Genomic DNA, 57,671 nt, shown 5'->3' on the forward strand with positions numbered 1-57,671 from the left:
GTGTCCACGCCCGACCTGAGGCCCGGGCCCCCCCCACCCCGCGGGCGCCCGCCCCTCTCGTCCGTGCCGTCGGTGTCAGCCGCCGAACTCCTGCAGACCCTTCAGGGCCTGGTCCAGCAGGGCCTGACGGCCGTCGAGCTCCCGCTGGAGCTTGTCGGCCTTGGCGTTGTTGCCCTGGGCGCGGGCGGCCTCGATCTGGCTGCCCAGCTTGTCGACGGCGGCCTGGAGCTGCCCCGTGAGACCGGCGGCACGGGCGCGGGCCTCCGGGTTGGTCCGGCGCCACTCCGCTTCCTCGGCCTCCTGGATGGCCCGCTCGACGGCGTGCATCCGGGCCTCCACCTTCGGGCGGGCGTCGCGCGGGACGTGGCCGATGGCCTCCCAGCGCTCGTTGAGCGAGCGGAAGGCGGCACGCGCCGACTTCAGATCCGTCACCGGCAGGATCTTCTCCGCCTCCCCGGCCAGCTCCTCCTTGAGCTTGAGGTTCTCCGACTGCTCCGCGTCACGCTCGGCGAACACGGAGCTGCGGGCGGCGAAGAAGACGTCCTGGGCACCGCGGAAGCGGTTCCACAGGTCGTCCTCGTGCTCGCGCTGGGCGCGGCCCGCGGCCTTCCAGTCGGCCATCAGCTCGCGGTAGCGCGCGGCCGTGGGGCCCCAGTCGGTCGAGTCGGACAGACCCTCGGCCTCCGCGACCAGCTTCTCCTTGATCTTGCGGGCGTCCTCGCGCTGCGCGTCGAGCTGCGCGAAGTGGGCCTTGCGACGCTTGGAGAACGCCGAGCGGGCGTGCGAGAAGCGGTGCCAGAGCTCGTCGTCGGACTTGCGGTCCAGCCGGGGCAGACCCTTCCAGGTGTCCACCAGCGCCCGCAGCCGCTCACCGGCGGACCGCCACTGGTCGGACTGGGCCAGCTCCTCCGCCTCGGTGACCAGGGCCTCCTTGGCGTGCCGGGCCTCGTCGGACTGCTTGGCCCGCTGCTGCTTGCGCTCCTCGCGGCGCGCGTCGACCGTCTCGACGAGCTTGTCCAGCCGGACCTTCAGCGCGTCCAGGTCACCGACCGCGTGATGCGCGTCCACCTGCTCGCGAATGTGGTCGATCGCGACCGATGCGTCCTTCGCGGACAGATCAGTGGTCTTCACCCGCTTCTCGAGGAGGCCGATTTCGACGACCAAGCCCTCGTACTTGCGCTCGAAGTAGGCCAGCGCTTCCTCGGGGGAGCCGGCCTGCCAGGAACCGACGACCTGCTCGCCGTCGGCCGTACGCACGTACACGGTCCCCGTCTCGTCGACGCGGCCCCACGGGTCGCTGCTCACAGCGCCTCCTCCACATGATGCCTGCAAGGGGCCTCAGCGCCCCCGGGCATCGTCCACAGTTTCGTCACGGCCAACATAGGCGACCGGCGGGTTGCCTGTCCGCATCCCGCGCGACCGAAATTTCGCTGTTGGGGGTCAGGACTTCTTGACAGTCGCCTTGTTGATCACGACGGTCGCGTTGGGCGCTCCATCACCCATGCCGGTGTTCTCGCCGGCCTTGGCGATCTTCGTCAGGACCTTCATCCCCGCCTTGGTGATCGTGCCGAACGGTGTGTAGTTGGCCGGCAGCGGACTGTCCTGGAAGACGAGGAAGAACTGGCTGCCGCCGCTGTTCTTGCCCTCGCCCGTCTGCCCGTTGAACTGGTTCGCCATCGCGACCGTGCCCGCGGGGTACACATCGCCCTTCAGGCGCGGGTCCTTGAGGTTCTCGTCGGGGATCGTGTAGCCGGGACCGCCCATGCCGGTGCCCTGGGGGTCACCGCACTGCAGCACGTAGATACCCTGCGTGGTGAGACGGTGGCACTTGGTGTGGTCCAAGTAGCCCTTGTTCACCAGGAAGTCGAACGAGTTGACCGTGTGCGGGGCCTTCGCCGCGTCCATCGTTATGGGGATGGAGCCGCAGGTGGTCTGCAGATCCATCGTGTACTTCGCGCTCTTGTCGATGGTGAGCGCGGGCTCCTTCTTGTAGGTGAGCTTCTCCACCTTGCCCGCGGCCGGCTTCTCGCACGGATCCGGCGCCTTGCTGGCGCTGGGCGACGGGCTCGGCGACACCTCCGCGCCCGCGTTGTCCTTCTTGTCGTCACCCTTGAGCACGTCGGTCGTGTACAGCGCCACGCTGCCCACCAGGATCACACCGAGCACCGAGGCGATCACGGCGTTGCGGACATGGGCCTTGCGCCGCGCGGACGTACGCCGCTGCTGCTGCCGCAAGAACTTCTCCCGGGCGAGCTGACGCCGCCGCTGATCCTGGCTGACCACGGGGTTCTCTCCTCATGCGTCTCGTCCGCCGACAGGTGCGTCGCGCGTCCGTCGAGTCGACTGTTTACGTGTGACCCGTACCGTATATGGGTTCGCTGGGGAAACGGCAGCGCCGGTAGGCTCTGATCCACAGCAACCCACCATCCTCGTACGCCACAAGAAGGACGATCGTGCTCATTGCCGGGTTCCCCGCCGGGGCCTGGGGGACCAACTGTTATCTGGTCGCCCCCGCCGCCGGTGAGGAGTGCGTGATCATCGACCCGGGCCACCAGGCCACCCAGGGAGTCGAGGAGACGCTGAAGAAGCATCGGCTCAAGCCCGTCGCCGTCGTCCTCACCCACGGCCACCTCGACCATGTGGCCTCGGTCGTCCCCGTGTGCGGCGCGCACGACGTACCGGCGTGGATCCACCCCGAGGACCGGTACATGATGAGCGACCCCGAGAAGGCGCTCGGCCGTTCCATCGGCATGCCGCTCATGGGCGAACTGACCGTGGGGGAGCCGGGTGACGTCAGGGAGCTGACCGACGGCGCGAAGCTGGAGCTGGCCGGTCTGGAACTGGCCGTCTCGCACGCGCCCGGCCATACCAAGGGGTCGGTGACCTTCCGGATGCCCGAGAACACGGAGATCCCCTCCGTGTTCTTCTCCGGGGATCTGCTGTTCGCCGGCTCCATCGGACGCACCGACCTGCCCGGCGGCGACATGGCCGAGATGCTCGACTCGCTGGCCCGCGTGTGCCTGCCGCTCGACGACTCGACCGTGGTGCTGTCCGGCCACGGCCCCCAGACGACCATCGGCCAGGAGCGCGCCACCAACCCGTATCTGCGGCAGGTGGCCGCCGGCGGCCAGGGAGCCCCTTCGGCTCCCCGACGAGGAATGTGACGAGAGACCTTCCGTGAGCACCTTTCAGGCCCCCAAGGGCACGTACGACCTGCTGCCCCCGGACAGCGCCAAGTACCTGGCCGTCCGCGAGGCCATCGCCGCGCCGCTGCGCGACTCCGGCTACGGCTACATCGAGACGCCCGGCTTCGAGAGCGTCGAGCTGTTCGCACGCGGTGTGGGTGAGTCCACCGACATCGTGACCAAGGAGATGTACGCCTTCGAGACCAAGGGCGGCGACCGGCTCGCCCTGCGCCCCGAGGGCACCGCCTCCGTCCTGCGCGCCGCCCTGGAGGCCAACCTCCACAAGGTGGGCAACCTCCCGGTCAAGCTCTGGTACTCCGGCTCGTACTACCGCTACGAGCGCCCCCAGAAGGGCCGGTACCGCCACTTCTCCCAGGTCGGCGCCGAGGCGATCGGGGCCGAGGACCCGGCCTTGGACGCCGAGTTGATCATCCTGGCGGACCAGGCGTACCGCTCGCTGGGCCTCAGGAACTTCCGCATCCTCCTCAACAGCCTGGGCGACAAGGAGTGCCGTCCTGTCTACCGGGCGGCCCTGAAGGAGTTCCTGCGCGGCCTGGACCTGGACGAGGAGACCCTGCGCCGAGCGGAGATCAACCCGCTGCGCGTCCTCGACGACAAGCGCGGCGACGTCCAGAAGCAGCTCACCGACGCCCCGCTGCTGCGCGACTACCTCTGCGACGCCTGCAAGGCGTACCACGAGGAGGTCCGTGAGCTGATCACCGCGGCGGGCGTCGCCTTCGAGGACGACCTCAAGCTGGTCCGCGGCCTCGACTACTACACCCGTACGACCTTCGAGTTCGTCCACGACGGCCTCGGCTCCCAGTCCGCGGTGGGCGGCGGCGGCCGCTACGACGGCCTCTCCGAGATGATCGGCGGCCCCGCCCTGCCGTCGGTCGGCTGGGCCCTCGGCGTCGACCGCACCGTCCTGGCCCTGGAGGCGGAGGGCGTCGAGCTCGAACTCCCCGCCGCCACCAGCGTGTTCGCCGTCCCGCTCGGCGAGGAGGCCCGCCGCCTGCTGTTCGCCAAGGTCACCGAACTGCGCAAGGTGGGCATCGCGGCCGACTTCGCCTATGGGGGCAAGGGCCTCAAGGGCGCGATGAAGAACGCCAACCGCAGCGGCGCGCGCTACACGGTCGTCGCCGGGGAGCGCGACCTCGCCGAGGGCGTGGTCCAGCTCAAGGACATGGAGTCCGGTGAGCAGGTCGCCGTCGGCGTGAACGAGATCGTGGCCGAGCTGGAGGCCCGGCTCGGCTGAGTCGAACCCTTGTCGCCCCTGCCGCCCTGTACGGGTGGCAGGGGCGACATTTACGTCCGGCGAACGGCCCGGGCGCGAGGGTGTACGGCACAATGACCGTGCCCCAGTGGCCCCTTCGGCGCTACGGAATCGACGGAATCGACGTGATGAGCAAGACGACAGTCAGGGACGTCTCGACCACCGATCGCGAACACACCGAGGCCGCGCGCACGGTGGGCGGCAGTCGTGCCTTCGCGATCCTGCTGCTGATCACCGGCGCGGCCGGACTGCTCGCGTCCTGGGTCATCACGATCGACAAGTTCAAGCTGCTGGAGGACCCGAACTTCACCCCCGGGTGCAGCCTCAACCCGGTCGTCTCCTGCGGCAACATCATGAAGAGCGACCAGGCCTCCGTCTTCGGATTCCCCAACCCGATGCTCGGCCTCGTCGCGTACGGCATCGTCATCTGCGTCGGCGTGAGCCTGCTCGCCCGCGCGACCTACCCGCGCTGGTACTGGCTGACCTTCAACGCGGGCACCGCCTTCGGCGTCGGCTTCGTGACCTGGCTGCAGTACCAGTCGCTGTACAACATCAACTCGCTCTGCCTGTGGTGCTGCCTCGCCTGGGCCGCCACGATCCTGATGTTCTGGTACGTGACGTCCTCCAACATCCGCAGCGGATTCCTGCCCGCCCCCGGCTGGCTGAAAGGCTTCCTCGGCGAGTTCACCTGGGTCCTGCCCGTGATGCACATCGGCATCATCGGCATGCTGATCCTGACCCGCTGGTGGGACTTCTGGACCAGCTGACGGCGGCTCCTGCGGGGGCGGCCGCCGGGGCCGGTCTGTCAGTGGCGTGACATAGGGTTTTCCGTGTGGAGCCCGATCTGTTCACCGCCGCAGCCGAAGAACGCCAGGAGAAGGACCCGGCCGCCAGTCCCCTGGCCGTACGGATGCGTCCGCGCACCCTCGACGAGGTCGTCGGCCAGCAGCATCTGCTGAAGCCCGGCTCGCCCCTGCGCCGACTGGTCGGCGAGTCCGGCGGCGGACCGGCCGGCCCCTCCTCGGTGATCCTCTGGGGCCCGCCCGGCACCGGCAAGACCACCCTGGCGTACGTCGTCTCCAAGGCCACCAACAAGCGTTTCGTGGAGCTCTCCGCGATCACCGCCGGAGTCAAGGAGGTCCGCGCGGTCATCGAGGGCGCCCGCCGGGCCACCGGCGGCTACGGCAAGGAGACCGTCCTCTTCCTCGACGAGATCCACCGCTTCAGCAAGGCCCAGCAGGACTCCCTGCTCCCGGCCGTCGAGAACCGCTGGGTCACCCTGATCGCGGCGACCACGGAGAACCCGTACTTTTCGGTGATCTCCCCCCTGCTGTCCCGCTCCCTCCTCCTCACCCTCGAACCCCTCACCGACGACGACCTGCGCGGTCTCCTGCGGCGCGCCCTGACCGACGAGCGCGGCCTCAAGGGCGCCGTCACTCTCCCCGAGGACACCGAGGGCCACCTCCTGCGCATCGCCGGCGGTGACGCCCGCCGGGCGCTGACCGCCCTGGAGGCCGCCGCCGGCGCCGCCCTCGACAAGGGAGAGGAGGAGATCGGACTCCAGACGCTGGAGGAGACCGTCGACCGCGCCGCCGTGAAGTACGACCGCGACGGCGACCAGCACTACGACGTGGCCAGCGCCCTCATCAAGTCCATCCGCGGCTCCGACGTCGACGCCGCGCTGCACTACCTGGCCCGCATGATCGAGGCCGGGGAGGACCCCCGCTTCATCGCCCGCCGCCTGATGATCTCCGCCAGCGAGGACATCGGCCTCGCCGACCCGAACGCGCTGCCCACAGCCGTCGCCGCCGCCCAGGCCGTCGCCATGATCGGCTTCCCCGAGGCCGCGCTCACCCTCAGCCACGCAACGATCGCCCTCGCCCTGGCCCCGAAGTCGAACGCCGCGACGACCGCCATCGGCGCCGCCATGGAGGACGTACGCAAGGGCCTGGCCGGCCCCGTGCCTCCACACCTGCGGGACGGGCACTACAAGGGCGCGGCCAAGCTGGGGCACGCCCAGGGGTACGTCTACCCGCACGACCTTCCCGAGGGGATCGCCGCCCAGCAGTACGCGCCGGACGAGATCCAGGGGCGGGAGTACTACACCCCGACCAGACACGGTGCCGAGGCCCGGTACGCCGACGCGGTGGAGTGGACCAGGAAGAACCTCGGTCGGAAGCAGTCCTGAACCCCCTGTAGACTTCTCCCCAGTGCTGCGTCCCGTGTCCGGCTCCGGTCGGCGCCTCAGGCGGGACAACCAGCCGGATCTTCATGATCCAGGAGCGTCGCGCACCGTCGTAGGTGTCGCGGGCAGCCCACCACCACTCGGAATTCCGGGACCGGTCGGTGGGCCGTTCGTGTGCTGCACGTATGTGCCCAGACCAGGGGAGCGGCTACCCGACAGGTTCCCAGCGGACCCGACGGGATTCCCCGGCTGCGGATGCGACCTCCCGTAACCCTGAGGCAGCCGAAGAGGAAAAGGAAAAGAAGTGGCGAACCAGTCCCGCCCCAAGGTCAAGAAGTCGCGTGCCCTCGGCATCGCGCTGACCCCGAAGGCCGTCAAGTACTTCGAGGCCCGCCCCTACCCGCCGGGCGAGCACGGCCGCGGCCGCAAGCAGAACTCGGACTACAAGGTCCGTCTGCTCGAGAAGCAGCGTCTGCGCGCGCAGTACGACGTGTCCGAGCGCCAGCTCGTCCGCGCCTACGAGCGTGCCTCCAAGGTCCAGGGCAAGACCGGTGAGGCCCTGATCATCGAGCTCGAGCGCCGTCTCGACGCGCTGGTCCTGCGTTCGGGCATCGCCCGCACGATCTACCAGGCCCGCCAGATGGTCGTCCACGGCCACATCGAGGTCAACGGTGGCAAGGTCGACAAGCCGTCGTTCCGCGTCAAGCCGGACGACGTCGTCATGGTCCGTGAGCGCAGCCGCCAGAAGCCGCTGTTCGAGGTCGCCCGCGAGGGTGGCTTCGCCGCCGACGGTGAGACCCCCCGCTACCTGCAGGTGAACCTCAAGGCCCTGGCGTTCCGCCTGGACCGCGAGCCCAACCGCAAGGAAGTTCCGGTCATCTGCGACGAGCAGCTCGTCGTCGAGTACTACGCCCGCTGATCGTCTTTCGACGGACGTAGCACACACGCACCGAGCGTCAGCCCGTCGTCCCCCCGCCCTCGTGGCGGGCGGGGCGGCGGGCTCTCGCCTTCCCGCGACAGGCATCACCGCGGGCGGTGCGACAGGTGGCGGTCGATAGGCAGTAATGCGGTACTGGGCGATCGCTCGGGCGCGATAGGCTCGGGACACGACTTTTCGACGTTCAGGCATGTTCCAGGGAGCGGGTGCAGACAGTGTCCGGTGGAGAGGTGGCCGGGATCCTGGTGGCCGTCTTCTGGGCGATTCTGGTCTCCTTCCTCGCCGTCGCGCTGGCGAGGCTGGCCCAGACGCTCAGGGCGACCACCAAGCTCGTCGCGGACGTGACCGACCAGGCCGTCCCCCTCCTCGCCGACGCGTCCACCGCTGTCCGCTCCGCGCAGACCCAGATCGAGCGGGTCGACGCCATCGCGTCGGACGTCCAGGAGGTCACGTCGAACGCCTCGGCGCTCTCCACGACCGTCGCGTCCACCTTCGGCGGCCCCCTCGTCAAGGTCGCCGCCTTCGGCTACGGCGTACGCCGGGCCATGGGGGGCGGACGCCGGGAGGACGAGCCCGCCGAGCAGCGCGGCCGTACCGTGATCGTGGGACGCACGGTTCCCGGCACCCGCCGGAGCAGGCGTGACACCCGTGGAAAGAAGGACTGACCGAGCGATGTTCCGCCGTACGTTCTGGTTCACCACAGGGGTCGCCGCCGGCGTGTGGGCCACCACCAAGGTCAACCGCAAGCTGAAGCAGCTCACCCCGGAGCACCTCGCCGGCCAGGCCGCGCACAAGGCGGTCGAGGCGGGCCACAAGCTCAAGGACCGGGCGGTCGGCTTCGCGCTCGACGTCCGCGACCACATGGCCCAGCGGGAGGCCGAACTGGGCGAGGCACTCGGCATCGAGGCCAACCCCGACAGCTACCCGGAGCTGCCCGCCCCGAGGCATGTCGTCGCCATCGAGAACAGCAACACCCCGAAGTACAGCAGGAATCCGAGGTACGTCGACAGTTCGTCGTACCCGTACAACCGGAATGAGGACCACTGATGGAGTCGGCCGAGATTCGTCGCCGCTGGTTGAGCTTCTTCGAGGAGCGCGGTCACACCGTTGTCCCTTCGGCGTCGCTCATCGCGGACGACCCGACTCTGCTCCTGGTCAACGCCGGCATGGTTCCTTTCAAGCCGTACTTCCTCGGTGAGGTCAAGCCCTCCTTCGCCCGCGCCACCAGCGTGCAGAAGTGCGTGCGCACGCCGGACATCGAAGAGGTGGGCAAGACCACCCGCCACGGCACGTTCTTCCAGATGTGCGGCAACTTCTCCTTCGGCGACTACTTCAAGGAAGGCGCCATCAAGCACGCCTGGGAGCTGCTCACCAGCCCCCAGGACAAGGGTGGTTACGGCCTGGAGCCGGAGAAGCTCTGGATCACCGTCTACAAGGACGACGACGAGGCCGAGCGCATCTGGCACGAGCAGATCGGCGTGCCCAAGGAGCGCATCCAGCGCCTCGGCAAGAAGGACAACTACTGGTCCATGGGCGTCCCCGGCCCGTGCGGCCCCTGTTCCGAGATCAACTACGACCGTGGCCCGGAGTTCGGCGTCGAGGGCGGCCCGGCCGTCAACGACGAGCGGTACGTGGAGATCTGGAACCTGGTCTTCATGCAGTACGAGCGCGGCGAGGGCACCTCCAAGGAGGACTTCGAGATCCTCGGCGAGCTGCCCAGCAAGAACATCGACACGGGCCTCGGCATGGAGCGCCTCGCCATGATTCTGCAGGGCGTGCAGAACATGTACGAGATCGACACCTCCATGGCCGTCATCGACAAGGCCACCGAACTCACCGGCGTCCGCTACGGCGACGCCCACGAGTCCGACGTCTCCCTGCGCGTGGTCACCGACCACATCCGCACCGCCGTGATGCTCATCGGCGACGGCGTCACCCCCGGCAACGAGGGCCGTGGCTACGTCCTGCGCCGCATCATGCGCCGCGCCATCCGCAACATGCGCCTCCTCGGCGCCACCGGCCCGGTCGTCCAGGACCTCATCGACGTCGTCATCGCCATGATGGGGCAGCAGTACTCCGAGCTGATCACCGACCGCGAGCGCATCGAGAAGGTCGCCCTCGCCGAGGAGAACGCCTTCCTCAAGACGCTGAAGGCCGGCACCAACATCCTCGACACCGCCGTGACGGAGACCAAGGCCGGCGGTGGCCGGGTCCTCGCCGGTGACAAGGCGTTCCTGCTCCACGACACCTGGGGCTTCCCGATCGACCTCACCCTGGAGATGGCCGCCGAGCAGGGCCTGTCCGTGGACGAGGACGGCTTCCGCCGCCTGATGAAGGAGCAGCGGGACCGCGCCAAGGCCGACGCCCGCGCCAAGAAGACCGGCCACGCCGACCTCGGTGCCTACCGCGAGATCGCCGACGCCGCCGGGGAGACCGAGTTCATCGGCTACTCGGACACCGAGGGCGAGTCGACGGTCGTCGGCATCCTCGTCGACGGGCTCTCCTCGCCCGCCGCCACCGAGGGCGACGAGGTCGAGATCGTCCTCGACCGCACCCCGTTCTACGCCGAGGGCGGTGGCCAGATCGGTGACACCGGCAGGATCAGGATCGACTCCGGTGCCGTCATCGAGATCCGCGACTGCCAGAAGCCGGTGCCCGGCGTCTACGTCCACAAGGGCGTCGTCCAGGTCGGTGAGGTGACCGTCGGCGCCAAGGCCCAGGCCTCGATCGACGGACGCCGCCGCACGGCCATCGCCCGTGCCCACTCGGCCACCCACCTCACCCACCAGGCCCTGCGGGACGCCCTCGGTCCGACGGCCGCCCAGGCCGGTTCCGAGAACCAGCCCGGCCGCTTCCGTTTCGACTTCGGTTCCCCCTCCGCCGTTCCGACGGCCGTGATGACCGACGTCGAGCAGAAGATCAACGAGGTGCTCTCCCGTGACCTTGACGTCCACGCGGAGATCCTGAGCCTCGACGAGGCCAAGAAGCAGGGCGCCATCGCCGAGTTCGGCGAGAAGTACGGCGAGCGGGTCCGTGTCGTCACCATCGGCGACTTCTCCAAGGAGCTGTGCGGCGGCACGCACGTCCACAACACCTCGCAGCTCGGCCTGGTCAAGCTGCTCGGAGAGTCGTCCATCGGCTCCGGGGTGCGCCGTATCGAGGCCCTGGTCGGCGTCGACGCCTACAACTTCCTGGCCCGTGAGCACACGGTCGTCGCCCAGCTCCAGGAGCTGATCAAGGGCCGCCCGGAGGAGCTTCCGGAGAAGGTTTCGGCCATGCTCGGCAAGCTGAAGGACGCCGAGAAGGAGATCGAGAAGTTCCGCGCCGAGAAGGTGCTGCAGGCCGCCGCCGGTCTCGCCGAGTCCGCCAAGGACGTGTCCGGCGTTGCCGTGGTGACCGGTCAGGTCCCGGACGGAACCACCGCCGACGACCTCCGCAAGCTGGTGCTCGACGTGCGCGGACGCATCCAGGGCGGCCGGGCCGTGGTGGTTGCCCTCTTCACCGCCGTGAACGGCAAGCCGCTGACGGTCATCGCCACCAACGAGGCCGCCCGCGAGCGCGGACTGAAGGCCGGCGACCTGGTCCGCACGGCCGCCAAGACCCTCGGCGGCGGCGGTGGCGGCAAGCCGGACGTCGCCCAGGGCGGTGGCCAGAACCCGGCCGCCATCGGCGAGGCCGTGGACGCGGTCGAGCGCCTGGTCGCCGAGACGGCCAAGTGAGCACGACGGATCACACGAGCGAAGACGACGGCCCGGCCATGCGCCGCGGCCGTCGGCTCGCGCTCGACGTCGGGGACGCCCGCATCGGGGTAGCCTCCTGCGACCCCGACGGGATCCTCGCCACCCCGGTCGAGACCGTTCCCGGACGGGATGTCCCCGCAGCTCAGCGGCGATTGAGACAACTGGTCGACGAGTACGTACCCATAGAGGTAATCGTCGGACTTCCGCGCTCCCTCAAGGGGGGCGAGGGGCCGGCGGCAGTCAAGGTACGGGGATTCGCCCAGGAACTGGCCCGCATGATCGCGCCGGTCCCGGTCAGACTCCTCGACGAGAGGATGACCACGGTGACGGCCGGTCAAGGACTGCGTGCCTCGGGTGTGAAATCCAAAAAGGGCAGGTCGGTCATCGACCAGGCAGCAGCCGTGATCATCCTGCAACAAGCGTTGGAATCCGAACGGATGTCAGGTAAAGCTCCGGGCGAGGGCGTCGAAGTGGTCATCTGATCGCGATACGGTAACGTTCCGCGCGATGCGGTGGCCTTCGAACAGCCACCGCACAAAAAGAGGCGGGGACGAACGCCGAGCCACAGGCCCCGCGTGACCGCCGCCTCGCGGCTCTAGGGGATCGATGACTGAGTATGGCCGGGGCACGGGCTCCGAACCGTGGCATCCGGACGACCCGTTGTACGGGGACGCCGGATGGGACGGACAGCAGGCCCAGGGCCCGCAGTCCCCTTACGGCGGCCAGCCGCAGCAGCACCACCCGGAGCAGCAGTACCAGCATCAGTACGACAACGGCAACGGCGCCTGGAACAACGGCCATCAGGGTCACCAGGATGCCTACGCCCAGCAGCAGTACCAGCAGGAGTACGGCGACCCCGCGCAGCAGTACACCGGCCAGAACCAGCATCAGCAGCAGTACACCGGTCATGGTCAGCAGCAGTACGGCCACACCGACAACGGCTGGAACAACGGAACTCACCAGCACACGCAGGCCCCTTACGTCGCGGACCCGGCCGACCCCTACGGGGGACAGCAGCAGGCGATGGCCTACGGCGGCGGCCAACAGGACTTCTACGGCACGCCGGACGCGTATCCGCCGCCGGAGCCGCCCTCACGCCGGCGCGCGGAATCGGCACCCGCCCCCGCGCCCAGTCCGGAGCCCGAGCCCGAGGAGCAGCCGGCCGCCGAGCGGACCGACTGGGATCCCGGCCCGGACCAGGGTGAGCACGCGTTCTTCGCCGGTGGCGGTGACGACGACGATGAGGCCGAGGAGCGCTCGAGCCGGGCGGACCGGAAAGGCCGCGGCGGAAAAGGCGGCAAATCCGGTAAGTCAGGCAAAGGCGGTAAGAAGCGCCGCAGCGGCTGCGCCTGCCTGGTGGTCGTCATGGTGTTCGGTGGTGGCTTCGCGGGTGTCAGCTACTTCGGTTACCAGTTCTATCAGAGCCGTTTCGGCGATGTCCCCGACTATGAGGGGAACGGTACGAACGAGACCGTGACGATCACGGTCGACAAGGGTGAGTTCGGATCGGCTATCGGGCAGAAGCTGAAGACGGCCGGGGTCGTCAAGAGTGTCGACGCCTTCACGAACGCACTGGCACAGAATCCCGAGAAGAAGGACATCCAGGCGGGCGTTTATCTCCTCAAGAAGGAGATGTCCGCTAAAAGCGCTATCGCTCTGATGCTCGATCCGAAAAGTCAGAGCAACTTCACGGTCGCCGAGGGTATGCGTAACAACGACATCTACGTCAAGATCGACAAGGAGCTGGGTCTTGACAAGGGCACGACCAAGGATGTCGCCGAGAAGAAGTGGGAGGGCCTCGGGCTTCCCGACTGGGCGAACGACAACAAGGACATCAAGGATCCGCTGGAAGGATTCCTCTACCCGTCCACGTACCCGGTCGCCAAGGGCATGAAGCCCGAAGCCGTCCTGAAGGAAATGGTCGACCTCGCCAAGGCGAAGTACGAGGCATTCGATCTGGAGGGCAAGGCCAAGGGGCTGAAGCTCAAGAATCCGCTTCAGGTGCTCACAGTGGCGAGCCTCGTACAGGCTGAAGGAAACAACAAGAAAGATTACAAGAAGATCGCGAGGGTCGTCTACAACCGACTTGAGCCCAACAATGTGGAAACGGCCGGACTGCTCGACTTCGACTCGACTGTGAATTACCTGCGCGGTGAATCCAAGTTGGCGACTGGCTCAGTCGATTCGCTGCGCAGGATTGACGATCCGTACAACACCTACAAGGTGTACGGCTTGCCGCCCGGGCCGATCGGAAATCCTGGTGGCGAGGCGATCGAGGGCGCGCTCAAACCGGCCAAGGGCGACTGGTACTACTTCGTCTCGATCAGCAAGGACGAGACGCTGTTCGCCGTGACCAACGAAGAGCACAACAGGAACCGCGCCAAGTACGAGAAAGCCCAGAACGGACAATGAGCCGCACCGCCACCAAGCACCGGGCCGCCGTGCTCGGTTCGCCGATCGCCCACTCGCTCTCCCCGGTGCTTCACCGGGCCGCGTACGCCGAACTCGGCCTCAGCGACTGGACGTACGACCGTTTCGAGGTCGACGAGGAGGCGCTGCCCGGGTTCGTCGAGGGGCTCGGGCCGGAGTGGGCCGGGCTGTCGCTGACGATGCCGCTGAAGCGGGCGGTCATCCCGCTGCTGGACGAGATCAGCGAGACGGCGGCCTCGGTCGAGACCGTGAACACCCTGGTGTTCACGGAGGACGGGCGGCGGGTCGGCGACAACACCGACATCCCCGGGATCGTCGCCGCGCTGCGCGAGCGCGGCATCGAGCAGGTGGAGTCGGCGGCCGTCCTCGGCGCGGGAGCCACCGCTTCCTCCGCGCTGGCCGCGCTCGCCCGGATCTGCACCGGCGAGGTCGTGGCGTACGTCCGCAGTGCGGCCCGGGCCGCCGAGATGCGGCAGTGGGGCGAGCGGCTGGGCGTCGAGGTGCGTACGGCGGACTGGTCGCAGGCCGAGCGTGGGCTGAGCGCCCCTCTCGTCGTCGCCACGACACCGGCCGGGGCGACAGACGTACTGTCCGGTGCGGTGCCGGAGATGCCTGCGACGCTGTTCGACGTGCTGTACCACCCGTGGCCCACCGAGCTGGCCGCGCGATGGTCCGCGTACGGCGGTGCGGTGGTCAGCGGGCTCGATCTGCTGGTGCACCAGGCCGTGCTGCAGGTCGAGCAGATGACCGGGTGCAAGACGGCTCCCGTCGGCGCGATGAGGCAGGCGGGGGAACGGGCGCTGGCCGAACGCGGCTGAGCGTTCCGGTCGGGCCGGTCCGAGAGGGGCGGCCGGTGGCGAGGAACCGCCGTGCGGGCAGTCCGCCTGATGGACCTGCGACCAGGGCCCCGCCCCGGACGTGGGAGGATCGGAGACGGCGGGCCGGGGCCGCGCACCCGGTGTCCGTCGCCGTACGCGAGGACTCGCGTACACGCAGGCAGGATCCAGTACCGGACGCGAGCATAGGAGCACCGTTGAGCAGGTTGCGCTGGCTGACCGCGGGGGAGTCCCACGGTCCCGCACTCGTCGCGACGCTGGAGGGTCTTCCCGCCGGCGTGCCGATCACCACGGAGATGGTGGCGGACCACCTGGCCCGGCGGCGCCTCGGCTATGGACGTGGTGCGCGGATGAAGTTCGAGCGCGACGAGGTCACCTTCCTCGGTGGTGTCCGGCACGGTCTGTCCATGGGCTCGCCGGTGGCGATCATGGTGGGCAACACCGAGTGGCCGAAGTGGGAGCAGGTCATGTCGGCCGACCCGGTCGACCCGGAGATCCTCGCCGGTCTCGCCCGCAACGCCCCGCTGACCCGCCCCCGGCCCGGTCACGCGGACCTGGCGGGCATGCAGAAGTACGGCTTCGACGAGGCCCGGCCGATCCTGGAGCGGGCCTCCGCCCGGGAGACCGCCGCCAGGGTCGCCCTCGGCGCCGTCGCCCGGTCGTACCTGAAGGAGACGACCGGCATCGAGATCGTCAGCCACGTGGTGGAGCTGGCGGCCGCGAAGGCCCCGCAGGGCGTGTACCCGACGCCCGCCGACGTGGAGAAGCTGGACGCGGACCCCGTGCGCTGCCTCGACGCCGACGCGTCGAAGGCGATGGTCGCGGAGATCGACCAGGCCCACAAGGACGGCGACACCCTCGGCGGGGTCGTCGAGATCCTGGCGTACGGCGTGCCCGTCGGCCTCGGCTCGCACGTCCACTGGGACCGCAAGCTGGACGCCCGCCTCGCCGGCGCGCTGATGGGCATCCAGGCGATCAAGGGCGTCGAGATCGGCGACGGCTTCGAGCTGGCGCGGGTGCCGGGCTCCAAGGCGCACGACGAGATCGTGAACACTCCCGAGGGCATCCGGCGCGTGTCCGGCCGCTCCGGTGGCACCGAGGGTGGTCTCACCACCGGTGAGCTGCTGCGGGTCCGGGCGGCGATGAAGCCGATCGCGACCGTGCCGCGCGCCCTGCAGACCGTGGACGTGACCACCGGCGAGGCCACGCAGGCCCACCACCAGCGCTCCGACGTCTCCGCCGTGCCGGCCGCCGGCATCGTCGCCGAGGCGATGGTGGCCCTGGTGCTGGCGGACGCGGTGGCCGAGAAGTTCGGCGGCGACAGCGTCACCGAGACGGCCCGCAACGTCCGTTCCTACCTCGACCACCTCGCGATCCGGTGAGCCCGGTGCCTCTGGTCGTCCTCGTCGGCCCCATGGGTGTCGGCAAGTCCACCGTGGGACAGCTGCTCGCCGAGCGGCTCGGCGTCGGCTACCGCGACACCGACGACGACATCGTCGCCGAGCAGGGCCGCACCATCGCGGAGATCTTCGTCGACGAGGGCGAGGCCGCCTTCCGCGCGATCGAGAAGGAGGCCGTGCGCGCCGCGCTGGCCGGGCACGACGGCGTCCTCGCCCTCGGCGGTGGCGCGATCCTCGACCCCGACACGCGCGCGCTGCTGGCCGGACAGCGGGTCGTCTACCTCTCGATGGACGTCGAGGAGGCGGTCAAGCGCACCGGCCTCAACGCTGCCCGCCCCCTGCTGGCCGTCAACCCCCGCAAGCAGTGGCGGGAGTTGATGGACGCCCGGCGGTATCTGTACGAGGAGGTCGCCACGGCCGTCGTCGCCACCGACGGCCGGACGCCCGAGGAAGTCACCCGAGCGGCGCTGGACGCACTGGAGTTGAAGGAAGCATGAGCGAGACAGTGACCCGCATCCAGGTCGGCGGTACGGCGGGCACCGAGCCGTACGAAGTCCTGGTGGGGCGTCAACTCCTCGGTGAACTCGGCGGGTTGATCGGCAACCGGGCCAAGAGGGTGGCCGTGATCCACCCCGAGGCGCTGGAGGGCACCGGAGAGGCCCTGCGGGCCGATCTGGCAGAGCAGGGCTTCGAGGCCGTGGCCATCCAGGTGCCGAACGCGGAGGAGGCCAAGACCGCCGAGGTCGCCGCGTACTGCTGGAAGGCGCTGGGCCAGTCCGGGTTCACCCGCACCGACGTCATCGTCGGCGTCGGCGGCGGGGCCACCACGGACCTCGCCGGGTTCGTCGCGGCGACCTGGCTGCGCGGGGTCCGCTGGATCGCCATCCCCACCACCGTCCTGGCCATGGTCGACGCGGCGGTCGGCGGCAAGACCGGGATCAACACGGCCGAGGGCAAGAACCTCGTGGGTTCCTTCCACCCGCCGGCCGGAGTGCTGTGCGACCTGGCGGCGCTCGACTCGCTGCCGGTCAACGACTACGTCTCCGGGCTCGCCGAGATCATCAAGGCCGGGTTCATCGCGGACCCGGTGATCCTGGACCTGATCGAGTCCGACCCGCAGGCGGCCCGCACGCCGGCCGGGCCGCACACCTCGGAGCTGATCGAGCGGTCGATCCGGGTCAAGGCCGAGGTCGTCTCGGGCGACCTGAAGGAGTCCGGGCGCCGCGAGATCCTCAACTACGGGCACACGCTGGCCCATGCGATCGAGAAGAACGAGCGCTACCAGTGGCGGCACGGCGCGGCCGTGTCCGTGGGCATGCACTTCGCGGCCGAACTGGGCCGACTGGCGGGCCGGTTGGACGACGCGACCGCCGACCGCCACCGCACGGTCCTCGAAGCGGTCGGTCTGCCGCTGCACTACCGCTACGACCAGTGGCCGAGGCTCCTGGAGACGATGAAGGTCGACAAGAAGTCCCGGGGCGATCTGCTGCGCTTCATCGTCCTGGACGGCCTGGCCAAGCCCACCGTCCTGGAGGGTCCCGACCCGGCGATCCTCCTCGCCGCGTACGGCGAAGTGGGCCAGTAACGCCCGCTCGGGCAGCTCTTGTCCGATTCGCCTTGTGTCCCTGGCCACTTGGGCACTTCGGGCTGCCCCCGGCCGTTCACCAAACGGCGGCCGGGGACGGTACCGTTCGGTAAGGGCGGGGTCGGAAGGCCCTGCCCGCCAGTGTCGATGTGACTGTACGAGACGGAGTGGCACCGGATGCAGGACGCAGTGGGAGCTCCGCTGCCGCCGCCCCATCGGCCGGGGCAGGACCCGGCGGCCCCCTGGTCGCCGACCGCGAACCAGCAGGGACACCCGGCCCCCCATCACCCGGGAGCGCCCGGCACGCACCCGCCGGGACACCCGGTGCCCCCGGGCAGTCGCCCGGGCCCGGTGCCGCCGCCTCCGCCCGCGCCCATGGCCCCGCCCGCAACGCCCGCACCGGCCGTGCCGGGCTTCTCCGGCGCTCCCGTGCATCCGCACGCCTCGGCCCCGCCGCAGAGCGGGGTCTCGCGGGACACCACCGGACACGTGCAACTGCCGCCGGGCGGCCCCGTCACCATGCCGCCGCCCGCCACCGGTGCGCCCGATGTCACCAGCACCACGCTCGCGGTCCTGCTGATCGGGCCCGCCGGAGCCGGCAAGACCAGCGTCGCCAAGTACTGGGCGGACCACCGCCGGGTGCCCACCGCGCACATCAGCCTGGACGACGTACGCGAGTGGGTGCGCTCGGGCTTCGCGGACCCCCAGTCCGGCTGGAACGACAACTCCGAGGCGCAGTACCGCCTCGCCCGCCGCACCTGCGGCTTCTCCGCCCGGAACTTCCTGGCCAACGGCATCTCCTGCATCCTCGACGACGCCGTCTTCCCCGACCGCCCGGTCGTCGGCCTGGGCGGCTGGAAGCGGCACGTCGGCCCCGGCCTGCTGCCGGTCGTCCTCCTGCCGGGCCTGGAGATTGTCCTGGAGCGCAACGCCGAGCGCTCGGGCAACCGCCGGCTCACCGACGAGGAGGTCGCCCGCATCCACGGCCGAATGGCGGGCTGGTACGGCTCGGGCCTCCCGATCATCGACAACTCCCAGCTCGACGTCCCGGCCACGGCCCGCGTCCTGGACGAGGTCCTGGCCCGCTCGATCGCCAGCCCCCCGAAGTGGTAGCCGGGTAACAGAAGACGCCCGCCCCGGCAGCCCCCGCCGACCTGCCCGGGCCCCGCCAGGGGCCCGCACGCGGGACCGCGCCTGACGGCTCGCGTGCCCGGCCCCGGCCCTGTCAGGGGCGCGGGGAACTGCGCGCCAAGCCCTCACCGGCCCGCACCCGGCACACATGCGCCCCCGCCAGCCCCGTCTCCACTCCCACCGAACCGTTGCCGCCCTGGGGCCCCGCCCAGCCCCGGCCCCGTCAGGGGCGCGGGGAACTGCGCGCCAAGCCCCCACAGACCCGCACCCGGCACACATCCGCCCCCGGCAGCCCCGTCTCCACTCCCACCGAACCGTGCCGCACCCGGGACCCCGCCCAGCTCCGGGCCCCGTCAGGGGCGCGGGGAACTGCGCGCCAAGCCCCCACAGACCCGCACCCGGCACACATCCGCCCTCAGCACACACCCGCACCCGACACACACCCGCACCCGACACGCCCGCCCCCGACACACACCCGCCCCCGACACCCCCACCCCCACTCGGCCGCACTCGACCAGCGCCCGCCCTGCGAAGCTCATACGCTCGGCACATGTCTGAGGTCTACGCGGCCCGCAGAGCCCGGCTGAGAGAACGCTGCCAAGCCGGCGGCAGCCCCACCGCACTGGTGACCCGCCCGGCCAACGTCCGCTACCTCGCGGGAGCGGCACCGCGGGGCGCGGTGCTGCTGCTCGGCAGGAGCGAGGACGTCCTGCTGTGCGGCGCACCGCCGAGCGGCGAGATCGGCGAGGGCCGGCCCGACGACGCCGTACGCCTCCAGGTGCTGCCGCGGCCCGGCGGCGACCCGGCGGTCGCGGCCGCCGATCTGGTGACGGCGCTCGGCGCCGACTCCCTGGCCGTGGAGGAGCACCACCTCACCATGGCCCGCTGCAGAGCCATCCGCTCGGTCGCGCCCCGGCTGCGGCTCGCCGACCTCGGCGGGGCCGTGGAGCAGCTGAGGGTGATCAAGGACGAGGAGGAGATCTCCTGTCTGCGGATCGGCGCGGAGATCGCCGACCAGGCCCTGGGCGAGCTACTCGAATCGATCCTGGTCGGCCGTACCGAGCGCCACCTCGCCCTGGAGCTGGAGCGCCGCCTCGTCGACCACGGCGCCGACGGCCCGGCCTTCCCCACCTCCGTCGCCGCCGGCCCGAACTCCGGCCGCTCCGGCCACCGCCCGACCGATCGCCGGGTCGAGGAGGGCGACTTCCTCTCCGTATGTCTCGGCGCGACCTACCGCGGCTACCGGTGCGAGATCGGCCGTACGTTCGTGATCGGCACCTCGCCGGCCGACTGGCAGATCGAGCTGTACGACCTGGTCTTCGCAGCCCAGCGCGCCGGAAGGGAGGCCCTGGCACCCGGAGCGGCCTACCGTGCCGTGGACCGCGCGGCCCGCCAGGTCCTGGACTCCGCGGGGTACGGAGAGAGCCTGCCGGTGATGATGGGGCACGGGGTCGGACTCGAAATCGACGAGGACCCGCAGTTGGCCCCCGCGGCCATGGGTAAACTGGACGCTTGCGTGCCGGTCACCGTCGAACCGGGGGTCCACCTCCCGGGCCGGGGCGGCGTCCGGATCGATGACACGCTCGTCGTACGCCCCGAGGCGGACGGCGGACCCGAGCTACTCACCATCACGACCAAGGAGCTGCTCGCGCTCTAGCTCATGGCTGTGCGCGTGGCCCGGGGTCGTCCACGTCAGTCCAGGAGATTCCGCAACCGTGGCTTCCACGAACGACCTCAAGAACGGCCTGGTGCTCAAGCTCGACGGGGGCCAGCTCTGGTCCGTCGTCGAGTTCCAGCACGTCAAGCCCGGCAAGGGCCCGGCCTTCGTGCGCACCAAGCTCAAGAACGTGCTCTCCGGCAAGGTCGTCGACAAGACGTTCAACGCCGGCGTCAAGGTCGAGACGGCCACTGTCGACAAGCGCGACATGCAGTTCTCCTACATGGACGGCGAGTACTTCGTCTTCATGGACATGGAGACCTACGACCAGCTCATGGTCGACCGCAAGGCAGTCGGCGACGCCGCCAACTTCCTGATCGAGGGCTTCACCGCCACCGTCGCGCAGCACGAGGGCGAGGTGCTCTTCGTCGAGCTGCCGGCCGCCGTCGAGCTCGTGATCCAGGAGACCGAGCCGGGTGTCCAGGGCGACCGCTCCACCGGTGGCACCAAGCCCGCCACCCTGGAGACCGGTCACCAGATCCAGGTGCCCCTGTTCATCACCACGGGCGAGAAGATCAAGGTCGACACCCGCACGAGCGACTACCTCGGCCGGGTGAACAGCTAACCGTGGCTGCCCGTAACACGGCCCGCAAGCGTGCCTTCCAGATCCTCTTCGAGGGCGACCAGCGCGGGGCCGACGTCCTGACCGTCCTCGCGGACTGGATCCGGCACGCCCACAGCGACACCCGACAGCCTCCGGTCAGCGAGTACACCATGCAGCTGGTCGAGGGGTACTCGGAGCACGCCAGGCGGATCGACGAATTGATCGCGCAGTACTCGGTGGGGTGGACCCTCGACCGCATGCCGGTCGTGGACCGCAACATCCTGCGGCTCGGAGCGTACGAGCTGATCTGGGTCGACGCGACTCCGGACGCGGTGGTGCTGGACGAGATGGTGCAGCTGGCGAAGGAGTTCTCCACGGACGACTCGCCGTCCTTCGTGAACGGTCTGCTGGGCCGGCTGAAGGACCTCAAGCCCTCGCTCCGCCGGGAAGCCGAGTAACGGACGGCCGGGCGGGGAGCGCCTCAGGGGTGCTGTGCGAAGCCGGCCGCGGGTGGTCCGGTGGCTGGTCGCGCAGTTCCCCGCGCCCCTTTCGGGGCGCTGTCCCGCTCCCCTGTGACCACGCGCCGTACGACACGTGCACAAAACCGCCGGGGTGGCCCGAACCAACTGGTTCGGACCACCCCGGCGGCACGTTTCTGCTGAGCTCTGCCCGGAGTGTCAGGCGTCCTCGTGGGTGACCGCGCGGCGTGCGTCCGCGTCCAGGACGCCCCAGCTGATCAGCTGCTCGGTGAGGACCGAGGGGGACTGGTCGTAGATGACGGCGAGTGTGCGCAGGTCGTCCTGCCGGATCGAGAGCACCTTGCCGTTGTAGTCACCGCGCTGGGACTGGATCGTCGCCGCGTAACGCTGCAGCGGGCCCGCCTTCTCGGCCGGCACGTGGGCCAGGCGCTCCAGGTCCAGGACGAGCTTCGGCGGCGGCTCGGCGGCGCCGCCCGGGGTCGTACCGGGAAGCAGTTCCTGCACGGGGACCCCGTAGAAGTCCGCCAGCTCCGCGAGGCGCTGCACGGTGACGGCGCGGTCGCCGCGCTCGTACGAACCGACCACGACCGCCTTCCAGCGTCCCTGGGACTTCTCCTCGACACCGTGGAGGGAAAGGCCCTGCTGGGTGCGGATGGCCCGGAGCTTGGCCCCGAGCTGTTTGGCGTATTCGCTGGACATATAGCTCCCCGGACGAAGGCTGGTGACTCACTGTGAGGTTACGCAGCGTGACTCTGCTCCGTCAAGCCGAATGGTCCGGACCGACTCTTCCGTGGTAACCGAGATCCATTGGGCCAGGTGGGTGATCAGGGGCGTTGTCGGGCCTGCTAACGTGGACGGCGCAATTCCGACGTCCTTTAAGGTCCGTCCCGTGAGGCGGAGAAGGAGGTCCGTTTCATATGGACACGCAAGAAACTCCGCAAGGAGACCCGCACGGGGATGCACAGGCGTCCGATGCCAGGCCCGTTCTCGAAGCCCCCGACATCGCACGCGTACTGACCCGCATCGCCCACGAGATCGTCGAACGCGCCAAGGGCGCCGACGACGTGGTGCTCCTCGGCATTCCGACCCGGGGCGTCTTCCTCGCCCAGCGGCTGGCCGCCAAGCTCGCGGAGATCACCGACCGCAAGATCCCGGTCGGCTCGCTCGACATCACCATGTACCGCGACGACCTGCGCATGCACCCGCCGCGTGCGCTGGCCCGCACCGAGATCCCCGGTGACGGCATCGACGGCCGTCTGGTCGTCCTCGTCGACGACGTGCTCTTCTCCGGCCGGACGATCCGCGCGGCCCTCGACGCGCTGAACGACATCGGCCGCCCGCGCGCCGTCCAACTCGCGGTCCTCGTCGACCGGGGCCACCGCGAACTGCCCATCCGCGCCGACTACGTCGGCAAGAACCTCCCCACGTCGCTGCGGGAGACGGTCAAGGTCCAGCTCGCCGAGGAAGACGGTCGGGACACCGTCCTGCTCGGTGCGAAGCGGACCGCCCAGCAGTAGCACGCGCGCGTGCGGCCCCGTGCCGTACGTCCCTTCGCGATGCCCCTGACTGCCCGTAATCTCCCGAACTGCCTTACGGAGCCTGAAAGATGCAGCGTCATCTCATCTCGGCCGCCGACCTCACCCGCGACGACGCCGTCCTGATCCTCGACACCGCCGAGGAGATGGCCCGGGTCGCCGACCGGCCGATCAAGAAACTGCCGACCCTGCGCGGCCGGACCGTCGTCAACCTCTTCTTCGAGGACTCCACGCGGACCCGGATCTCCTTCGAGGCCGCCGAGAAGCGCCTCTCGGCGGACGTCATCAACTTCTCCGCCAAGGGGTCGAGCGTGTCGAAGGGCGAGTCCCTCAAGGACACCGCCCAGACCCTCGAAGCCATGGGCGTCGACGCCGTCGTCATCCGGCACGGCGCCTCGGGGGCCCCGTACCGCCTGGCGACCTCCGGCTGGATCGACGCCGCCGTGATCAACGCGGGCGACGGCACCCACCAGCACCCCACCCAGGCCCTGCTGGACGCCTTCACCATGCGCCGCCGCCTCGTCGGCCGGGACACCGGGCTCGGCCAGGACCTGTCCGGCAAGCGCATCACGATCGTCGGCGACGTCCTGCACAGCCGCGTCGCCCGCTCCAACGTCGACCTGCTGCACACCCTCGGCGCCCAGGTCACCCTCGTCGCCCCGCCCACCCTCGTGCCGGTCGGCGTCGAGACCTGGCCCTGCGAGATCTCGTACGACCTCGACAGCACGCTCGCCAAGTCCGACGCGGTGATGATGCTGCGTGTTCAGCGGGAGCGGATGAACGCGGCGTTCTTCCCGACCGAGCGCGAGTACTCGCGGCGCTACGGCCTCGACGGCGACCGCATGGCGCGGATGCCCGAGCACGCCATCGTGATGCACCCCGGCCCGATGGTCCGCGGCATGGAGATCACCGCCGAGGTCGCCGACTCCGACCGCTGCACCGTCGTCCAGCAGGTCGCCAACGGTGTCTCCATCCGGATGGCCGTGCTGTACCTGCTGCTGGGCGGAAACGAGCCCGCCGTCACCCACACCCGCACCACCGAGGAGAAGTAAGACGATGAGCAAGATCCTGATCCGCGGTGCGAAGGTGCTGGGCGGCGAGCCGCAGGACGTCCTGATCGACGGCGAGCTCATCGCCGAGGTCGGTAGCGGGCTCGCCGACGAGGACGCCCTGGTCGTCGAGGCCGGCGGCAAGGTGCTCCTGCCGGGCCTGGTCGACCTGCACACCCATCTGCGGGAGCCCGGCCGCGAGGACTCCGAGACCGTGCTGACCGGCACGCGCGCGGCGGCCTCCGGCGGCTACACGGCCGTCTTCGCCATGGCCAACACCTTCCCGGTCGCCGACACCGCCGGAGTGGTCGAGCAGGTCTACCGCCTCGGCCAGGAACACGGTTACTGCGACGTCCAGCCGATCGGGGCCGTCACCGTCGGCCTGGAGGGCAGGAAGCTCGCCGAGCTGGGCGCGATGCACGAGTCGGCCGCCGGGGTCACCGTCTTCTCGGACGACGGCAAGTGCGTCGACGACGCGGTGATGATGCGGCGCGCCCTGGAGTATGTGAAGGCCTTCGGCGGGGTCGTCGCCCAACACGCGCAGGAGCCCCGGCTGACCGAGGGCGCCCAGATGAACGAGGGTGTCGTCTCCGCCGAGCTGGGCCTCGGCGGCTGGCCGGCGGTGGCCGAAGAATCGATCATCGCCCGAGACGTCCTGCTCGCCGAGCACGTCGGCTCCCGCGTCCACATCTGCCACCTCTCGACCGCCGGGTCGGTGGAGATCGTCCGCTGGGCCAAGTCGCGGGGCATCGACGTCACCGCCGAGGTCACCCCGCACCACCTCCTCCTCACCGACGAGCTGGTGCGCTCCTACAACCCGGTCTACAAGGTCAACCCGCCGCTGCGCACCGAGCGCGACGTACTGGCCCTGCGCGAGGCGCTCGCCGACGGCACGATCGACATCGTCGCCACCGACCACGCCCCGCACCCGCACGAGGACAAGGACTGCGAGTGGGCCGCGGCCGCCATGGGCATGGTCGGTTTGGAGACCGCGCTGTCGGTCGTCCAGGAGACGATGGTCGCCACCGGTCTGCTCGACTGGGCGGGCGTCGCGGACCGTATGTCGGTCAAGCCCGCGAAGATCGGGCGGGCCGCCGGTCACGGACGTCCCGTCTCGGCAGGTGAGCCCGCCAACCTCACGCTCGTCGACACGGCATACCGTGGGTCGGTGGACCCCGCGGGCTTCGCCTCGCGCAGCCGCAACACCCCCTACGAGGGCCGCGAGCTGCCGGGCCGTGTCACGCACACGTGGCTGCGGGGCAAGGCCACGCTCGTCGACGGGAAGCTCACGTGACACCTGTAATTCTGCTGGCCGCGCAGAGGGAATCGGCCGAGGTCACCGACTGGGCCGCGCGCATCGGCTGGGTCGTCGGACTCGCCCTCTTCGTCGCGCTCGTCTACTGGCTGATGCGCGAGGGCTGGAAGTGGCGCGGCACGCTCCAGAGCGACCTCCCCGCCCTCCCCACCGCGCCGGACGAGCCGGGCGAGGCCAGACTGGGCATGAGCGGCCGCTACCACGGCTCCACCACCGCCGGGCAGTGGCTCGACCGCATCGTGGCGCACGGCCTGGGCGCCCGCAGCCGGGTCGAGCTGACCTTGACGGACGCGGGCCTGGACGTCGTACGCCCCGGAGCGACCGACTTCTTCGTGCCGGTCGCCGCCCTGCGCGAGGCCCGGCTCGACAAGGGCATCGCCGGCAAGGTTCTCACCGAGGGCGGGCTGCTGGTCGTCACGTGGGAGCACGGAGGCAAGCTGCTCGACTCCGGGTTCCGCTCCGACCGCGCGGCCGAGCACAACGAGTGGGTCGAGACCCTGAACCAGATGATCAACAAGACGGAAACGGAAGGCGCACGATGACGACCTCCACTCGGGGAGCCACCAGGGTTCCCGCCGTACTCGTCCTGGAGGACGGCCGGATCTTCCGCGGCCGTGCCTACGGGGCCGTGGGGGTGACCTTCGGCGAGGCCGTGTTCTCCACCGGGATGACCGGCTACCAGGAGACCCTCACCGACCCGTCGTACCACCGCCAGGTGGTCGTCATGACCGCCCCGCACGTCGGCAACACCGGCGTCAACGACGAGGACCCCGAGTCCAAGAAGATCTGGGTCTCCGGATACGTCGTCCGCGACCCCGCGCGCGTGCCCTCCAACTGGCGCTCCCGGCGCTCCCTGGACGACGAACTGCGCGCCCAGGGCGTCGTCGGGATCTCCGGCATCGACACCCGCGCCCTCACCCGCCACCTCCGTGAGCGCGGCGCCATGCGCGTCGGCATCTTCTCCGGCAACGCGCTGCCCGACGAGGGCGTCATGCTCACCGAGGTCCGCGAGGCCCCGGAGATGAAGGGCGCGAACCTTTCCGCGGAGGTCGCCACCAAGGAGACGTACGTCGTCCCGGCGATCGGCACCAGGAAGTTCACCGTCGCCGCCGTCGACCTCGGCATCAAGGGCATGACCCCGCACCGCATGGCCGAGCGCGGCATCGAGGTGCACGTGCTCCCGGCCACGGCCACGACCGAGGACGTGTACGCCGTGAACCCCGACGGCGTGTTCTTCTCCAACGGCCCCGGTGACCCGGCCACCGCCGACCACCCGGTCTCCGTCATGCGGGCGGTCCTGGAGCGCGGCACCCCGCTCTTCGGCATCTGCTTCGGCAACCAGATCCTCGGCCGCGCGCTCGGCTTCGGCACCTACAAGCTGAAGTACGGCCACCGGGGCATCAACCAGCCGGTGCAGGACCGTACGACCGGCAAGGTCGAGGTCACCGCGCACAACCACGGGTTCGCCGTCGACGCCCCGCTCGACCAGGTCTCCGAGACCCCCTTCGGCCGCGCCGAGGTCTCCCACGTGTGCCTCAACGACAACGTGGTGGAGGGGCTCCAGCTCCTCGACCGCCCGGCCTTCAGCGTCCAGTACCACCCCGAAGCGGCAGCGGGCCCGCACGACGCCGCCTACCTGTTCGACCGCTTCGTATCCCTGATGGAGGGCCAGCGTGCCTAAGCGCACCGATATCCAGTCCGTCCTGGTCATCGGCTCCGGCCCGATCGTCATCGGCCAGGCCGCCGAGTTCGACTACTCCGGCACCCAGGCGTGCCGCATCCTGCGGGCCGAGGGCCTCAGGGTGATCCTCGTCAACTCCAACCCGGCGACGATCATGACCGACCCGGAGATCGCCGACGCCACGTACGTCGAGCCGATCACCCCGGAGTTCGTCGAGAAGATCATCGCCAAGGAGCGCCCCGACGCCCTGCTGCCCACCCTCGGCGGTCAGACGGCCCTCAACACGGCCATCTCGCTGCACGAGGCCGGGACGCTGGAGAAGTACAACGTCGAGCTGATCGGCGCCAACGTCGAGGCCATCAACAAGGGCGAGGACCGCGACCTCTTCAAGGACGTCGTCGAGGCCGTCCGCGCCAAGATCGGGCACGGCGAGTCCGCCCGTTCGGTCATCTGCCACTCCATGGACGACGTCCTCAAGGGTGTCGAGACCCTCGGCGGCTACCCCGTCGTCGTCCGCCCCTCCTTCACCATGGGCGGCGCCGGCTCCGGCTTCGCACACGACGAGGAGGAGCTGCGCCGCATCGCCGGCCAGGGCCTCACCCTCTCGCCGACCACCGAGGTGCTCCTGGAGGAGTCCATCCTCGGCTGGAAGGAGTACGAGCTGGAGCTGATGCGCGACAAGAACGACAACGTCGTGGTCGTCTGCTCCATCGAGAACTTCGACCCCATGGGCGTGCACACCGGCGACTCGATCACGGTCGCGCCCGCGATGACCCTGACCGACCGCGAGTACCAGGTGCTGCGTGACGTCGGCATCGCGATCATCCGCGAGGTCGGCGTCGACACCGGCGGCTGCAACATCCAGTTCGCGGTGAACCCCGAGGACGGTCGCGTGATCGTCATCGAGATGAACCCGCGGGTGTCGCGCTCCTCGGCGCTGGCCTCCAAGGCGACCGGCTTCCCGATCGCCAAGATCGCCGCCAAGCTCGCCGTCGGCTACACGCTCGACGAGATCCCGAACGACATCACCGAGCAGACCCCGGCCTCCTTCGAGCCGACGCTCGACTATGTCGTCGTGAAGGCCCCCCGCTTCGCCTTCGAGAAGTTCCCGTCCGCCGACTCCTCCCTGACCACGACCATGAAGTCGGTGGGCGAGGCCATGGCGATCGGCCGCAACTTCACCGAGGCGCTGCAGAAGGCGCTGCGGTCGCTGGAGAAGAAGGGCAGCCAGTTCACGTTCGTCGGCGAGCCCGGCGACAAGGCCGCCCTCCTCGAAGAGGCCGTCCGGCCCACCGACGGCCGTATCAACACCGTCATGCAGGCCATCCGCGCGGGCGCCACGCCCGAGGAGGTCTTCGAGGCCACGAAGATCGACCCCTGGTTCGTCGACCAGATGTTCCTGATCAAGGAGATCGCCGACGAGCTGGCCCAGGCCGACAAGCTCGATCCGGAGCTTCTGGCGGAGGCCAAGCGGCACGGCTTCTCCGACCAGCAGATCGCCGAGATCCGCGGGCTGCGCGAGGACGTCGTGCGCGAGGTGCGGCACGCGCTGGGCGTGCGCCCGGTGTACAAGACGGTCGACACCTGCGCCGCCGAGTTCGCGGCGAGGACGCCGTACTTCTACTCCTCGTACGACGAGGAGACCGAGGTGGCCCCGCGCGAGAAGCCGGCGGTGATCATCCTCGGCTCCGGCCCGAACCGCATCGGCCAGGGCATCGAGTTCGACTACTCCTGCGTCCACGCCTCCTTCGCGCTGAGCGACGCGGGCTACGAGACCGTGATGGTCAACTGCAACCCCGAGACCGTCTCCACGGACTACGACACCTCCGACCGGCTGTACTTCGAGCCGCTGACGCTGGAGGACGTGCTGGAGATCGTCCACGCCGAGTCGCTGGCCGGCCCGATCGCGGGCGTCGTCGTCCAGCTCGGCGGCCAGACCCCACTGGGCCTGGCGCAGGCGCTCAAGGACAACGGCGTCCCCGTGGTGGGCACCTCCCCGGAGGCCATCCACGCCGCCGAGGACCGCGGCGCCTTCGGCCAGGTCCTCGCCGAGGCCGGCCTGCCCGCGCCGAAGCACGGCACGGCGACCACCTTCGCCGGCGCCAAGGCCATCGCCGACGAGATCGGCTACCCGGTCCTCGTCCGGCCGTCGTACGTGCTCGGCGGACGCGGCATGGAGATCGTGTACGACGAGGCCCGCCTGGAGTCGTACATCGCCGAGTCGACCGAGATCAGCCCCTCCCGGCCGGTCCTCGTCGACCGCTTCCTCGACGACGCGATCGAGATCGACGTCGACGCGCTGTACGACGGCCACGAGCTGTACCTCGGCGGTGTGATGGAGCACATCGAGGAGGCCGGCATCCACTCCGGCGACTCGGCGTGCGCACTGCCCCCGATCACCCTCGGCGGCTTCGACATCAAGCGCCTGAGGGCCTCCACCGAGGCCATCGCCAAGGGTGTCGGCGTGCGCGGCCTCATCAACATCCAGTTCGCGATGGCCGGGGACATCCTCTACGTCCTGGAGGCCAACCCGCGTGCCTCCCGCACCGTCCCCTTCACCTCGAAGGCGACCGCGGTGCCGCTGGCCAAGGCCGCCGCCCGGATCTCGCTCGGCGCGACCGTCGCCGAACTGCGGGCGGAGGGTCTGCTCCCGGCCAAGGGCGACGGCGGCGAGCTGCCGCTCGACGCGCCCATCTCCGTCAAGGAGGCGGTCATGCCGTGGTCGCGCTTCCGCGACATCCACGGGCGCGGCGTCGACACGATCCTCGGCCCGGAGATGCGATCCACCGGCGAGGTCATGGGCATCGACTCCGTCTTCGGCACGGCGTACGCCAAGTCGCAGGCCGGCGCGTACGGGCCGCTGCCCACCAAGGGGCGTGCGTTCATCTCGGTCGCCAACCGCGACAAGCGTTCGATGATCTTCCCGGCGCGTGAGCTGGTCGCCCACGGCTTCGAGCTGCTCGCGACGTCCGGCACGGCCGAGGTGCTCCGGCGCAACGGCATCAACGCCACCGTCGTCCGCAAGCAGTCCGAGGGCACCGGCCCGAACGGCGAGAAGACCATCGTCCAGCTCATCCACGACGGCGAGGTCGACCTCATCGTCAACACCCCGTACGGCACCGGCGGCCGCCTCGACGGCTACGACATCCGTACGGCGGCCGTGGCCCGGTCCGTGCCCTGCCTGACGACCGTCCAGGCGCTCGCCGCCGCCGTCCAGGGCATCGACGCGCTCAACCACGGCGACGTGGGCGTGCGCTCGCTCCAGGAACACGCCGAACACCTGATCGCGGCCCGCGACTAGCAGCCCTGAGGGGGACATCGGAAACGGTGTCCCCCTCTTCGTGAGACCTCTTCGTGAGGCGCTCCTGCGAGGACATGAACATGTACAAGCTCTTCTTCCGTCTGGTTTTCAAACGGATGGACCCGGAGGCGGCCCACCACCTGGCCTTCCGCTGGATCCGTCTCGCCGTCCGCGTCCCCGTCCTGCGTACCTTCGTGGCCGCCGCCCTCGCGCCGCGCTACCGGGAACTGCGCACCGAGGCGTTCGGGCTGCGCATGCACGGCCCGTTCGGGCTGGCCGCCGGTTTCGACAAGAACGCCGTCGCGATCGACGGGATGTCGATGCTCGGCTTCGACCACGTCGAGATCGGCACGGTGACGGGCGAGGCCCAGCCCGGCAACCCCCGGCAGCGTCTGTTCCGCCTGGTCGCCGACCGCGCCCTGATCAACCGCATGGGCTTCAACAACGACGGCTCGCTCGCCGTCGCCGCGCGCCTGGCCTCCCGTACGCCCGTGTTCAGGACCGTCGTGGGCGTCAACATCGGCAAGACCAAGGTCGTCCCGGAGGAGGAGGCCGCGGGGGACTACCTGAAGTCCGCCGAGCGCCTCGCGCCGTACGCCGACTACCTGGTCGTCAACGTCTCCTCGCCCAACACGCCCGGCCTGCGCAACCTTCAGGCCACGGAGGCGCTGCGGCCGCTGCTCACCGCCGTGCGCGAGGCCGCCGACCGCACGGTCCGCACCCGTCGGGTGCCGCTGCTGGTGAAGATCGCGCCGGACCTCGCCGACGAGGACGTCGACGCGGTCGCCGACCTCGCCGTGGAGCTGGGCCTGGACGGGATCATCGCCACGAACACGACCATCGCGCGCGAGGGACTCGGTCTGACATCCGAACCCACGCTGGTGAAGGAGACGGGCGGCCTCTCCGGAGCCCCTGTCAAGGACCGCTCCCTGGCGGTGCTGCGGCGCCTCTACGCGCGCGTGGGCGACCGGATCACCCTGGTGGGCGTCGGCGGCGTCGAGAACGCCGAGGACGCCTGGCAGCGCATCCTGGCGGGCGCCACGCTCGTCCAGGGCTACAGCGCCTTCGTCTACGAGGGCCCCTTCTGGGCCCGCGCCATCCACAAGGGCCTGGCCGCCCGCCTGCGTACGAGCCCGTACGCCACCCTCGCCGACGCGGTCGGCGCCGACGTGAGGAAGACGGTATGACCGAGCCCTTCGGCGCACGGCTGCGCCGGTCCATGGACGAGCGCGGGGCGCTCTGCGTGGGCATCGACCCGCACGCCTCCCTGCTCGCCGACTGGGGCCTGAACAACGACGTCGCGGGCCTGGAACGCTTCAGCCGCACGGTCGTTGCGGCACTCGCGGACCGGGTGGCCGTCCTCAAGCCCCAGAGCGCGTTCTTCGAGCGCTTCGGGTCGCGTGGCGTCGCCGTACTGGAGAAGTCCGTCCAGGAGGCACGGGCCGCCGGCGCGCTGGTCGTCATGGACGCCAAGCGCGGTGACATCGGCTCCACCATGGCCGCGTACGCCGAGACCTTCCTGCACAAGGACGCGCCCCTGTTCTCGGACGCGCTGACGGTCTCGCCGTACCTGGGCTACGGCTCCCTGCAGCCCGCCGTGTCCCTGGCCCGCGAGAGCGGGTCCGGACTGTTCGTGCTGGCGCTCACCTCGAACCCGGAGGGCGGCGAGGTGCAGCACGCGGTGCGCGGCGACGGACGGACCGTCGGCGCGACCATGCTGGCGCACCTGGCGGCCGAGAACGCCGGCGAGGAGCCCCTGGGCTCCTTCGGTGCCGTCGTCGGCGCCACGCTCGGTGACCTCTCGTCCTACGACCTGAACATCGGCGGACCTCTCCTCGCGCCCGGGATCGGGGCCCAGGGAGCCACTCCGGCCGATCTTCCGGCGGTCTTCGGGAGCGCTGTGCGCCAGGTGGTCCCGAACGTCAGCCGAGGTGTCCTTCGTCACGGTCCCGACATCGTCGCGCTGCGTGACGCCTCGGATCGTTTCGCGGACGAGATCCGTTCCGCGACGGCGACCGCTTGAGACCTCCGATGAGTGCCGGGGGTCGGTTCCCGGACGACTTGAGTCTGAATACATTCTCAAATCCGGGGCATTATGCGGCTTATGTCCGAGTCCATGGAGGCTGACCAGGACTTTTCCGCTGTTCTCGCTGACTCCGGCGGACTTGGCCGCTAGTCTCCGAGCAGGGTCAACGGGCGAGCGTGTTGCTCGTGGCACCCCAGGTGAGGGGCGACTAGGTTCCTCACCGGTCCGTATCCGACAGTTCGACATCCGAGGTGACGTAGGCGTGGCTCTTCCGCCCCTTACCCCTGAACAGCGCGCAGCCGCGCTCGAAAAGGCCGCCGCGGCTCGCCGGGAGCGGGCCGAGGTCAAGAATCGACTCAAGCACTCCGGCGCCTCCCTGCACGAGGTCATCAAGCAGGGCCAGGAGAACGACGTCATCGGCAAGATGAAGGTCTCCGCCCTGCTCGAGTCCCTGCCGGGCGTGGGCAAGGTCCGCGCCAAGCAGATCATGGAGCGACTGGGCATCTCCGAAAGCCGTCGTGTACGCGGCCTCGGTTCCAACCAGATCGCCTCCCTGGAGCGTGAGTTCGGCAGCACCGGTTCCTGATCCCGTGCACTGACGGGAAGGGAGTCCCGGGCACTCCGGGATTGCTGGAATAATCGCTGCATGGCTGCAACATTCCGGGGGACGACCCCCGAGCCCCCGGACGTACGTCCGCGGCTGACCGTGCTCTCCGGCCCTTCAGGGGTCGGCAAGAGCACGGTCGTCGCCCATATGCGCAAGGCACACCCCGAGGTGTGGCTCTCGGTGTCGGCGACGACCCGTAAGCCGCGCCCCGGCGAGCAGCACGGAGTCCATTACTTCTTCGTCACCGACGACGAGATGGACAAGCTGATCGCCAACGGCGAACTGCTGGAGTGGGCCGAGTTCGCCGGCAACCGCTACGGCACCCCCCGGGCCGCCGTGCTCGAACGCCTGGAGCGGGGCGAGCCGGTCCTGCTGGAGATCGACCTCCAGGGCGCGCGGCAGGTCCGCGAGTCCATGCCGGACGCCCAGCTGGTGTTCCTGGCTCCCCCGTCCTGGGAGGAGCTGGTGCGCAGGCTCACCGGGCGGGGCACCGAGCCGCCCGACGTGATCGAACGCCGCCTGGAGGCGGCCAAGATCGAGCTGGCGGCCGAGCCGGAGTTCGACGTGACCCTGGTCAACACCTCCGTCGAGGACGTGGCCCGCGAGCTGCTAGCCTTGATGGATGTTGTGTGATCACGGGCTCTGTCCGTTTTCTGTGATCACGACCGATCTTTTCCCATCCATCGGAAGGTAGAGCGTGTCCTCTTCCATCTCCGCGCCCGAGGGCATCATCAACCCGCCGATCGACGAGCTCCTCGAGGCAACCGACTCGAAGTACAGCCTCGTGATCTACGCGGCCAAGCGTGCTCGCCAGATCAACGCGTACTACTCGCAGCTCGGCGAGGGTCTCCTCGAGTACGTCGGTCCGCTCGTCGACACCCACGTGCACGAGAAGCCGCTCTCGATCGCCCTGCGCGAGATCAACGCGGGTCTGCTGACCTCCGAGGCCGTCGAAGGCCCCGCGTAAGTCATATCGGCAGATCGCAGTAGCTTTTTCCACAGGCCCGGCAGTGCGACTGCCGGGCCTGTGGTGTGTCATTGAGGCGTCACACAGAGGCGTACACATCCGAGTGCGGGGAGGCACGGTGGGCAAGCCCAAGGTCGTTCTGGGGGTCAGTGGGGGAATCGCCGCCTACAAGGCGTGCGAGCTGCTGCGCCGGCTGACCGAGTCCGGGCATGACGTCCGGGTCGTACCGACCGACTCCGCACTGCACTTCGTCGGCGCCGCCACGTGGTCCGCGCTCTCCGGCAACCCGGTCTCCACCGAGGTCTGGGAGAGCGTCCACGAGGTGCCGCACGTCCGTATCGGTCAGGCGGCCGACCTGGTGGTCGTGGCCCCGGCCACCGCCGACATGCTGGCCAAGGCCGCCCACGGCCTCGCCGACGACCTCCTCACCAACACCCTCCTCACCGCCCGCTGTCCCGTCGTCTTCGCTCCCGCCATGCACACCGAGATGTGGGAACACCCGGCCACGCAGGAGAACGTGGCGACGCTGCGCCGCCGGGGCGCCCTCGTCATCGACCCCGCCGTGGGCCGGCTGACCGGCGTCGACACCGGCAAGGGCCGGCTCCCCGACCCCGCGGAGATCTTCGAGGTCTGCCGCCGGGTGCTGGCCCGGGGCGTCACCGAGCCGGACCTCGTCGGCCGGCATGTCGTCGTCACCGCCGGCGGCACCCGCGAGCCCCTCGACCCGGTCCGGTTCCTCGGCAACCGCTCCTCCGGCAAGCAGGGCTACGCCCTGGCCCGTACGGCCGCCGCGCGAGGCGCCCGCGTCACCCTGATCGAGGCGAACACCGGACTGCCGGACCCCGCGGGCGTGGACGTCGTACGGATCGGCACGGCCGTGCAGCTGCGCGAGGCGGTGCTCAAAGCGGCACCGGACGCCGATGTGGTGGTGATGGCGGCGGCGGTGGCGGATTTCCGCCCCGACACCTACGCCGCCGGGAAGATCAAGAAGAAGGACGGCCAGGAGCCCGCGCCCCTCGTCCTGGTGCGTAATCCGGACATCCTCGCGGAGATCTCGGCGGACCGTCCCCGTCCCGGCCAGGTGGTCGTCGGCTTCGCCGCGGAGACCGACGACGTCCTCGCCAACGGCCGCGCCAAGCTGGCACGCAAGGGGTGTGACCTGCTGGTGGTCAACGAGGTGGGGGAGCGCAAGACATTCGGCTCCGAGGAGAACGAGGCCGTGGTGCTGGGAGCCGACGGCAGTGAGACCCCGGTGCCGTACGGCCCGAAGGAAGCTCTGGCCGAAACGGTGTGGGACCTGGTCGCGGCCCGCCTCGGGTGACAGTGCCATTCGCGTCACGTCTCCCTCGAACCTCGCACATTGAGGCGTGGCGACCCTGGCGGACAGTGACGGCCATTGGGCAGAATGCACGTGCCGCAGGTCACAAGGCTCCCGAGAGGCGAGACGGGTGGGCCGGCGGACGAGACCGACCGATAAACTGTTCTCGGACGACGCCGGGCGCAGCCCCCGAGCACGTCCGCCAATGATCAGCCAGCAGCCGCTGCAACCCCAGGGAGCGTTGTGTCCCGTCGTCTGTTCACCTCGGAGTCTGTGACCGAGGGCCACCCCGACAAGATCGCTGACCAGATCAGCGATGCCATTCTCGATGCGCTGCTGCGCGAGGACCCCACGTCCCGTGTAGCGGTGGAGACGCTCATCACGACCGGCCTGGTGCACGTGGCCGGCGAGGTCACGACCAAGGCGTACGCGCCGATCGCCCAGCTGGTGCGCGACACCATCCTGGACATCGGCTACGACTCGTCGAAGAAGGGCTTCGACGGCGCCTCCTGCGGTGTGTCGGTGTCGATCGGCTCGCAGTCCCCCGACATCGCGCAGGGTGTGGACACGGCCTACGAGAACCGGGTCGAGGGTGACGAGGACGAGCTGGACCGTCAGGGCGCCGGCGACCAGGGCCTGATGTTCGGTTACGCGACGGACGAGACGCCGACGCTGATGCCGCTGCCGATCTTCCTGGCGCACCGACTGTCGAAGCGCCTGTCCGAGGTCCGCAAGAACGGCACGATCCCCTACCTCCGTCCCGACGGAAAGACCCAGGTCACCATCGAGTACGACGGTGACAAGGCGGTCCGTCTGGACACGGTCGTCGTCTCCTCGCAGCACGCGAGCGACATCGACCTGGAGTCCCTCCTCGCTCCCGACATCCGCGAGTTCGTGGTGGAGCCGGAGCTGAAGGCCCTCCTGGACGACGGCATCAAGCTCGACACCGAGGGTTACCGCCTGCTGGTCAACCCCACCGGCCGCTTCGAGATCGGCGGCCCCATGGGCGACGCCGGCCTCACCGGCCGCAAGATCATCATCGACACCTACGGCGGCATGGCCCGCCACGGCGGCGGCGCCTTCTCCGGCAAGGACCCGTCCAAGGTCGACCGCTCCGCCGCGTACGCGATGCGCTGGGTCGCCAAGAACGTCGTCGCGGCGGGCCTCGCCTCCCGCTGCGAGGTCCAGGTGGCGTACGCCATCGGCAAGGCCGAGCCCGTCGGTCTCTTCGTCGAGACCTTCGGCACGGCCAAGGTCGACACCGACCGGATCGAGAAGGCCATCGACGAGGTCTTCGACCTCCGCCCGGCCGCCATCATCCGCGACCTCGACCTCCTCCGCCCGATCTACGGCCAGACCGCCGCGTACGGTCACTTCGGCCGTGAGCTGCCCGACTTCACCTGGGAGCGCACGGACCGGGTCGAGGCGCTGCGCAAGGCCGCGGGGCTCTAGGTCCTACGGCTCCTCCGCTTCCCGGCGAGGCCCGGTGTCCCTTCGTGGATGCCGGGCCTCGCCGTGTCGTGAGCGCGCTCCGGTGATCGTGGGCGGCGATCGTTGTCAGTGGCGTTTGGGAGAATGCGGGTGTGAGCGGCGAGGACGGGACGAGGGACGGCGGCGCGGCGGGGGACGCGGGGCCGGAGCAGCTCGCGCTGGTCCGGGAGGCGGTGCGGAAGGCCAAGGTGCCGCGCGCCAAGCCGCGGACCTGGCGGGGGGCGGCGCTGGCGAAGGAGCTGCCGGTCGCCCGCGTGCTGGTCGACAAGGGAGTGCTGCATCTCGACCGGTACTTCGACTACGCGGTGCCGGAGGAGCTGGACGAGGTCGCCCGGCCCGGGGTCCGGGTCCGGGTCCGGTTCGGGGCCGGGGGGCGCAACGTCAGACAAGGGCGGCGCGAAGGCGGCTCGCTGATCGACGGGTTCCTGGTCGAGCGGGTCGCCGAGTCGGACTACCCCGGAGCCCTGGCCGCGCTCGCGCAGGTCGTCTCGCCGGAGCCGGTCCTGGGTCCCGAGCTGCTGGGGCTGGCGCGGGCCGTGGCGGACCGCTATGCGGGAAGCCTCGCGGATGTGCTGCAGCTGGCCGTGCCGCCCCGGCACGCCCGGGCGGAGGCCGTGGAGACGGGCGAACCGCCGCCGCCTCCGGCCGCGCCCGAGCCCGGGTCGTGGCTGCGGTACGGACGCGGTGAGGGGTTTCTCCGGGCGCTGGCCGAGGGGGGTTCGCCCCGGGCGGTGTGGACCGCGCTGCCGGGGCCGGAGTGGGCCGAGGAGATCGCGCGGGCCGTGCAGGCGACGCTGGCCTCCGGACGGGGGGCCCTCGTCGTCGTACCGGCGGGGCGGCCGGCCACCCGGGTGGACGAGGCGCTGGGGGAGTTGCTGGGGGAGGGACGGCACGCGCTGCTGACCGCCGACGCCGGTCAGGAGCGGCGGTACCGGGAGTGGCTGGCCGTGCGGCGCGGGGCCGTACGGGCGGTGGTCGGGACCCGGGCCGCCATGTTCGCGCCGGTGCGGGATCTGGGACTGGTCGTCGTCTGGGACGACGGCGACGCCGCCCACAGTGACGACAACGCCCCCTTCCCGCATGTGCGCGAAGTCCTGGAGCTGCGGGCCACGCGGGACAAGTGTGCCTTCCTCCTGGGCGGTTGGAGCTGCACGGTCGAGGCCGCCCAGCTCGTCGAGAGCGGGTGGGCCGCACCGATCGTGGCCGGGCGGGAGCAGGTGCGGGCCGCCGCGCCGCTGGTGCGGACCGTGGGGGACGGCGATCTCGCGCGGGACGAGGCGGCCCGGGCGGCGCGGCTGCCCAGCCTGGCCTGGCAGGTCGCGCGGGACGGCCTCAGGGACGGGCCCGTGCTCGTCCAGGTCCCTCGGCGGGGCTATGTGCCGCGGATGGCCTGCGCGCGGTGCCGGGAGCCCGCGCGGTGCCGGCACTGTGCCGGGCCGCTGGAGGCGAGGGACGGCGCCGGGGCCCTGGTGTGCGGGTGGTGCGGGCGTGAGGAGGCCGGCTGGCACTGCCCCGAGTGCGGGGGCCACCGGCTCCGGGCGCAGGTCGTGGGGGCGCGGCGGACCGCCGAGGAACTGGGGCGCGCCTTTCCGGCCGTACCCGTACGGACCTCCGGGCGGGAACACGTGCTGGACACCGTGCCGGGGTCGCCCGCGCTGGTCGTGAGCACGCCGGGGGCCGAGCCGGTCGCCGAGGGCGGATACGCGGCCGCTCTGCTGCTCGACGGCTGGGCCATGCTCGGACGGCCCGATCTGCGGGCCGGGGAGGACGCGCTGCGGCGGTGGATCGGTGCGGCGGCGCTCGTACGGAACCAGGGGGCGGGCGGCACGGTCGTCGTGGTCGCCGAGCCGACCCTGCGGCCCGTGCAGGCGCTCGTGCGGTGGGATCCGGTGGGGCACGCGGTGCGGGAACTTGCCGAGCGGGCCGAGCTGGGGTTCCCGCCGGTGTCCCGGATGGCGGCCGTGTCGGGGACCGCCGAATCCCTGACCGATTTCCTGGGTGCGGTCGAACTGCCCTCGGATGCCGAGGTGTTGGGGCCGGTCCCGATGGCCGGTCCTCCCTCCGGGGCCGGGTCCGCCGCGGGTGCGGAGGCGGGGAGGGCGCGGCGGACGGGGGTGCCGCCGACCGGGGAGCGATGGGAAAGGGCGCTGATCCGGGTGCCGCCGGGCAGCGGGGCGGCGCTGGCCGCCGCGCTCAAGACCGCGCAGGCGGCGCGGATGGCACGTGGGGTGAGCGAGAGCGCGCGGGTGCGGATTCGGGTGGATCCGCCGGACATCGGGTGAGCCGCCCTAGGCGGGGGCCAGGGCGTGGTGCAGCACGGCACGGGACCGGCGGCATGGGACTGCCTCCCGGCGGACACCGGGAGGCAGGGGGTCGGACAGCCGTCGGTCAGCCGTTGCGCGGGCCGGGGAAGGCCGTGGGTCTGACGTCCTCGCGGAGAGTGGGGCTGCCCGCTGTCGGCTGGGTGGGCATGTGCGCGGGCACAGGGGCCGGGATCGGGGTCGGCATCGAGCGGGCCGCGGGGACCGTGGGGAGGCCGGAGGCGACGTTGACGGTGCGGGAGCCCTGGGGATCGCCCGTCCGCTCCGCTTCCGCCGCGGCCTGGGCGGCCGCGCGGCGGGCGCCGTAACGGCGGTGTACGGCCTGTTTGGTGACCCCGAGGGCCGAGCCCACCGCGTCCCAGGAGAAACCGAGCGAGCGGTCGAAGTCCACGGCGGCCGTGACCAGGGTCTCGACGCTGTCCCGCAGCTCCTGGGCGAGGCGCACGGTCGGGGCGGGGGCGCGTCCGTAGACGACGAAGCCCGTGGAGGGTCCGGAGCGGCGCGGGCGGTAGACGTTGCCCAACTGGGCGGTGAGGGTGCGCAGTGCGTCCACCTGCCGGCGGACCCGCTCGATGTCCCGCACCAGCAAGTGCAGGCTGGCCCGAGCCTGGGCGTCGTGGGTTGCGTGGTCGGCCATGAACAAGCCTCTCGAACCGGCGTTGAAAAGGGGCGATGCCGCGAATGCGGCGCGTAGTGGTCAACTCTTTCTTGACCAACGCGAATTCGCTCCGCTGGTAACGGGGTGGGGGCGTGGGGGCATATGCGTGGGGCGCGTGGGTGGGGGTGCGCCCCTGTCGCCGCGGGCAGTCGTCGGGCCCGGTGGGGAACATAGACTGGGCTGTTGTCCCGCGTCGTCGCGTGTGGGGCCTACGAACTTCCGTGCGAGAGGCCGTCAGTCATCCATGAAGCTTGTCTTCGCTGGTACCCCAGAGGTCGCCGTTCCCGCGTTGGACGCCCTGCTCGCGTCGGGGAGGCATGAGGTGGCCGCGGTCGTGACGCGGCCGGACGCGCCCGCGGGGCGGGGACGGCGGCTGGTCGCGAGCCCGGTGGCGCAGCGGGCGGAGGAGGCGGGCATCGAGGTGCTGAAGCCGAACCGGCCCCGGGACGAGGCGTTCCTCGCGCGGCTCCGGGAGATCGCGCCCGACTGCTGCCCCGTCGTCGCCTACGGGGCCCTGCTGCCCCGGGTCGCCCTCGACGTGCCCGTCCACGGGTGGGTCAACCTGCACTTCTCCCTGCTGCCGGCCTGGCGGGGCGCCGCACCCGTACAGCACTCGATCATGGCGGGGGACGAGATCACCGGGGCCTCCACCTTCCTGATCGAGGAGGGGCTCGACTCCGGGCCGGTGTACGGGACTGTCACCGAGGAGATCCGGCCGACGGACACGAGCGGTGATCTGCTGACCCGGCTCGCCTTCGCGGGATCCGGGCTGCTCGCCGCCACGATGGACGGGATCGAGGACGGCGCCCTCAAGGCCGTGCCGCAGCCCGCCGACGGGATCACCCTCGCGCCGAAGATCACCGTGGAGGACGCCCGGATCGACTGGGCCGCGCCCGCGCTGCGCGTCGACCGGGTCGTCCGCGGCTGCACGCCCGCGCCCGGCGCCTGGACGACGTTCCGCGGTGAGCGGCTCAAGCTCGTCCAGGTGGCGCCGGTGCCCGAGCGGACCGGTCTGGCCCCGGGCGCGCTCGACGTCGGCAAGAACAGCGTCCACGTCGGGACCGGGTCGTACGCGGTGGAGCTGCTCTGGGTACAGGCGCAGGGCAAGAAGCCGATGCGGGCCGCCGACTGGGCGCGCGGGGCGCGGATCGACGCCGGGGAGTCCGTCGGCGACTGAGGCGTCGAGCCCGTCAGCACCCCGACCGCAGGCCGCCACCCCCGGCCGACGCCTGGCGATCCGTCCCCGCGGCGTACGCTGGGCCCGGCATCTCGACCCATATCCGGAGCACCTTTTCGTGAGTGAGCAGTCCCGTCGTCCGGGCAAGCCGGGCAAGCCCTACCGCCGTCCCCACAAGGACCCCGTCCGCATGCTCGCCTTCGAGGCGCTCAGGGCGGTCGACGAACGGGACGCGTACGCGAACCTCGTTCTGCCGCCGCTGCTGCGCCGGGCGCGGGAGAAGGAGGGGCCCGACAAGTTCGACGGGCGGGACGCGGCGCTCGCGACCGAGCTGGTCTACGGGACGCTGCGCCGCCAGGGGACGTACGACGCGGTCATCGCGCAGTGCGTGGACCGGCCGCTGCGCGAGGTCGACCCGCCGGTGCTCGACGTGCTGAGCCTCGGCGCGCATCAGCTGCTGGGCACGCGGATTCCCACCCACGCCGCCGTGTCCGCCTCGGTGGACCTCGCGCGGGTCGTGCTCGGGGACGGGCGGGCCAAGTTCGTGAACGCCGTGCTGCGCAAGATCGCCCAGCACGACCTCGACGGCTGGCTGGAGCGGGTCGCACCGCCCTACGACGACGATCCGGAGGACCACCTCGCCGTCGTGCACTCGCACCCTCGCTGGGTCGTCTCCGCGCTCTGGGACTCCCTCGGCGGCGGGCGCGCCGGCATCGAGGATCTGTTGGAGGCCGACAACGAGCGGCCCGAGGTCACGCTGGTCGCACGGCCCGGCAGGGCCACCACCGAGGAACTGCTCCGGGAGGAGGCCGCGGTGGCGGGGCGCTGGTCGCCGTACGCCGTGCGGCTCTCCGAGGGCGGGGAACCGGGTGCCGTGGACGCCGTACGGGAGGGCCGCGCGGGCGTGCAGGACGAGGGCAGCCAGCTCGTGGCGCTCGCCCTCGCAGGCGCCCCGCTGGAGGGACCCGACAAGGCGTGGCTCGACGGTTGCGCGGGGCCCGGCGGCAAGGCCGCGCTGCTCGCCGCCCTCGCCGCCGAGCGCGGGGCCGTGCTGCTCGCCTCGGAGAAGCAGCCGCATCGGGCGGGGCTGGTCGCGAAGGCGCTGCACGGCAATCCGGGCCCGTACCAGGTGATCGCCGCCGACGGCACCCGTCCGCCCTGGCGGCCCGGCTCGTTCGACCGGGTGCTGATGGACGTGCCCTGTACGGGGCTGGGGGCCCTGCGGCGGCGGCCCGAGGCGCGGTGGCGGCGGCGACCCGAGGACCTGGAGGGGTTCGCCCCGCTCCAGCGCGCGCTGCTGAGGACCGCGCTGGAGTCCGTACGGGTCGGCGGGGTCGTCGGCTACGCGACCTGCTCGCCCCACCTCGCCGAGACCCGCGCGGTCGTCGAGGACGTGCTCAAGAGTTACGGCGGCGCGGCCGACCTGGTCGACGCCCGGCCCCTGCTGGCGGGGGTCCCGGCGCTGGGCGAGGGCCCGGACATCCAGCTGTGGCCGCATCTGCACGGGACGGACGCCATGTATCTGGCGCTCATCCGGCGGGTCGCGTAGCACCCCGCCCGTCAGCCGAGCCCGCCGGTCACCCGTCAGCCGAGTCCATCGGTCACCCGTCAGCCGCGTCCATCGGTCACCCGTCACCCGTCAGCCGCCCGGCGGCCCCGCGGTGCTGCCCGTCGGTTCCTTCGGCGGGGGTGTCGTGGCGCCGTCCTCGTGGGCCAGCCGGTGGGGCCACCACACCTTGGGTCCCACGTCCAGGAACAGGGCTGTGACCAGCACGGACCGCACGATGAAGGTGTCCAGGAGGACACCCAGGGCCACCGCGAAGCCGATCTCGGCGAAGGCGACCATGGGAAGGGTGCCGAGGGCGGCGAAGGTGCCGGCGAGGACCAGGCCGGCCGAGGTGATCACCGCGCCGGTCGCCGCCAGGCCCGTCACCACCCCCTTGCGGGTGCCCTGGTGGGCGGCCTCCTCGCGGATACGGGTGGTCAGGAAGATGTTGTAGTCGATGCCCAGGGCGACCAGGAACACGAAGACGAACAGCGGGAAGTCGGTCGACTCACCTGCGTAGTCGAACAGGTATCTGAACGCGAGCGCGCTGATGCCCAGCGCGGCGGCGAAGGACAGGATCACCGTCCCGATCAGCAGCAGTGGTGCGACCAGGGCGCGGAGCAGGCCACAGAGGATCAGCAGGACCACGACCAGCACGAGCGGGATGATCAGGATGTTGTCGTGGGTCGTCGCCTCGTCCATGTCCAGCAGGGCCGCCGTACCGCCGCCGACCTGGGCGTCGGCGTCCGGCACCTCGTGGACGGCGTCGCGGACCCGTTCCACGGTCTGCTTCGCGGCCTCGCTGTCGGCGGGGTCGGACATGGTGGCCTCGAAGAGGACCCGGCCCTCGTGGGCGGGCTTCGTGCCGGGGGGCAGGCCGAGGGAGTCCGCCACGACACCTTCCGTGTCGGCGACCGCGCGGCCCACCTCCCGGGCCTGCGCCTGGTTGCTGACGACCACGAGAGGGTCGCCGCTGCCGGCCGGGAAGTACTGCGCCGAGACCTCCTGGCCGACGATCGAGTCCGGTTTCCCGGTGAAGGCGTCCGCGTTGCCGATGCCTTCCGCGCGCAGCTGGAGCAGACCCAGCGAGCACAGGGCCAGGGCGGCCGCCGTGGCGACCCAGACCGTGCGGGGCCGACGGGAGAAGCGGCGGCCCATGCGGGCCCACACGCCGTGCTCGGTCGGGTCGGCGCTGCCGAGGTGCGGAATCACCGGCCAGAAGATCCAGCGGCCGAAGATCACCAGCAGGGCTGGGAACAGCGTCATCATCGCGAGCAGGGCGACCGCGACGCCGATGGCCGCCACCGGGCCCAGCCCGCTCGTCGAGTTCATCTCGGCGGCCAGCAGCACCAGCATGCTCAGGACGACCGTCGCGCCGGACGCCAGCACCGCCGGGCCCGCCCGGTGCAGGGCGAGGGCCATCGCCTCGTGGCGGTCCTCGTGACGGCGCAGTTCCTCGCGGTAGCGGGCCACGAGCAGCAGGGCGTAGTCGGTGCCCGCGCCGAAGACGAGGACGGTGAGGATGCCCGCGCTCTGGCCGTTCACGGTCAACCCGGTGTGTTCCGCCAGCAGGTAGATCAGGGCCTGGGCCGTGAACAGGGCGGCGATGACCCCGATCAGGGGGACCAGGATGAGGGTCGGACTGCGGTAGGTGAGCAGCAGCATCACGATGACGACGGCCATCGCGGACATCAGCAGGGTGGAGTCGATGCCCTCGAACGCCTCGGAGAAGTCGGCGGACGTACCGCCCGGACCCGTGATGTGCACGGCGAGCCCGTCACCGCCCTCAGCACCCTGCCCCGCGGTGTCCCGGATCGAGTCGACCGCGGGCGCGATCCGCTCCCAGCCCTTCTCGTCCATCGTGATCGGCACGAAGACCTGGGCCGCCCGCGGGTCGGCGGCACGGTCGTAGACGGGCCCCCGGGTCTGTGCGCCGATGATCCCGTGGGCGGTGAGCCGCTTGAGGTCCCGCACGTCCGCCTCGATCGCCGACCGGTCCTCGGCGGTCAGGCCGCTCTCCCGGGCGTAGACGACGACCGCCGGGATCTGTTCGGGCCGGAAGCCCTCGGAGATCTCCAGGACCTGCGTCGACTCGGCCGAGCCCGGCAACCACGAGGCCGCGTCGTTGTCCTGCGCGTCGGTGAGCTTCGTGGCGAACGGCGCCACCACGAACAGCACCACCAGCCACAGCCCCAGCACGACCCACTTGGCCCGCCGTCCGCAGACGAGATGCCCGATGCCCCGGTCGCCTGTCATGACCACCTCCGCAAGTGCGTCCCCTGAGGGGCGCGGGGAACGGCGCGAGCAACCACGGACGGCTCGCAGCCGAAATACCACCGTCCCCACCCGGTACCGATGCCCGCAACCCCCGGAGGGCATGGCAGGCTTGGCCCATGGCCGCGCAGATCAACCCCAGCATCCTGTCCGCCGACTTCGCCCGTCTCGCCGACGAGGCGAAGGCGGTCGAAGGCGCCGACTGGCTCCATGTGGACGTGATGGACAACCATTTCGTGCCGAACCTCACGCTCGGTGTGCCGGTCGTAGAGTCCCTGGCCCGTGCGACGGAGACGCCGCTGGACTGTCATCTGATGATCGAGGCCCCCGATCGGTGGGCGCCCCAGTACGTGGAAGCGGGTGCGGGTTCCGTCACCTTCCACGCCGAGGCGGCCGCCGCACCGGTGCGGCTCGCCCGCGAGATCCGGGCCAAGGGAGCCAGGGCCTCCATGGCGCTCAGGCCCGCGACGCCGATCGAGCCGTTCGAGGATCTGCTGCCCGAACTCGACATGGTGCTGATCATGACGGTCGAACCGGGCTTCGGAGGCCAGGCCTTTCTCGACATCATGCTCCCCAAGATTCGCCGGACCCGCGAGTTGATCAGCAAGCACGGGCTCGACCTGTGGCTCCAGGTCGACGGCGGTGTCTCCGCGTCCACCATCGAGCGCTGCGCCGAGGCGGGCGCGGACGTCTTCGTCGCCGGTTCCGCGGTGTACGGGGCGGACGACCCGGCCGAGGCGGTGCGCGCACTGCGGGCGCAGGCGGAGGCCACGACGGCGACCGCGGGCTGGGCCTGCGGCCACTGAATTACGTTCGCACGACCGTGCGAACGTCGAGGCGGGCGTGGCATGTCGTGCGTATAGAGGGCCAAGGGAACGTGAACGACATTCCTTCGGGCTGATCGAAAACGTCGGATCTGCAAGGATGAACGGCGTATCCATGTGTGAAGAGCAGTGAGGAGATGACCGTGTCGGGTATGTCGGCGGGCCGGTCAGCCATGCGGATGGGACCCGCTGAGCTGGTTCAGGCGGCGGCCATGGCACGCCGTTTCTACCTAGAGGGGAAGTCCAAGATCCAGATCGCCGAGGAGTTCGGCGTGAGCCGCTTCAAGGTGGCCCGGGTCCTGGAGACCGCCCTCGAACGGGATCTCGTACGCATCGAGATCCGCGTCCCCGCGGAGCTGGACGCGGAGCGCTCCGACGCGCTGCGCGCCCGCTACGGCCTGCGGCACGCCGTGGTCGTGGAGTCCCCGGCGGAGGCCGAGGAGACGACCGACCCGGAGAACCTCGGCGAGGTCGCCGCGGATCTGCTCGGCGAGCTGGTGGACGAGGGCGCCATCCTCGGCCTCGCCTGGGGCCGCTCCACCATCCACATGGCGGCCGCCCTCGACCGGCTGCCGCCCTGCACGGTGGTGCAGCTGACGGGGGTCTACGACGCCGGGACGGCCGAGCGCGGCTCGGTCGAGGCGGTCCGGCGGGCCGCGCAGGTGTCGGGCGGCGACGCCCACCCCATCTACGCGCCGATGCTGCTCCCGGACGCGGCGACCGCCAGCGCGCTGCGCCACCAGACCGGCATCGCGCGGGCCTTCGAGTACTTCGACAAGGTCACCGTCGCCTGTGTCTCCATCGGCTCGTGGGAGGCGGGCATCTCCACGGTGCACGACATGCTCAGCGACGAGGAGCGCGGCCACTACGCCTCCCTCGGTGTCGCCGCGGAGATGTCCGCGCATCTCTTCGACGCCGAGGGCCGCCGCGTCGGGCGCGACCTGGGCGAGCGGTGCATCACGGTCAAGGCCGACCAGCTCCGCCGTATCCCCGAGGTCGTCGCGATCGCGGGCGGGCAGCGCAAGGCGGCCGCGATCGACGCGGTGCTGCGGTCGGGGCTGGTGACCAGCCTCGTCACCGACACCTCGGCGGCGGACTACCTGCTGACGGCCGGGCAGACGCCCCGGCCGGCACTCAACCGGGCGGACCCCGACGGGGTCTGACGGGGCGCCCCGCGGACGCCCGTGGGGTGGTGCGCACCACCGGGCTCCGGCGGGCGCGCGGCCGGAGGTACGCGGCGGCACCCGTGGTGAGCCGGCACCCGTGGCGATCCGGCGGATCGTGCGCGCTCTCGGAGGATCCTCCCAGGCCGCCCACCGCCCCTCTGGACGATCCGTCGGGGCCGTTCGCACCCGCCGACATGGGACAATGAGGTACGTGCTCTTCCCCCTGACGGTCCTGTCAGGGGGTCACCTCTGATCGACCGGGATGTGCGGCACGTGCGTTTCCTCAATGACATCCAGCCCCCGTACGACCTGACGTACGACGACGTCTTCATGGTCCCCAGCCGCAGCGCCGTCGGATCACGGCAGGGAGTGGACCTGGCCTCCCCGGACGGCACGGGCACCACCATCCCGCTCGTCGTCGCCAACATGACCGCCATCGCCGGCCGTCGCATGGCCGAGACGGTGGCCCGCCGCGGTGGCCTGGTGGTCGTCCCGCAGGACATCCCCAACGAGGTCGTCACCGACGTCATCTCCTGGGTCAAGAGCCGCCACCTCGTCCTCGACACCCCCATCGTGCTGAACCCGCACCAGACGGTCGCCGACGCGCTGGCCCTGCTGCCGAAGCGGGCGCACAACGCGGGCGTCGTCGTCGACGAGGCGCTCCGGCCCGTCGGTGTCGTCACCGACGCGGATCTGACCGGCGTCGACCGCTTCACCCAGCTCGAAGTCGTCATGTCCCGGGACCTGTTGCTCCTGGACGCCGACATCGACCCGCGCGAGGCCTTCAACCGCCTCGACGCGGCCAACCGCCGCTACGCGCCCGCCGTCGACAAGGACGGCCGCCTCGCCGGCATCCTCACCCGCAAGGGCGCGCTCCGCGCCACGCTGTACACCCCCGCCGTCGACGCGAAGGGCAAGCTCCGCGTCGCCGCCGCCGTCGGGGTCAACGGCGACTTCGTGGGCAAGGCCGAGGAACTGCTCGACGCGGGCGTCGACACGCTGGTCATCGACACCGCGCACGGCCACCAGGAGTCGATGATCAACGCGATCAAGCTGGTGCGCGATCTCGACCCCCGGGTGCCGATCGTGGCCGGCAACATCGTCGCCGCCGAGGGGGTGCGCGACCTGATCGAGGCCGGCGCGGACATCGTCAAGGTCGGTGTCGGACCCGGCGCGATGTGCACCACCCGGATGATGACCGGGGTCGGGCGGCCGCAGTTCTCCGCCGTCCTGGAGTGCGCGGCCGAGGCGAAGAAGTACGGCAAGCACGTGTGGGCCGACGGCGGAGTGCGGCACCCCCGCGATGTCGCCATGGCGCTGGCGGCCGGTGCGTCGAACGTGATGATCGGGTCGTGGTTCGCGGGCACGTACGAGTCGCCGGGCGACCTGCAGCAGGACGCGAGCGGGCGGCTCTACAAGGAGTCCTTCGGGATGGCGTCCGCACGGGCCGTGCGCAACCGCACCAGCGAGGAGTCGGCGTACGACCGGGCGCGCAAGGCGCTGTTCGAGGAGGGCATCTCGACGTCGCGGATGTTCCTGGACCCGGCGCGGCCGGGTGTCGAGGACCTGATCGACTCGGTGATCGCGGGGGTGCGGTCCTCGTGCACGTACGCGGGGGCGGGATCCCTGGAGGAGTTCGCGGAGCGGGCCGTGGTGGGCATCCAGAGCGCGGCCGGTTACGCGGAGGGCAAGCCGCTGCACGCCAGCTGGAGCTAGCCTCCGAGGCGCGTGATCCGGAAGGCGCACAGGAGTCGGAACCGGCCGTGCAACGAAGCTTCGCGCACCCGCCGGTAACGCAACGATCTTGCGTCGGCGCGCAAGGTTGCCGCATTACGCATGTGAAGGTCTGACTCATAGGGTCAAGCGCTGTACGTGGCGTGGCGGGGACTCCTGCTCGGTGGCCCCCTGCTGTTCGGTGCCGGCGGTCCTCACCCGCCCTGACCGGCAGCGATGAAGGAGCCACGCGTGCTCGACCAAGGCGCACCCCCGCAGCATGAGAATCAGCCGGCCCCGCCGTCCGGTGGCGTCGGGGCGCGGCTGATGCGCCGCAAGCCCGTGGAACGCCTGGTCGCGGAGGGCGGGCAGGGTGAGGGCGGGTCGCTGCGGCGGTCGCTCGGACTGTGGCAGCTGACGATGATCAGCATCGGGGCCACGCTCGGCACCGGCATCTTCGTCGTCCTGGGCGAGGCCGTCCCCAAGGCCGGGCCCGCCGTCACCCTCTCCTTCGTGATAGCCGGGCTCACCGCGCTGTTCTCCGCCCTGTCGTACGCGGAGCTGGCCGGCACGATCCCGGTCTCCGGATCCTCGTACTCGTACACGTATGCGACGATGGGCGAGCTGGTGGCCTGGGTCTGCGGCTGGTGTCTGGTGCTGGAGTACGGGGTGTCGGTGGCGGCCGTCGCGGTCGGCTGGGGCGAGTACCTCAACGAGCTGCTGGACGGGACGATCGGCGTGACCATCCCGGACGCGCTGTCCGCGCCGCCCGGGGACGGGGGCGTCTTCAACCTGCCCGCGCTGATCGTCGTCCTGCTCGCGATGGCGTTCCTGCTGGGCGGGGCCCGTGAGTCCGCCCGCGCCAACACGATCATGGTCGTGGTGAAGATCGCCGCCCTGCTGCTGTTCTGCCTCATCGGCGTGCAGGGCTTCCGGTCCGGCAACTACGAGAACTTCATGCCGCTCGGCATGGCGGGCGTCAGCGCGGCCGGGGCGACGCTGTTCTTCTCCTACATCGGGTTCGACGCGGCCTCGACCGCCGGTGAGGAGGCGAAGAACGCACAGCGGGACCTGCCGCGCGCGATCATGCTGTCGCTGCTCATCGTCACCGCGCTGTACGTGCTGGTCGCCGCCGTCGCGATCGGCGCGCGGCCCTGGGAGGGGTTCGGCGAGTCGGAGGCCGCGCTCGCCGGGATCATGAAGGACGTCACCGGGGACGCGTTCTGGGGGACGCTGCTGGCGGCCGGGGCCGTCATCGCCATCGCGAGCGTGGTGCTGACCGTGCTGTACGGGCAGACCCGGATCCTGTTCGCCATGTCCCGGGACGGGCTCGTGCCCCAGGTGTTCTCCCGTGTGCACCCGAGGACCGGGACGCCGCGCGTCAACACCGTGATCGTGTCGCTGTTCTGCGGTGTGCTCGCCGCCGCCATTCCGCTGGGGCAGCTCGCGGATGCCACGAGCATCGGTACGTTGTTCGCGTTCGCGCTGGTCAACGTGGCCGTCGTGGTGCTGCGGCGGACTCGTCCGGACATGCCCCGGACGTTCCGGGTGCCGCTGTCGCCGGTGCTGCCCGCGCTGGGACTGGCGTTCTGCGTCTGGATGATGGGCAGCCTCGACACCGTCACCTGGGTCGTCTTCGGCGTCTGGATGGCCGCCGGGCTCGTGTTCTACTTCAGTTACGGCTACCGCCGCTCGCGTCTCGCGGCGGCCCCGGCCCCTTCGACTCCGCCGTCCCCATCGGCTCCCTCGTCCCCGTCGACTCCAGAGAAGTGATCCACCCGCAGTGCTGAACCCTCTCGACGAACGCATCGTGCACGCCCTCGCCGAGGACGCCCGCCGTTCCTACTCCGACATCGGCCAGCTCGTCGGGCTGTCCGCGCCCGCGGTGAAACGGCGGGTGGACCGGCTCCGGGCGACCGGGGCGATCACCGGCTTCACGGTCCGGGTCGACCCCGCCGCGCTCGGCTGGGAGACCGAGGGGTTCGTCGAGATCTACTGCCGTCGGAACACCTCGCCGGAGACGATCCAGCGGGGGCTGGAGCGGTATCAGGAGGTCGTCGCCGCGTCGACCGTCACCGGTGAGGCCGATGCCGTGGTGCAGGTCTTCGCCTCGGACATGCGGCACTTCGAGCGGGTGCTGGAGCGGATCGCCGGGGAGCCGTTCGTCGAGCGGACCAAGTCCGTGCTCGTGCTGTCGCCCCTGCTGCGGCGGTTCTCCTCCGGGTCGCCCGCCTGAGAGGCCGGGCCCCTCAGGGGGCCGCGGTCTTCCGCGCCAGCGCGTTGTTGCCTATCGAGTTGTGCACGCTGAAGCTCACCGCGTCCGGGCGGTAGCGGTCGTCGGACCACTCCACCGGCCGGCCCTCACGGGTGGTGGTGACACGCCGGACCCGCAGGAGCGGGCTCGTCCGGCGCACGGCCAGGAACTCGGCGTCCTGGGCACCGGCGGCCACGGCGTCGATGACGTGCTCGCCGTAGGCGAAGACCAGACCCGTGTCGTCGAGCAGGCGCTGGGTCACCGAGGGGCAGTCCGCCTCGATCGGCTCGACGGCGGGGGAGATCCAGTCGGCGTAGACCGTGCGCTCCAACAGGACGGGCCGGCCGTCGAGCCCGCGCAGACGCAGGACGTGCAGGAGGCGGGCGCCCGGGGCGACCTGGAGGCGTACGCGGTCCTCGGCGGTGGCGGTCCGGTACTCCTGGACCACCACCCGGCCCGTCGCCTCGCGGCCCATCGCGCGCGCCCACTGGGCGAAGCTGCGCAGCTCCGCGAAGCTCTGGCTGCGGCGGCCGGCCAGGACCACCCGCCGGGCGCCCTGGCGTGAGCCGATGAGGCCCTCGGCGGTCAGCGTCGCCACCGCCTGCCGGACGGTGCCGCGCGAGACGCCGTAGCGGGCCGCGAGTTCGGTCTCCGGCGGCAGCAGACTCCCCACCGTGTAGTCCTCACGGTCGATCGCCCGCCGCAGCTCCTCGGCGATCTCCTCGTGTCGCGCCGCCATGCTCCCCCTCCGCTCGTCCGGTCGCCTTCTGTGCACAGCGCGCCCAGCCTAGCGAGCCTTGACAGAAACCGGCGAACACCGCGCGCGGCCAGTGATTGTGCGGGAAAACGTGCACGAGTATTTCGCGGGAGTTTACCTGCGTGATATGAAGCGCGGACGTAATGAGGCCAACTTGTTCAGACAAGTGCTCCACCCAGATCGTTCCGCTGCGCGTACCCCTGGAGAGCTCGTGACCCTCTTCCTGACAAGATCCGCCGTGATCGGCGGCGGCCTCGCCGTCGCCGCCGCACTCACCCTCACCGCCTGCGGCGCGGCCCCCGAGGCCGCGACCACCGACGACGGCGTCAACGCGGCCACCGCGACCTCGGCCAAGGACTTCGGCGGCATGGACGCGCTGGTCGCGGCGGCCAAGAAGGAGGGCAAGCTCAACGCGATCGCCCTGCCCCGCGACTGGGCCAACTACGGCGCCCTGATCGACGGGTTCCAGAAGAAGTACGGGATCAAGATCGAGGTCGAGAACCCGGACGGGGCCAGCCAGGACGAGATCAACGCCGTCACCTCGCGCAAGGGCCAGGACCGGGCGCCCGACGTGCTCGACCTGGGCAGCTCCTTCGCGCTGAGCGCCGCCCAGCAGGGGCTGCTCGCGCCGTACGAGGTGGCCTCCTTCGCCGACATCCCCGAGGGCCAGAAGGACCCGAAGGCCCAGTGGTACAACGACTACGGCGGCTACATCTCCATCGGCTGCGACGCCAAGCGCGTGAAGGCGTGTCCGCAGACCTTCGCCGACCTGCTGAAGCCGCAGTACAAGGGACAGGTCGCCCTCAACGGCAACCCCACCAAGTCCGGCTCCGCCTTCGGCGGCGTCTGGGCGGCCTCGCTGGCGAGCGGCGGATCGTTCGACGACATCCAGCCCGGCCTGGACTTCTTCGCCAAGCTGAAGAAGAACGGCAACTACACGCCCGTCGAGTCGACGCCGGCCACCGTCGAGAAGGGCGAGACGCCCATCAGCATCGACTGGGACTACCTGAACGCCGGGTACGCCGACGAGTTCAAGTCCAAGGGCGTCGACTGGAAGGTGGTCGTTCCCGAGGACGGCAAGTTCTCCCAGTACTACTCCCAGGCCATCAACAAGGACGCGCCCCACCCGGCCGCCGCCCGCCTCTGGCAGGAGTACCTCTACAGCGCCGAGGGCCAGAACCTGTGGCTCGCCGGATACGCCCGCCCGGCCCTGATGCCCGCCATGGAGAAGGCCGGCACGCTGGACGCGACGGCCGCGGCCAAGCTGCCGAAGGTGTCCGGCACGCCCGAGTTCCCGACCGAGGACCAGCAGACCAAGGCCAAGGACGCGCTCGGACAGGGCTGGGCCAAGGCGGTCTCCGGGTGACCGCCGTCGTCACCGAGGCCGACACGGCACTGGTGGCCGCCGCTTCCGTGAAGCGGCGGCCCCGCCCCGGCGGCTGGCTCGCCGTGCTGCCGCTGCTGGCCTTCGTCGCGGTCGCCTTCGGACTGCCCGCACTCGCCATGCTGAACGGCGCGTTCACCGTCAAGGACCAGGCGACCGGCGCCACCTCGTACACCACGGCGAACATGACGGCCTCCGTGCAGGGGGCCTACCTCACGGCCATGCTCGGCAGTGTGAAGCTGTCCGCCGTCTCGGCCGGCCTCGCGGCCCTCCTCGGGCTGCCGCTCGCCCAGGCCGTGGTGACCTCCCGCTTCCCGGCACTGCGCGAGGCGGTCCTCACCGCCTCCGGGGTGCTCGCCAACTTCGGCGGTGTCCCGCTCGCCTTCGCCTTCGTCGCCACCCTCGGCAACGCCGGTGTCCTGACCAGGCGGCTGGGGCTGACGGACAAGGGCTGGGACCTCTACAGCTTCTGGGGCCTGGTCATCGTCTACCTGTACTTCCTGATCCCGCTGATGGTCCTCACCATCACCCCCGCCCTCGACGGACTGCGCGTCCAGTGGCGGGAGGCCGCGCGGAACAACGGCGCCACCGGGCTGCAGTACTGGATCCACGTCGCCCTGCCCGTGCTCGCGCCCTCGCTGCTCGGCGGACTCGTGCTGCTGTTCGGCAGCGCCTTCGCCGCGTACGCCACCGCCGCGGCCATGGTGGGCAGCTCCATCCCGCTGGTCACCCTGCAGATCGCCGACGCCATCTCCGGCAACGTCCTGGTCGGCCAGGAGAACGTGGCGCTCGCCCTCAGCCTCGACATGGTCCTGATCGCCGGGCTGGTCATGGCCGTGTATCTGCCCCTGCAACGACGGAGTGCGCGATGGCTGGCCTGAACCCCGGGCGCCCGGCCACGCGGCGCACCGCCCTCTGGCGCCCGCTCGTCCTCGCCCTCGCCGGGCTGTACTTCCTCGTCCCGCTCGCCGCCTCCGTGGTCTTCACGGTCGACGTGCCGGGCGAGGGGATCACCTTCGAGGCCTACGGCCAGATCCTCGGCACCGACGGCTTCGTCTCCAGCCTGCTGCTCTCACTGGAGCTGGCCGCCGCGACCATCGCCGTCGTCCTGCTGCTGATGGTGCCCGCCATGGTCGCGCTGCGGCTCGGCGCGCCGAGGCTGCGGCCCGTGGTGGAGGTCGTGTGCTCCCTGCCTCTGGTGGTGCCGCCGATCGCGTTCGTCGCCGGGCTCGGCACCGTGCTCAAGTGGGGACCCGAACACCTCTCCAGGACCCCGCTGTTCCAGACCTTCGTGGCGATCCAGAACCCCGACTTCCCCGTGGTGCTGGTCCTCGCCTACGTCGTGATGGCGCTGCCCTTCGTGTACCGGGCGCTGGACGCGGGCCTGCGCGCCATGGACGTACCCACCCTCGTCGAGGCAGCGCGCAGCTGCGGGGCGAGCTGGCCGCAGGCACTGGTGCGGGCCGTGCTGCCCAATCTGCGCGGGGCCCTGCTCAACTCCGCGTTCCTCACCCTGGCGCTCGTGCTCGGCGAGTTCACCGTCGCCCAGCTGCTGGGCTTCCGGCCGTTCGCCGTGTGGATCGTCAACGTCAGCGGCTCGCAGGCCCAGCTCTCGGTCGCCGTCTCGGTGCTCAGCCTGCTCGTCACCTGGGCCATGCTCCTCGCGCTCGCCTCCTTCGGCGGACGCACCCCAACCGCTTCCGCCTCCCGGGGATGAACGATGACCGTGCTTGAGACAACAGCGACCGACACCGCCGCCACCGTCGAATTCCGGGGCCTGCGCCGGGAGTTCGGTGCGACCGTGGCCCTCGACGGACTCGACCTGGCCGTCCGGCCCGGTGAACTGCTCGCGCTGCTGGGCCCGTCCGGCTGCGGCAAGACCACCGCGCTGCGGATGCTCGCCGGCTTCGAGCATCCCGACTCCGGCGAGGTGCTGGTCGACGGCGAGGACGTCACCCGCGTCCCGGCCCACCGGCGCGACGCCGGGATGGTCTTCCAGTCGTACAGCCTCTTCCCGCACCTCAGCGCCCTCGACAACGTGGCCTTCGGACTGCGCATGCGCAAGGTGCGCAACTCCGAACGGCGCTCCCGGGCCGCCGAGTTGCTCGACCTCGTGGGCCTCGCCGACAAGGGCGCCCAGTACCCCCACCAGCTCTCCGGCGGCCAGCAGCAGCGCGTCGCCCTCGCCCGGGCCCTCGCCCTGCGGCCCCGGGTGCTGCTGCTCGACGAACCGCTCTCCGCCCTCGACGCCAAGGTGCGGCTCACGCTCCGTGAGGAGATCCGCCGGCTCCAGCAGGAGCTGGGCATCACCACCCTGTTCGTCACGCACGACCAGGAGGAGGCGCTGTCCATGGCCGACCGGGTCGCCGTCATGCACGCCGGACGGCTCGAACAGTGCGCGGCCCCCGTCGAGTTGTACGGCCGCCCCGCCACCGCCTTCGTCGCCGAGTTCGTCGGCACGATGAGCCGCATCCCGGGCCGGCTGGCCGGCACGACGGTCGAGGTGCTGGGCCGGCGGCTGCCCGTGGACGGGGCGGCGCCGGCCGCCACGGAGGTGGACGTGCTCCTGCGGCCGGAGGCGGTCGGCGTACGGGCGGACGACACAGGTGACGCCCGGGTGGTCGCCACCGCGTTCCTCGGCGCCGCCACCCGCCTCACCGTGCGGCTCGCCGACGGCAGCGAGGTCAAGGCCGACCTGCCCACGCACGAGGCGGCGACCCTCGGCGCCGGCGCGGCCGTCACCGTCAGCCTCCCCGAGCGGCCGGTGCTGGTCGCCGCCCGTGCCTCCCGCTGACCACCCCCGCCCGGCCCCCACGGCCGGGCACCGTCCGACACCCCCACGGAAAGAGAGACCCTTGTCCCGACTGCCGCTCCAGGCCGCCCTGTTCGACATGGACGGCACGCTCGTCGACACCGAGCGGCTCTGGTGGGACGCGGTGGAGGAGGTGGCCGCCGGCCTCGGTCGCGCGCTGACCGAGGCCGACCAGCCGGACGTCCTCGGCCGCCCGGTCGAGCACACCGCCGCCTGGCTCGCCGGCATCACCGGAGCACCGTCGGACGGACTCGCCGCCGACCTGCACCGGGAGTTCGCCGACCGGGTCCGCACCGGCATCGTGCCCCGCCCGGGCGCGCTGGAGCTGCTGCGGGCCCTGGCCCGCGAGGGCGTCCCCACCGCCCTGGTCACCGCCTCCCCGCGTGCCGTCGCCGACACCGTCCTCGACGCCCTCGGCCGCGACCTGTTCGCCGTCTCGGTCACCGCCGACGACACCGAGCACACCAAGCCGGCCCCCGACCCCTACCTCGCCGCCTGCCGTGCCCTCGGCGTCGAGCCCGCCGCGTGCGTGGCCGTCGAGGACACCGGCACCGGAGTCGCCTCGGCCGAGGCGGCGGGCTGCGTGGTCCTCGCCGTGCCCTCGCTCGCCCCGATCGACGAGGCCCCGGGGCGGACCGTACGGGAGACCCTGGAGTCCGAGACCCCGGCGAGCCTGCGCCGGCTGGTCGCCCCCGACGGACCGACCCTGCGGGTGATGACCTGGAACCTCTGGCACGGCGGCACCAGGGTGCGCGACCACCGCGCCAAACAGCTCAAGGTCATCACCGAGACCGGCGCCGACGTGGTCGGCCTCCAGGAGACCCGCGGCACCGCCGCCCAGGAACTCGCCGAGGCCCTCGGCTGGCACCACCACCGGGCCGGCGACAACCTCGGCATCATCAGCCGCCACCCGATCACGGCCCGCTTCGGCGACCCCGACGTCGGCTTCTACGGGGCGGCGGGAGTCCGCATCAGAACCGACTCCGGCTCCGAGGTGGACATCTGGACCGTCCACCTGGACTACACGCCCTACGGGCCCTACGAGGCCGCCTTCGACGGGCTGGAGGCCCCCCAGCTGATCGCGCACGAGGAGGTGCGGCTCGCCCAGCTGCGGGACTGCCTGCGCCGGATCGACGACAGCGTGCCGGTCGTCCTCGTGGGCGACTTCAACAGCCCGTCCCACCTCGACCGGCCGGACGTCGACTGGCCGGTCACCCTCGCCGCCGAGACGGCCGGCCTGCGCGACTCCTACCGGGAGGCCCACCCCGACCCCGTACGGGAGCCGGGCCACACCTGGTCGCCGGTCCACGTAGCACACGAGGACGGCAGCGGCCGGCCGGAGCCCCAGGACCGCATCGACTTCGTCCTCCACCGGGGCCTCGCGGTCCTCGACTCCCGGACCTATGTCAGCGGTACGCCCCGCCACTGGCCGGACGTCGAGGACAACGACTGGCCGTCGGACCACGCGGCGGTGATCACCACGTTCGCGCCGGCCGCGGCCGCCGGGACGTGACCTCCCGATATCCGGTGGGCCGGACGGGCCCGCCGGACTAGCATCGGTGCCATGACCTGGCGACATTGATCCACCAGCCGTGCCCGCTCCCGAGGGCCGCCTCGGACGCCGCAGCGACGACGTCCGATCCGCCCCCTCGGGAAGGCCTCATGACTCTCTCACCCACGCGTGTGCCCGATGCCCGGACCAGCGGTGTCCGGCGGCTGACGGCCACGCTGTACGGCTACGCGTTCCTCGACGACTTCGTGCTGCTCTACCCGGTGTACGCGCTGCTGTTCAGCGACGCCGGACTGTCAATCTGGCAGATCTCCTCCCTGTTCGCCCTGTGGTCGCTCACCGGGATCCTGCTGGAGGTCCCCTCCGGCGCCTGGGCCGACACCGTCTCCCGGCGGCTGCTGCTCTGGCTGGGCCCGCTGCTCACCGCGGCCGGCTTCGCCCTGTGGGTGGCCGTCCCGTCGTACGGGGCCTTCGCCGCGGGCTTCGTCCTGTGGGGCGTGCGCGGCGCCCTCGGCTCCGGCGCGCTGGAGGCGCTGGTCTACG

The 57,671-nt window shown here is 71.0% G+C and carries 51 protein-coding genes (1 of these 51 running past the window's edge); 45 read left to right on the top strand and 6 right to left on the bottom strand.

All coding sequences use genetic code 11. The annotated features are described in order from the left end of the window. Positions 1-75: 75 nt before the first annotated feature. Positions 76-1,305, bottom strand: coding sequence for a DUF349 domain-containing protein (locus ACWCRJ_RS28765; RefSeq protein WP_450942041.1), 1,230 nt, complete (start codon positions 1,303-1,305; stop codon positions 76-78). Positions 1,306-1,440: 135 nt separating this feature from the next. Continuing rightward, entirely contained in the window at positions 1,441-2,283 is an 843-nt protein-coding gene (locus ACWCRJ_RS28770; protein ID WP_450942042.1) for a peptidylprolyl isomerase, read from the bottom strand. Positions 2,284-2,453: 170 nt separating this feature from the next. Between ACWCRJ_RS28770 and ACWCRJ_RS28775 the strand changes: the two genes are divergently transcribed. From ACWCRJ_RS28775 to nusB, 18 genes are all read left to right on the top strand, one after another. After that, on the top strand, positions 2,454-3,164 hold the full coding sequence (locus ACWCRJ_RS28775; RefSeq protein WP_450942043.1) for an MBL fold metallo-hydrolase: 711 nt from the start codon (positions 2,454-2,456) through the stop codon (positions 3,162-3,164). A gap of 13 nt (positions 3,165-3,177) precedes the next feature. After that, complete coding sequence (hisS, locus tag ACWCRJ_RS28780) at positions 3,178-4,440, top strand: histidine--tRNA ligase (RefSeq protein ID WP_450942044.1); 1,263 nt, start codon at positions 3,178-3,180, stop codon at positions 4,438-4,440. 146 nt (positions 4,441-4,586) lie between these two features. Beyond that, a complete protein-coding gene (locus tag ACWCRJ_RS28785) occupies positions 4,587-5,225 on the top strand; it encodes a vitamin K epoxide reductase family protein (protein ID WP_450942045.1) in 639 nt (212 codons plus the stop codon). A gap of 65 nt (positions 5,226-5,290) precedes the next feature. Further along, positions 5,291-6,646: a replication-associated recombination protein A gene (locus tag ACWCRJ_RS28790; RefSeq protein WP_450942046.1), complete on the top strand. Its 1,356-nt coding sequence runs from the start codon at positions 5,291-5,293 to the stop codon at positions 6,644-6,646. Between the two features lie 301 nt (positions 6,647-6,947). After that, entirely contained in the window at positions 6,948-7,562 is a 615-nt protein-coding gene (gene rpsD / locus ACWCRJ_RS28795; RefSeq protein ID WP_319692905.1) for a 30S ribosomal protein S4, read from the top strand. Positions 7,563-7,795: 233 nt separating this feature from the next. Continuing rightward, positions 7,796-8,245, top strand: coding sequence for a DUF948 domain-containing protein (locus ACWCRJ_RS28800; protein WP_450942132.1), 450 nt, complete (start codon positions 7,796-7,798; stop codon positions 8,243-8,245). Positions 8,246-8,252: 7 nt separating this feature from the next. After that, positions 8,253-8,627, top strand: a complete 375-nt coding sequence (locus ACWCRJ_RS28805; RefSeq protein ID WP_450942047.1) for a hypothetical protein — start codon at positions 8,253-8,255, stop codon at positions 8,625-8,627. Then, positions 8,627-11,299, top strand: a complete 2,673-nt coding sequence (alaS, locus tag ACWCRJ_RS28810) for an alanine--tRNA ligase (protein ID WP_450942048.1) — start codon at positions 8,627-8,629, stop codon at positions 11,297-11,299. The genes ACWCRJ_RS28805 and alaS overlap by 1 nt, the downstream gene beginning before the upstream one ends. A gap of 38 nt (positions 11,300-11,337) precedes the next feature. After that, complete coding sequence (gene ruvX, locus ACWCRJ_RS28815) at positions 11,338-11,802, top strand: Holliday junction resolvase RuvX (RefSeq protein WP_202500049.1); 465 nt, start codon at positions 11,338-11,340, stop codon at positions 11,800-11,802. A 124-nt stretch (positions 11,803-11,926) separates the two neighbouring features. Beyond that, positions 11,927-13,732: an endolytic transglycosylase MltG gene (gene mltG / locus ACWCRJ_RS28820; protein WP_450942049.1), complete on the top strand. Its 1,806-nt coding sequence runs from the start codon at positions 11,927-11,929 to the stop codon at positions 13,730-13,732. Beyond that, positions 13,729-14,568 (top strand): shikimate dehydrogenase, encoded by an 840-nt coding sequence (locus tag ACWCRJ_RS28825; protein WP_450942050.1) that lies wholly within the window; start codon positions 13,729-13,731, stop codon positions 14,566-14,568. The genes mltG and ACWCRJ_RS28825 overlap by 4 nt, the downstream gene beginning before the upstream one ends. A gap of 215 nt (positions 14,569-14,783) precedes the next feature. After that, the gene (gene aroC, locus ACWCRJ_RS28830; RefSeq protein WP_028796685.1) at positions 14,784-15,968 is read left to right on the top strand and encodes a chorismate synthase; all 1,185 of its coding nucleotides are present in this window, start codon (positions 14,784-14,786) and stop codon (positions 15,966-15,968) included. Positions 15,969-16,000: 32 nt separating this feature from the next. Next, positions 16,001-16,483 (top strand): shikimate kinase, encoded by a 483-nt coding sequence (locus ACWCRJ_RS28835; protein WP_450942133.1) that lies wholly within the window; start codon positions 16,001-16,003, stop codon positions 16,481-16,483. Beyond that, the gene (gene aroB / locus ACWCRJ_RS28840; protein WP_450942051.1) at positions 16,480-17,571 is read left to right on the top strand and encodes a 3-dehydroquinate synthase; all 1,092 of its coding nucleotides are present in this window, start codon (positions 16,480-16,482) and stop codon (positions 17,569-17,571) included. The genes ACWCRJ_RS28835 and aroB overlap by 4 nt, the downstream gene beginning before the upstream one ends. A 177-nt stretch (positions 17,572-17,748) precedes the next feature. Then, a complete protein-coding gene (locus ACWCRJ_RS28845) occupies positions 17,749-18,684 on the top strand; it encodes a Pro-rich N-terminal domain-containing protein (RefSeq protein WP_450942052.1) in 936 nt (311 codons plus the stop codon). Positions 18,685-19,252: 568 nt separating this feature from the next. After that, positions 19,253-20,359: an aminopeptidase P family protein gene (locus ACWCRJ_RS28850; protein WP_450942053.1), complete on the top strand. Its 1,107-nt coding sequence runs from the start codon at positions 19,253-19,255 to the stop codon at positions 20,357-20,359. A 58-nt stretch (positions 20,360-20,417) separates the two neighbouring features. Then, positions 20,418-20,984: an elongation factor P gene (efp, locus tag ACWCRJ_RS28855; protein WP_005485474.1), complete on the top strand. Its 567-nt coding sequence runs from the start codon at positions 20,418-20,420 to the stop codon at positions 20,982-20,984. A gap of 2 nt (positions 20,985-20,986) precedes the next feature. Further along, entirely contained in the window at positions 20,987-21,421 is a 435-nt protein-coding gene (gene nusB / locus ACWCRJ_RS28860) for a transcription antitermination factor NusB (RefSeq protein ID WP_450942054.1), read from the top strand. A 219-nt stretch (positions 21,422-21,640) separates the two neighbouring features. Here the strand turns inward: nusB and bldD are convergent, their stop codons facing one another. Then, on the bottom strand, positions 21,641-22,141 hold the full coding sequence (gene bldD / locus ACWCRJ_RS28865) for a transcriptional regulator BldD (protein WP_005485476.1): 501 nt from the start codon (positions 22,139-22,141) through the stop codon (positions 21,641-21,643). Positions 22,142-22,359: 218 nt separating this feature from the next. On the opposite strand from bldD, the gene pyrR reads away from it, so the two are divergent. The 14 genes from pyrR to ACWCRJ_RS28935 all read left to right on the top strand — a co-directional run bounded on the left by pyrR (position 22,360) and on the right by ACWCRJ_RS28935 (position 39,014). Continuing rightward, positions 22,360-22,959, top strand: a complete 600-nt coding sequence (gene pyrR / locus ACWCRJ_RS28870) for a bifunctional pyr operon transcriptional regulator/uracil phosphoribosyltransferase PyrR (RefSeq protein ID WP_450942055.1) — start codon at positions 22,360-22,362, stop codon at positions 22,957-22,959. An 89-nt stretch (positions 22,960-23,048) separates the two neighbouring features. Further along, entirely contained in the window at positions 23,049-24,029 is a 981-nt protein-coding gene (locus ACWCRJ_RS28875; protein WP_450942056.1) for an aspartate carbamoyltransferase catalytic subunit, read from the top strand. Positions 24,030-24,033: 4 nt separating this feature from the next. Beyond that, a complete protein-coding gene (locus ACWCRJ_RS28880) occupies positions 24,034-25,320 on the top strand; it encodes a dihydroorotase (RefSeq protein WP_450942057.1) in 1,287 nt (428 codons plus the stop codon). Next, positions 25,317-25,883, top strand: coding sequence for a PH-like domain-containing protein (locus tag ACWCRJ_RS28885; RefSeq protein WP_450942058.1), 567 nt, complete (start codon positions 25,317-25,319; stop codon positions 25,881-25,883). The genes ACWCRJ_RS28880 and ACWCRJ_RS28885 overlap by 4 nt, the downstream gene beginning before the upstream one ends. Beyond that, the gene (gene carA / locus ACWCRJ_RS28890) at positions 25,880-27,022 is read left to right on the top strand and encodes a glutamine-hydrolyzing carbamoyl-phosphate synthase small subunit (RefSeq protein ID WP_450942059.1); all 1,143 of its coding nucleotides are present in this window, start codon (positions 25,880-25,882) and stop codon (positions 27,020-27,022) included. Before ACWCRJ_RS28885 ends, carA begins: the two co-directional genes overlap by 4 nt. Next, positions 27,015-30,323 carry a carbamoyl-phosphate synthase large subunit gene (carB, locus tag ACWCRJ_RS28895; RefSeq protein ID WP_450942060.1) on the top strand — a complete coding sequence of 1,103 codons (3,309 nt, stop codon included), beginning with the start codon at positions 27,015-27,017 and terminating at the stop codon, positions 30,321-30,323. The genes carA and carB overlap by 8 nt, the downstream gene beginning before the upstream one ends. Positions 30,324-30,403: 80 nt before the next feature. Continuing rightward, positions 30,404-31,510: a quinone-dependent dihydroorotate dehydrogenase gene (locus ACWCRJ_RS28900; protein ID WP_450942061.1), complete on the top strand. Its 1,107-nt coding sequence runs from the start codon at positions 30,404-30,406 to the stop codon at positions 31,508-31,510. Continuing rightward, entirely contained in the window at positions 31,507-32,346 is an 840-nt protein-coding gene (gene pyrF, locus ACWCRJ_RS28905; protein ID WP_450942062.1) for an orotidine-5'-phosphate decarboxylase, read from the top strand. The genes ACWCRJ_RS28900 and pyrF overlap by 4 nt, the downstream gene beginning before the upstream one ends. A 265-nt stretch (positions 32,347-32,611) precedes the next feature. Beyond that, positions 32,612-32,935, top strand: a complete 324-nt coding sequence (locus ACWCRJ_RS28910) for an integration host factor (RefSeq protein WP_003977346.1) — start codon at positions 32,612-32,614, stop codon at positions 32,933-32,935. Positions 32,936-32,995: 60 nt separating this feature from the next. After that, positions 32,996-33,589, top strand: coding sequence for a guanylate kinase (gene gmk / locus ACWCRJ_RS28915; RefSeq protein ID WP_028796686.1), 594 nt, complete (start codon positions 32,996-32,998; stop codon positions 33,587-33,589). A gap of 64 nt (positions 33,590-33,653) precedes the next feature. Continuing rightward, positions 33,654-33,923 (top strand): DNA-directed RNA polymerase subunit omega, encoded by a 270-nt coding sequence (rpoZ, locus tag ACWCRJ_RS28920; protein WP_005485492.1) that lies wholly within the window; start codon positions 33,654-33,656, stop codon positions 33,921-33,923. Positions 33,924-34,041: 118 nt separating this feature from the next. After that, positions 34,042-35,244, top strand: coding sequence for a bifunctional phosphopantothenoylcysteine decarboxylase/phosphopantothenate--cysteine ligase CoaBC (coaBC, locus tag ACWCRJ_RS28925; RefSeq protein ID WP_450942063.1), 1,203 nt, complete (start codon positions 34,042-34,044; stop codon positions 35,242-35,244). 240 nt (positions 35,245-35,484) lie between these two features. Then, on the top strand, positions 35,485-36,693 hold the full coding sequence (metK, locus tag ACWCRJ_RS28930; RefSeq protein ID WP_450942064.1) for a methionine adenosyltransferase: 1,209 nt from the start codon (positions 35,485-35,487) through the stop codon (positions 36,691-36,693). 131 nt (positions 36,694-36,824) lie between these two features. Beyond that, entirely contained in the window at positions 36,825-39,014 is a 2,190-nt protein-coding gene (locus ACWCRJ_RS28935; protein ID WP_450942065.1) for a primosomal protein N', read from the top strand. A 106-nt stretch (positions 39,015-39,120) separates the two neighbouring features. On the opposite strand, the gene ACWCRJ_RS28940 is transcribed toward ACWCRJ_RS28935, so the two are convergent. Then, the gene (locus ACWCRJ_RS28940) at positions 39,121-39,690 is read right to left on the bottom strand and encodes a hypothetical protein (protein ID WP_450942066.1); all 570 of its coding nucleotides are present in this window, start codon (positions 39,688-39,690) and stop codon (positions 39,121-39,123) included. 265 nt (positions 39,691-39,955) lie between these two features. On the opposite strand from ACWCRJ_RS28940, the gene fmt reads away from it, so the two are divergent. Then, positions 39,956-40,888 carry a methionyl-tRNA formyltransferase gene (fmt, locus tag ACWCRJ_RS28945; protein ID WP_450942067.1) on the top strand — a complete coding sequence of 311 codons (933 nt, stop codon included), beginning with the start codon at positions 39,956-39,958 and terminating at the stop codon, positions 40,886-40,888. A gap of 118 nt (positions 40,889-41,006) precedes the next feature. Beyond that, positions 41,007-42,437: an RsmB/NOP family class I SAM-dependent RNA methyltransferase gene (locus ACWCRJ_RS28950; RefSeq protein ID WP_450942068.1), complete on the top strand. Its 1,431-nt coding sequence runs from the start codon at positions 41,007-41,009 to the stop codon at positions 42,435-42,437. A 90-nt stretch (positions 42,438-42,527) separates the two neighbouring features. On the opposite strand, the gene ACWCRJ_RS28955 is transcribed toward ACWCRJ_RS28950, so the two are convergent. Then, the gene (locus tag ACWCRJ_RS28955) at positions 42,528-44,690 is read right to left on the bottom strand and encodes an MMPL family transporter (RefSeq protein WP_450942069.1); all 2,163 of its coding nucleotides are present in this window, start codon (positions 44,688-44,690) and stop codon (positions 42,528-42,530) included. Between the two features lie 137 nt (positions 44,691-44,827). Here ACWCRJ_RS28955 and rpe point away from each other — a divergent pair, with 137 nt between their 5' ends. The 5 genes from rpe to ACWCRJ_RS28980 all read left to right on the top strand — a co-directional run bounded on the left by rpe (position 44,828) and on the right by ACWCRJ_RS28980 (position 50,647). After that, positions 44,828-45,514 (top strand): ribulose-phosphate 3-epimerase, encoded by a 687-nt coding sequence (gene rpe / locus ACWCRJ_RS28960; RefSeq protein WP_005485520.1) that lies wholly within the window; start codon positions 44,828-44,830, stop codon positions 45,512-45,514. A 137-nt stretch (positions 45,515-45,651) separates the two neighbouring features. Next, positions 45,652-46,695 carry a sugar-binding transcriptional regulator gene (locus ACWCRJ_RS28965; protein WP_046915291.1) on the top strand — a complete coding sequence of 348 codons (1,044 nt, stop codon included), beginning with the start codon at positions 45,652-45,654 and terminating at the stop codon, positions 46,693-46,695. A 276-nt stretch (positions 46,696-46,971) separates the two neighbouring features. Then, positions 46,972-48,414: a GuaB1 family IMP dehydrogenase-related protein gene (locus tag ACWCRJ_RS28970; RefSeq protein ID WP_450942070.1), complete on the top strand. Its 1,443-nt coding sequence runs from the start codon at positions 46,972-46,974 to the stop codon at positions 48,412-48,414. Between the two features lie 249 nt (positions 48,415-48,663). Further along, positions 48,664-50,184, top strand: coding sequence for an amino acid permease (locus ACWCRJ_RS28975; protein ID WP_450942071.1), 1,521 nt, complete (start codon positions 48,664-48,666; stop codon positions 50,182-50,184). Between the two features lie 10 nt (positions 50,185-50,194). Next, on the top strand, positions 50,195-50,647 hold the full coding sequence (locus ACWCRJ_RS28980; RefSeq protein ID WP_005485524.1) for an Lrp/AsnC family transcriptional regulator: 453 nt from the start codon (positions 50,195-50,197) through the stop codon (positions 50,645-50,647). A 13-nt stretch (positions 50,648-50,660) separates the two neighbouring features. On the opposite strand, the gene ACWCRJ_RS28985 is transcribed toward ACWCRJ_RS28980, so the two are convergent. After that, positions 50,661-51,404, bottom strand: a complete 744-nt coding sequence (locus ACWCRJ_RS28985) for a GntR family transcriptional regulator (protein WP_450942072.1) — start codon at positions 51,402-51,404, stop codon at positions 50,661-50,663. A 229-nt stretch (positions 51,405-51,633) separates the two neighbouring features. Between ACWCRJ_RS28985 and ACWCRJ_RS28990 the strand changes: the two genes are divergently transcribed. The 6 genes from ACWCRJ_RS28990 to ACWCRJ_RS29015 form a co-directional block, all read left to right on the top strand. Next, positions 51,634-52,788 (top strand): ABC transporter substrate-binding protein, encoded by a 1,155-nt coding sequence (locus ACWCRJ_RS28990; RefSeq protein WP_450942073.1) that lies wholly within the window; start codon positions 51,634-51,636, stop codon positions 52,786-52,788. Next, on the top strand, positions 52,785-53,687 hold the full coding sequence (locus tag ACWCRJ_RS28995) for an ABC transporter permease (RefSeq protein WP_450942074.1): 903 nt from the start codon (positions 52,785-52,787) through the stop codon (positions 53,685-53,687). Before ACWCRJ_RS28990 ends, ACWCRJ_RS28995 begins: the two co-directional genes overlap by 4 nt. Next, positions 53,675-54,523, top strand: coding sequence for an ABC transporter permease (locus ACWCRJ_RS29000; RefSeq protein ID WP_450942075.1), 849 nt, complete (start codon positions 53,675-53,677; stop codon positions 54,521-54,523). Before ACWCRJ_RS28995 ends, ACWCRJ_RS29000 begins: the two co-directional genes overlap by 13 nt. Before the next feature lie 3 nt (positions 54,524-54,526). Further along, positions 54,527-55,600, top strand: coding sequence for an ABC transporter ATP-binding protein (locus ACWCRJ_RS29005; protein ID WP_450942076.1), 1,074 nt, complete (start codon positions 54,527-54,529; stop codon positions 55,598-55,600). A gap of 61 nt (positions 55,601-55,661) precedes the next feature. Then, a complete protein-coding gene (locus tag ACWCRJ_RS29010; RefSeq protein WP_450942077.1) occupies positions 55,662-57,131 on the top strand; it encodes an HAD-IA family hydrolase in 1,470 nt (489 codons plus the stop codon). A gap of 149 nt (positions 57,132-57,280) precedes the next feature. Then, positions 57,281-57,671, top strand: the 5' end (the start) of a protein-coding gene (locus ACWCRJ_RS29015) for an MFS transporter (RefSeq protein WP_450942078.1). Its footprint extends 812 nt past the window's final position; only the first 391 of its 1,203 coding nucleotides appear in the window; the start codon lies at positions 57,281-57,283; its stop codon lies off the right edge, out of view.

The sequence above is a fragment of the Streptomyces sp. NPDC002324 genome (genome assembly GCF_053593335.1).

Excerpts from the sequence above, each read along its gene's own strand:
- pyrF (WP_450942062.1), top strand. The coding sequence starts at position 31,507 with ATGACCGAGCCCTTCGGCGCACGGCTGCGCCGGTCCATGGACGAGCGC.
- carA (WP_450942059.1), top strand. The coding sequence starts at position 25,880 with ATGACGACCTCCACTCGGGGAGCCACCAGGGTTCCCGCCGTACTCGTC.
- ACWCRJ_RS28825 (WP_450942050.1), top strand. The coding sequence starts at position 13,729 with ATGAGCCGCACCGCCACCAAGCACCGGGCCGCCGTGCTCGGTTCGCCG.
- fmt (WP_450942067.1), top strand. The coding sequence starts at position 39,956 with ATGAAGCTTGTCTTCGCTGGTACCCCAGAGGTCGCCGTTCCCGCGTTG.
- ACWCRJ_RS29000 (WP_450942075.1), top strand. The coding sequence starts at position 53,675 with ATGGCTGGCCTGAACCCCGGGCGCCCGGCCACGCGGCGCACCGCCCTC.
- ACWCRJ_RS28875 (WP_450942056.1), top strand. The coding sequence starts at position 23,049 with ATGCAGCGTCATCTCATCTCGGCCGCCGACCTCACCCGCGACGACGCC.
- ACWCRJ_RS28900 (WP_450942061.1), top strand. The coding sequence starts at position 30,404 with ATGTACAAGCTCTTCTTCCGTCTGGTTTTCAAACGGATGGACCCGGAG.
- ACWCRJ_RS28805 (WP_450942047.1), top strand. The coding sequence starts at position 8,253 with ATGTTCCGCCGTACGTTCTGGTTCACCACAGGGGTCGCCGCCGGCGTG.
- gmk (WP_028796686.1), top strand. The coding sequence starts at position 32,996 with ATGGCTGCAACATTCCGGGGGACGACCCCCGAGCCCCCGGACGTACGT.
- ACWCRJ_RS28850 (WP_450942053.1), top strand. The coding sequence starts at position 19,253 with ATGTCTGAGGTCTACGCGGCCCGCAGAGCCCGGCTGAGAGAACGCTGC.
- ACWCRJ_RS28845 (WP_450942052.1), top strand. The coding sequence starts at position 17,749 with ATGCAGGACGCAGTGGGAGCTCCGCTGCCGCCGCCCCATCGGCCGGGG.
- alaS (WP_450942048.1), top strand. The coding sequence starts at position 8,627 with ATGGAGTCGGCCGAGATTCGTCGCCGCTGGTTGAGCTTCTTCGAGGAG.
- ACWCRJ_RS28835 (WP_450942133.1), top strand. The coding sequence starts at position 16,001 with ATGGGTGTCGGCAAGTCCACCGTGGGACAGCTGCTCGCCGAGCGGCTC.
- mltG (WP_450942049.1), top strand. The coding sequence starts at position 11,927 with ATGACTGAGTATGGCCGGGGCACGGGCTCCGAACCGTGGCATCCGGAC.
- ruvX (WP_202500049.1), top strand. The coding sequence starts at position 11,338 with ATGCGCCGCGGCCGTCGGCTCGCGCTCGACGTCGGGGACGCCCGCATC.
- ACWCRJ_RS28880 (WP_450942057.1), top strand. The coding sequence starts at position 24,034 with ATGAGCAAGATCCTGATCCGCGGTGCGAAGGTGCTGGGCGGCGAGCCG.
- aroB (WP_450942051.1), top strand. The coding sequence starts at position 16,480 with ATGAGCGAGACAGTGACCCGCATCCAGGTCGGCGGTACGGCGGGCACC.
- rpe (WP_005485520.1), top strand. The coding sequence starts at position 44,828 with ATGGCCGCGCAGATCAACCCCAGCATCCTGTCCGCCGACTTCGCCCGT.
- ACWCRJ_RS28785 (WP_450942045.1), top strand. The coding sequence starts at position 4,587 with ATGAGCAAGACGACAGTCAGGGACGTCTCGACCACCGATCGCGAACAC.
- pyrR (WP_450942055.1), top strand. The coding sequence starts at position 22,360 with ATGGACACGCAAGAAACTCCGCAAGGAGACCCGCACGGGGATGCACAG.
- bldD (WP_005485476.1), bottom strand. The coding sequence starts at position 22,141 with ATGTCCAGCGAATACGCCAAACAGCTCGGGGCCAAGCTCCGGGCCATC.
- ACWCRJ_RS28940 (WP_450942066.1), bottom strand. The coding sequence starts at position 39,690 with ATGGCCGACCACGCAACCCACGACGCCCAGGCTCGGGCCAGCCTGCAC.
- ACWCRJ_RS28985 (WP_450942072.1), bottom strand. The coding sequence starts at position 51,404 with ATGGCGGCGCGACACGAGGAGATCGCCGAGGAGCTGCGGCGGGCGATC.
- ACWCRJ_RS29005 (WP_450942076.1), top strand. The coding sequence starts at position 54,527 with ATGACCGTGCTTGAGACAACAGCGACCGACACCGCCGCCACCGTCGAA.
- ACWCRJ_RS28955 (WP_450942069.1), bottom strand. The coding sequence starts at position 44,690 with ATGACAGGCGACCGGGGCATCGGGCATCTCGTCTGCGGACGGCGGGCC.